The sequence below is a fragment of the Clostridium guangxiense genome, from assembly GCF_021043395.1.
Classification (GTDB): Bacteria; Bacillota; Clostridia; order Clostridiales; family Clostridiaceae; genus Clostridium_S; species Clostridium_S guangxiense.
This window is the reverse complement of record NZ_JAJNKE010000021.1, coordinates 1-57,671: the sequence shown is the minus strand read 5'-3', so window position 1 is coordinate 57,671 and position 57,671 is coordinate 1. Positions and strand designations below refer to the sequence as shown.

58 protein-coding genes (1 of these 58 running past the window's edge) are annotated in these 57,671 nt (G+C 30.1%); 56 read left to right on the top strand and 2 right to left on the bottom strand.

Features of this window, described 5'->3' with window-relative positions; all coding sequences use genetic code 11:
- The 23 genes from LQK79_RS12880 to LQK79_RS12770 form a co-directional block, all read left to right on the top strand.
- Nucleotides 1–435 carry the 3' portion of a lactate utilization protein gene (locus LQK79_RS12880; RefSeq protein WP_053241913.1) on the top strand. It extends 204 nt beyond the left edge of the window, so only the last 435 of its 639 coding nucleotides appear in the window; its start codon lies beyond the left edge, outside the window; the stop codon is at nucleotides 433–435.
- A 286-nt stretch (nucleotides 436–721) separates the two neighbouring features.
- Nucleotides 722–877: a hypothetical protein gene (locus LQK79_RS12875; RefSeq protein WP_231016794.1), complete on the top strand. Its 156-nt coding sequence runs from the start codon at nucleotides 722–724 to the stop codon at nucleotides 875–877.
- A 274-nt stretch (nucleotides 878–1,151) separates the two neighbouring features.
- Nucleotides 1,152–1,664 (top strand): DUF5697 family protein, encoded by a 513-nt coding sequence (locus LQK79_RS12870; RefSeq protein WP_053241914.1) that lies wholly within the window; start codon nucleotides 1,152–1,154, stop codon nucleotides 1,662–1,664.
- Between the two features lie 2 nt (nucleotides 1,665–1,666).
- The gene (locus LQK79_RS12865) at nucleotides 1,667–1,891 is read left to right on the top strand and encodes a hypothetical protein (protein WP_231016793.1); all 225 of its coding nucleotides are present in this window, start codon (nucleotides 1,667–1,669) and stop codon (nucleotides 1,889–1,891) included.
- A 4-nt stretch (nucleotides 1,892–1,895) separates the two neighbouring features.
- Nucleotides 1,896–3,734 (top strand): VirD4-like conjugal transfer protein, CD1115 family, encoded by a 1,839-nt coding sequence (locus tag LQK79_RS12860; RefSeq protein ID WP_231016792.1) that lies wholly within the window; start codon nucleotides 1,896–1,898, stop codon nucleotides 3,732–3,734.
- A gap of 283 nt (nucleotides 3,735–4,017) precedes the next feature.
- Entirely contained in the window at nucleotides 4,018–5,265 is a 1,248-nt protein-coding gene (locus LQK79_RS12855; protein ID WP_231016791.1) for a VanW family protein, read from the top strand.
- Nucleotides 5,266–5,574: 309 nt separating this feature from the next.
- Entirely contained in the window at nucleotides 5,575–6,372 is a 798-nt protein-coding gene (gene minD, locus LQK79_RS12850; RefSeq protein ID WP_053241917.1) for a septum site-determining protein MinD, read from the top strand.
- Between the two features lie 11 nt (nucleotides 6,373–6,383).
- On the top strand, nucleotides 6,384–6,644 hold the full coding sequence (gene minE / locus LQK79_RS12845; protein WP_053241918.1) for a cell division topological specificity factor MinE: 261 nt from the start codon (nucleotides 6,384–6,386) through the stop codon (nucleotides 6,642–6,644).
- A gap of 144 nt (nucleotides 6,645–6,788) precedes the next feature.
- Nucleotides 6,789–7,907 (top strand): rod shape-determining protein RodA, encoded by a 1,119-nt coding sequence (gene rodA / locus LQK79_RS12840; protein WP_231016790.1) that lies wholly within the window; start codon nucleotides 6,789–6,791, stop codon nucleotides 7,905–7,907.
- 75 nt (nucleotides 7,908–7,982) lie between these two features.
- Nucleotides 7,983–8,774 (top strand): M23 family metallopeptidase, encoded by a 792-nt coding sequence (locus tag LQK79_RS12835; RefSeq protein ID WP_231016789.1) that lies wholly within the window; start codon nucleotides 7,983–7,985, stop codon nucleotides 8,772–8,774.
- A gap of 42 nt (nucleotides 8,775–8,816) precedes the next feature.
- Nucleotides 8,817–9,683 carry a M50 family metallopeptidase gene (locus LQK79_RS12830; protein WP_231016788.1) on the top strand — a complete coding sequence of 289 codons (867 nt, stop codon included), beginning with the start codon at nucleotides 8,817–8,819 and terminating at the stop codon, nucleotides 9,681–9,683.
- 84 nt (nucleotides 9,684–9,767) lie between these two features.
- Complete coding sequence (locus tag LQK79_RS12825; protein ID WP_231016787.1) at nucleotides 9,768–11,636, top strand: TIGR03960 family B12-binding radical SAM protein; 1,869 nt, start codon at nucleotides 9,768–9,770, stop codon at nucleotides 11,634–11,636.
- Nucleotides 11,605–12,324 (top strand): TIGR03936 family radical SAM-associated protein, encoded by a 720-nt coding sequence (locus LQK79_RS12820; RefSeq protein ID WP_231016786.1) that lies wholly within the window; start codon nucleotides 11,605–11,607, stop codon nucleotides 12,322–12,324. Before LQK79_RS12825 ends, LQK79_RS12820 begins: the two co-directional genes overlap by 32 nt.
- Before the next feature lies 1 nt (nucleotide 12,325).
- Nucleotides 12,326–13,777, top strand: coding sequence for a ribonuclease E/G (locus LQK79_RS12815; protein ID WP_231016785.1), 1,452 nt, complete (start codon nucleotides 12,326–12,328; stop codon nucleotides 13,775–13,777).
- Between the two features lie 129 nt (nucleotides 13,778–13,906).
- Complete coding sequence (gene rplU / locus LQK79_RS12810; protein ID WP_053241922.1) at nucleotides 13,907–14,218, top strand: 50S ribosomal protein L21; 312 nt, start codon at nucleotides 13,907–13,909, stop codon at nucleotides 14,216–14,218.
- A gap of 2 nt (nucleotides 14,219–14,220) precedes the next feature.
- Nucleotides 14,221–14,595 carry a ribosomal-processing cysteine protease Prp gene (locus tag LQK79_RS12805; RefSeq protein WP_053241923.1) on the top strand — a complete coding sequence of 125 codons (375 nt, stop codon included), beginning with the start codon at nucleotides 14,221–14,223 and terminating at the stop codon, nucleotides 14,593–14,595.
- Nucleotides 14,596–14,599: 4 nt separating this feature from the next.
- Entirely contained in the window at nucleotides 14,600–14,902 is a 303-nt protein-coding gene (gene rpmA, locus LQK79_RS12800) for a 50S ribosomal protein L27 (protein WP_053241924.1), read from the top strand.
- A gap of 124 nt (nucleotides 14,903–15,026) precedes the next feature.
- Nucleotides 15,027–16,301, top strand: a complete 1,275-nt coding sequence (gene obgE / locus LQK79_RS12795) for a GTPase ObgE (protein ID WP_231016784.1) — start codon at nucleotides 15,027–15,029, stop codon at nucleotides 16,299–16,301.
- Nucleotides 16,302–16,311: 10 nt separating this feature from the next.
- Nucleotides 16,312–16,605: a ribosome assembly RNA-binding protein YhbY gene (yhbY, locus tag LQK79_RS12790; protein ID WP_053241925.1), complete on the top strand. Its 294-nt coding sequence runs from the start codon at nucleotides 16,312–16,314 to the stop codon at nucleotides 16,603–16,605.
- Between the two features lie 26 nt (nucleotides 16,606–16,631).
- A complete protein-coding gene (gene nadD / locus LQK79_RS12785) occupies nucleotides 16,632–17,234 on the top strand; it encodes a nicotinate-nucleotide adenylyltransferase (protein ID WP_053241926.1) in 603 nt (200 codons plus the stop codon).
- Nucleotides 17,235–17,244: 10 nt separating this feature from the next.
- On the top strand, nucleotides 17,245–17,814 hold the full coding sequence (yqeK, locus tag LQK79_RS12780; protein WP_053241927.1) for a bis(5'-nucleosyl)-tetraphosphatase (symmetrical) YqeK: 570 nt from the start codon (nucleotides 17,245–17,247) through the stop codon (nucleotides 17,812–17,814).
- A gap of 9 nt (nucleotides 17,815–17,823) precedes the next feature.
- Nucleotides 17,824–19,044 (top strand): LCP family protein, encoded by a 1,221-nt coding sequence (locus LQK79_RS12775; RefSeq protein WP_231016783.1) that lies wholly within the window; start codon nucleotides 17,824–17,826, stop codon nucleotides 19,042–19,044.
- A gap of 13 nt (nucleotides 19,045–19,057) precedes the next feature.
- The gene (locus LQK79_RS12770) at nucleotides 19,058–19,954 is read left to right on the top strand and encodes an RluA family pseudouridine synthase (protein ID WP_231016782.1); all 897 of its coding nucleotides are present in this window, start codon (nucleotides 19,058–19,060) and stop codon (nucleotides 19,952–19,954) included.
- Nucleotides 19,955–20,032: 78 nt separating this feature from the next.
- Here LQK79_RS12770 and LQK79_RS12765 read toward each other — a convergent pair whose 3' ends face one another.
- Complete coding sequence (locus LQK79_RS12765; RefSeq protein WP_231016781.1) at nucleotides 20,033–21,292, bottom strand: D-alanyl-D-alanine carboxypeptidase family protein; 1,260 nt, start codon at nucleotides 21,290–21,292, stop codon at nucleotides 20,033–20,035.
- A gap of 204 nt (nucleotides 21,293–21,496) precedes the next feature.
- On the opposite strand from LQK79_RS12765, the gene LQK79_RS12760 reads away from it, so the two are divergent.
- The 4 genes from LQK79_RS12760 to holA all read left to right on the top strand — a co-directional run bounded on the left by LQK79_RS12760 (nucleotide 21,497) and on the right by holA (nucleotide 27,611).
- A complete protein-coding gene (locus LQK79_RS12760; protein WP_198149998.1) occupies nucleotides 21,497–22,129 on the top strand; it encodes a ComEA family DNA-binding protein in 633 nt (210 codons plus the stop codon).
- 63 nt (nucleotides 22,130–22,192) lie between these two features.
- Nucleotides 22,193–24,748: a P-type ATPase gene (locus LQK79_RS12755; RefSeq protein WP_231016780.1), complete on the top strand. Its 2,556-nt coding sequence runs from the start codon at nucleotides 22,193–22,195 to the stop codon at nucleotides 24,746–24,748.
- An 80-nt stretch (nucleotides 24,749–24,828) separates the two neighbouring features.
- Nucleotides 24,829–26,574 (top strand): ComEC/Rec2 family competence protein, encoded by a 1,746-nt coding sequence (locus tag LQK79_RS12750; RefSeq protein ID WP_231016779.1) that lies wholly within the window; start codon nucleotides 24,829–24,831, stop codon nucleotides 26,572–26,574.
- Between the two features lie 2 nt (nucleotides 26,575–26,576).
- Nucleotides 26,577–27,611, top strand: coding sequence for a DNA polymerase III subunit delta (gene holA, locus LQK79_RS12745; RefSeq protein WP_053241935.1), 1,035 nt, complete (start codon nucleotides 26,577–26,579; stop codon nucleotides 27,609–27,611).
- A 55-nt stretch (nucleotides 27,612–27,666) separates the two neighbouring features.
- On the opposite strand, the gene rpsT is transcribed toward holA, so the two are convergent.
- Nucleotides 27,667–27,933, bottom strand: a complete 267-nt coding sequence (rpsT, locus tag LQK79_RS12740; RefSeq protein WP_053241936.1) for a 30S ribosomal protein S20 — start codon at nucleotides 27,931–27,933, stop codon at nucleotides 27,667–27,669.
- Nucleotides 27,934–28,524: 591 nt separating this feature from the next.
- Between rpsT and gpr the strand changes: the two genes are divergently transcribed.
- From gpr to LQK79_RS12595, 29 genes are all read left to right on the top strand, one after another.
- Nucleotides 28,525–29,511 (top strand): GPR endopeptidase, encoded by a 987-nt coding sequence (gene gpr / locus LQK79_RS12735; protein ID WP_053242238.1) that lies wholly within the window; start codon nucleotides 28,525–28,527, stop codon nucleotides 29,509–29,511.
- A 77-nt stretch (nucleotides 29,512–29,588) separates the two neighbouring features.
- Nucleotides 29,589–30,689: a stage II sporulation protein P gene (locus LQK79_RS12730; RefSeq protein ID WP_053242239.1), complete on the top strand. Its 1,101-nt coding sequence runs from the start codon at nucleotides 29,589–29,591 to the stop codon at nucleotides 30,687–30,689.
- A 53-nt stretch (nucleotides 30,690–30,742) separates the two neighbouring features.
- Nucleotides 30,743–31,267 (top strand): hypothetical protein, encoded by a 525-nt coding sequence (locus LQK79_RS12725; protein WP_231016778.1) that lies wholly within the window; start codon nucleotides 30,743–30,745, stop codon nucleotides 31,265–31,267.
- Nucleotides 31,268–31,420: 153 nt separating this feature from the next.
- Nucleotides 31,421–33,229, top strand: coding sequence for a translation elongation factor 4 (gene lepA, locus LQK79_RS12720; RefSeq protein WP_053242241.1), 1,809 nt, complete (start codon nucleotides 31,421–31,423; stop codon nucleotides 33,227–33,229).
- A 2-nt stretch (nucleotides 33,230–33,231) separates the two neighbouring features.
- Complete coding sequence (gene hemW / locus LQK79_RS12715; protein ID WP_231016777.1) at nucleotides 33,232–34,359, top strand: radical SAM family heme chaperone HemW; 1,128 nt, start codon at nucleotides 33,232–33,234, stop codon at nucleotides 34,357–34,359.
- Nucleotides 34,360–34,543: 184 nt separating this feature from the next.
- Nucleotides 34,544–35,581: a heat-inducible transcriptional repressor HrcA gene (hrcA, locus tag LQK79_RS12710; protein ID WP_053242242.1), complete on the top strand. Its 1,038-nt coding sequence runs from the start codon at nucleotides 34,544–34,546 to the stop codon at nucleotides 35,579–35,581.
- Between the two features lie 17 nt (nucleotides 35,582–35,598).
- Nucleotides 35,599–36,222: a nucleotide exchange factor GrpE gene (gene grpE / locus LQK79_RS12705; RefSeq protein ID WP_231016776.1), complete on the top strand. Its 624-nt coding sequence runs from the start codon at nucleotides 35,599–35,601 to the stop codon at nucleotides 36,220–36,222.
- A 21-nt stretch (nucleotides 36,223–36,243) separates the two neighbouring features.
- Nucleotides 36,244–38,115 (top strand): molecular chaperone DnaK, encoded by a 1,872-nt coding sequence (gene dnaK / locus LQK79_RS12700; protein WP_053242243.1) that lies wholly within the window; start codon nucleotides 36,244–36,246, stop codon nucleotides 38,113–38,115.
- Between the two features lie 166 nt (nucleotides 38,116–38,281).
- On the top strand, nucleotides 38,282–39,406 hold the full coding sequence (gene dnaJ / locus LQK79_RS12695) for a molecular chaperone DnaJ (RefSeq protein ID WP_053242244.1): 1,125 nt from the start codon (nucleotides 38,282–38,284) through the stop codon (nucleotides 39,404–39,406).
- Between the two features lie 87 nt (nucleotides 39,407–39,493).
- Nucleotides 39,494–39,673, top strand: coding sequence for a hypothetical protein (locus LQK79_RS12690; protein WP_053242245.1), 180 nt, complete (start codon nucleotides 39,494–39,496; stop codon nucleotides 39,671–39,673).
- Nucleotides 39,674–39,811: 138 nt separating this feature from the next.
- Nucleotides 39,812–40,747, top strand: coding sequence for a 50S ribosomal protein L11 methyltransferase (gene prmA, locus LQK79_RS12685; protein WP_231016775.1), 936 nt, complete (start codon nucleotides 39,812–39,814; stop codon nucleotides 40,745–40,747).
- 26 nt (nucleotides 40,748–40,773) lie between these two features.
- Nucleotides 40,774–41,526 (top strand): 16S rRNA (uracil(1498)-N(3))-methyltransferase, encoded by a 753-nt coding sequence (locus LQK79_RS12680; protein WP_053242246.1) that lies wholly within the window; start codon nucleotides 40,774–40,776, stop codon nucleotides 41,524–41,526.
- Nucleotides 41,526–42,830: a tRNA (N(6)-L-threonylcarbamoyladenosine(37)-C(2))-methylthiotransferase MtaB gene (gene mtaB, locus LQK79_RS12675; protein WP_053242247.1), complete on the top strand. Its 1,305-nt coding sequence runs from the start codon at nucleotides 41,526–41,528 to the stop codon at nucleotides 42,828–42,830. Before LQK79_RS12680 ends, mtaB begins: the two co-directional genes overlap by 1 nt.
- Nucleotides 42,831–42,893: 63 nt before the next feature.
- Complete coding sequence (locus LQK79_RS12670; protein WP_053242248.1) at nucleotides 42,894–43,238, top strand: histidine triad nucleotide-binding protein; 345 nt, start codon at nucleotides 42,894–42,896, stop codon at nucleotides 43,236–43,238.
- Between the two features lie 137 nt (nucleotides 43,239–43,375).
- On the top strand, nucleotides 43,376–43,552 hold the full coding sequence (rpsU, locus tag LQK79_RS12665) for a 30S ribosomal protein S21 (RefSeq protein ID WP_053242249.1): 177 nt from the start codon (nucleotides 43,376–43,378) through the stop codon (nucleotides 43,550–43,552).
- 20 nt (nucleotides 43,553–43,572) lie between these two features.
- Nucleotides 43,573–44,022 (top strand): GatB/YqeY domain-containing protein, encoded by a 450-nt coding sequence (locus tag LQK79_RS12660; protein WP_231016774.1) that lies wholly within the window; start codon nucleotides 43,573–43,575, stop codon nucleotides 44,020–44,022.
- A gap of 237 nt (nucleotides 44,023–44,259) precedes the next feature.
- Entirely contained in the window at nucleotides 44,260–44,562 is a 303-nt protein-coding gene (yqfC, locus tag LQK79_RS12655; RefSeq protein ID WP_053242251.1) for a sporulation protein YqfC, read from the top strand.
- On the top strand, nucleotides 44,552–45,685 hold the full coding sequence (yqfD, locus tag LQK79_RS12650; protein ID WP_231016773.1) for a sporulation protein YqfD: 1,134 nt from the start codon (nucleotides 44,552–44,554) through the stop codon (nucleotides 45,683–45,685). The genes yqfC and yqfD overlap by 11 nt, the downstream gene beginning before the upstream one ends.
- 118 nt (nucleotides 45,686–45,803) lie before the next feature.
- Nucleotides 45,804–47,867 (top strand): HD family phosphohydrolase, encoded by a 2,064-nt coding sequence (locus LQK79_RS12645; protein WP_231016772.1) that lies wholly within the window; start codon nucleotides 45,804–45,806, stop codon nucleotides 47,865–47,867.
- Between the two features lie 7 nt (nucleotides 47,868–47,874).
- A complete protein-coding gene (gene ybeY / locus LQK79_RS12640) occupies nucleotides 47,875–48,375 on the top strand; it encodes an rRNA maturation RNase YbeY (RefSeq protein WP_053242253.1) in 501 nt (166 codons plus the stop codon).
- 141 nt (nucleotides 48,376–48,516) lie between these two features.
- Nucleotides 48,517–49,215 carry a diacylglycerol kinase gene (locus tag LQK79_RS12635; protein WP_053242254.1) on the top strand — a complete coding sequence of 233 codons (699 nt, stop codon included), beginning with the start codon at nucleotides 48,517–48,519 and terminating at the stop codon, nucleotides 49,213–49,215.
- A gap of 159 nt (nucleotides 49,216–49,374) precedes the next feature.
- Nucleotides 49,375–49,764, top strand: a complete 390-nt coding sequence (locus LQK79_RS12630; RefSeq protein WP_053242255.1) for a cytidine deaminase — start codon at nucleotides 49,375–49,377, stop codon at nucleotides 49,762–49,764.
- A gap of 17 nt (nucleotides 49,765–49,781) precedes the next feature.
- On the top strand, nucleotides 49,782–50,663 hold the full coding sequence (era, locus tag LQK79_RS12625; protein WP_053242256.1) for a GTPase Era: 882 nt from the start codon (nucleotides 49,782–49,784) through the stop codon (nucleotides 50,661–50,663).
- A gap of 43 nt (nucleotides 50,664–50,706) precedes the next feature.
- The gene (gene recO, locus LQK79_RS12620) at nucleotides 50,707–51,450 is read left to right on the top strand and encodes a DNA repair protein RecO (protein ID WP_231016799.1); all 744 of its coding nucleotides are present in this window, start codon (nucleotides 50,707–50,709) and stop codon (nucleotides 51,448–51,450) included.
- A gap of 7 nt (nucleotides 51,451–51,457) precedes the next feature.
- Nucleotides 51,458–52,051, top strand: coding sequence for a DUF4342 domain-containing protein (locus tag LQK79_RS12615; RefSeq protein ID WP_231016771.1), 594 nt, complete (start codon nucleotides 51,458–51,460; stop codon nucleotides 52,049–52,051).
- A 544-nt stretch (nucleotides 52,052–52,595) separates the two neighbouring features.
- Nucleotides 52,596–55,226 (top strand): pyruvate, phosphate dikinase, encoded by a 2,631-nt coding sequence (gene ppdK, locus LQK79_RS12610; protein ID WP_231016770.1) that lies wholly within the window; start codon nucleotides 52,596–52,598, stop codon nucleotides 55,224–55,226.
- Between the two features lie 300 nt (nucleotides 55,227–55,526).
- A complete protein-coding gene (locus LQK79_RS12605; protein WP_053242258.1) occupies nucleotides 55,527–55,733 on the top strand; it encodes a hypothetical protein in 207 nt (68 codons plus the stop codon).
- Nucleotides 55,734–55,769: 36 nt separating this feature from the next.
- Entirely contained in the window at nucleotides 55,770–56,483 is a 714-nt protein-coding gene (locus LQK79_RS12600; protein ID WP_231016769.1) for a serine/threonine protein kinase, read from the top strand.
- A gap of 96 nt (nucleotides 56,484–56,579) precedes the next feature.
- Nucleotides 56,580–57,146, top strand: a complete 567-nt coding sequence (locus tag LQK79_RS12595; RefSeq protein WP_231016768.1) for a hypothetical protein — start codon at nucleotides 56,580–56,582, stop codon at nucleotides 57,144–57,146.
- The last annotated feature ends 525 nt before the right edge of the window (nucleotides 57,147–57,671 follow it).

The following is a 57,671-nucleotide window of genomic DNA, read 5'->3' as shown; positions in this document are numbered from 1 at the left end:
AGTGAAAAATATAAATTCTTTGATAGATTTAAACCTATGCCATATGAGGAGTTATATGAAGTATATAGACAATCATTGCTTTCAGATTATTTTGTTTCAAGCACTAATGCAATAACAAGAAATGGAGAAATTGTAAATACGGATTCATCAGGTAATAGAGTTGCATCTATGATTATTGGACCTAAAAAAGTAATTATAGTTGCAGGAGCTAATAAAATAGTAGAAAATTTAGATGAAGCTTTTAGAAGAATACAAGAAATAGCTCCAATGAATGCAACAAGAGTTCATCATAGGGCACCTTGTGTTGAAACAGGAAGATGCATGCATTGTGAGTCACAGAGTTCTGTATGCAATTATACTGGCATAATAAGGAATGGACGTAAAGAGCCAGGAAGAATAACAGTTATTATAGTTGCAGAGGAATTAGGATTTTAATAGTAAAAAGGTTGATGTTTTTATCAGCCTTTTTTATTTTGCTTTTTTAGCTAAAACATTGCTGGTGTAACTAGAACAATATTATAAAAATGACATAAAAGTGGTAAGTTTTAACCTAGCTAATACTATAAAATTGTATTAACAGTACGAGATTTAACGTAAAATTAAGGAAATAAAATATTAAGTTGGTAAATGTTTTGTTTTTAAAATTTTGATTAAAATTTTATATAGTGGGTAATATATAAGTATATAACAAAATAAATTTAATTTGAATGGAGAAGTGTATATGTCAATTAAATTTAAATATATAATTGTGATTGCAGCATTTGTAGTAATAGTTGTTTTACTAGTTACAGGAGGATGTATTAAGGCAGCAGGTAGAGCTGATGATTGGAAAGATGCAATTGAACAAAGGGTAGGTTCCAAAAAACGTAAACATTAGTAATTCGATAAAGAGAAATTCAATTTAACATATTATACTTAATGTTGTAATATATTTGTCACAATTAAAGGGTATTATGTAAATATAGAAAATGAAACCTCCCAATAAATTAATATAAAAAAGCAGCTGAATACTTCCCCCTTTTAGCTGCTTTTTATTTTGTGGAAAAACATATGATTTTTTAAGAGAAGGAATAGCGTCTATAGAGTGGTTTAAACAAAGTTTGTTTAATGCTTTAAAATGCTATTCCTTCTCTTTTTGTGGAGGTGATAATTTGTATTATGTAAATTTAAAACAGCAAAAGATACTTGATAACATTAATAAATTTGGCTGTATGACTTATGAACAAATTAAAGAACTTAGTAATTTGAAGGATTTGGATAAGGAGCTTAAAATACTTGTAAATCAGAGAAGGGTAAGGGTGCTTGAGGGAAATATATATGTATCCATAGGGCGGCGAGAGGTAAACAATAAAGTTCTTAAGGCTTTAGAGATATGCACATATTTAAATTCTATTAATAGACAGGTATCTATTCAATGGTGTAATGTTGAAGACTTTCCTTTTACCCTTGTATTTTTTAGGAATGGCAAGATTTTTGATGCAGTGGTAATAAATGAAGGAGAGGAAGTTATTTATTCAGCGGCGGTAAATAGAACTGCAGCTGAAAGAATAATTGTAATACTTGAAAGTGCAAGTCAAATAGAAAAAATAAAAATAAATAAACAAGCTAAATACTGCACTGTAGAAAATGGTGGAGTTATTTTTTTAGAATGGGGAGATGACTAAAAATGGCTTTTAAGTATAAAGACTCAGCTATAGCTAGAAGAATGCCCCAATTAGGGGATATAGTAATTAAGGATAGGGGAGAGGTTAAAGATAAATTTGTTATAGTAGAAGAACATGAATATTTTTTTCTTGGAGTGGCACAAAGATTAAAGTATAAAGAGTGCTTTACAAAAGCTAGTTTTGCGCTTAGAGAATTTAAAATACAAAAAAAGGATGGAGGAGTATAGCAATATGAATGAAGAAGAAAAAATAAATTCTTTATTGATTATATTTACAATTCCAATATATATTTTGTTTAGTATTTATGTATTAACGCCGCTGGTTTATCTAAAATATCAAATAAGCAAATACAATATGTTTAATAATAAGGGTTTTAATATAAACAAAATAAGCAATATGTATAAGCATCCAACGCAGAGCTTTAGTTTGATGAAAAATAATTCAGTCGTATTTAAAGGTTTTATTATTGCTTTTATTTTACTTACAGTCATTTTAATAGTACTATTTTTTATAGCAAAAAGCATGTTATTTGAAGAAGGTCAGATTGGTATAAATTATCTTAAAGAAAATGGGACTCAAGGAACTGCAAGCTGGATGGACATAAGTGAAGCTAAAAAAGTATTATGTATTGGAAGCGAAAAGGGCTTAGTATTTGGCACCATAAAAGATGGAATTAGAAATAAAATGGTTACACTACCGCCAGATACTTTCTTTAATAAAAACATAGCCGTATTTGGTGCTAGTGGAAGTATGAAAAGTAGAAGTTTTGTAAGACCTAATATAATGCAGATAAGCGAAATGGGGCAATCTATGATACTTACAGACCCTAAAGCAGAAATATTTGAATCTATGTCTGAGTTTTTAAGAGATAAAGGTTATACGGTTAAAGTTTTAAATTTAGTAAATATGATAAATTCAGATAGATGGAACCCAATTGATGAAATAGAAGATGATATAGCAGCTCAAAGCTTTGCAGAAACTGTTATGGCAAATACAAAAACTCCAGGGGCAAAATCAGATGAATTTTGGGATAAAACTGAAATGAATTTGTTGAAGGCGCTTGTCTTATATGTGATAAAGGAAAATTCCAAAGAAGAAAAAAATTTATCCACGGTTTATTCTATGCTTGCCTCAAGTGATGTATCAACCATAGATGCTATATTTAAAACACTTCCGTCATCTCATTCAGCGAAGCTGCCATATAATATATATTCTCAGGCAAGTGAAAAAGTAAGGACAGGTGTTGTTATAGGGTTGGGTTCAAAACTTCAGGTGTTTCAAAATAAACTTGTGCAGAATTTAACTGCTTTTAGTGATATAGATCTAACACTTCCCAAGAAAGAAAAATGTGCTTATTTTTGTATAACATCAGATATGGAATCGACTTTTGATTTTATAGCAGGGTTATTTTTTTCATTCTTATTTATAAAACTTACTAAATATGCGGATTATACGGCAAAAGAAGGACAAAAAGATGTATATTTTATCTTGGATGAATTTCCGAATATCGGTGCAATTCCTGACTTTACTAAAAAAATATCTACCATGAGATCCAGGGGGATTTCAAGTTGCGTAATATTCCAGAATATAGCTCAACTTAAGAATAGATACCCTAATGATGCATGGTCCGAAATTATAGGTAACTGCGACAGCAGACTATTCTTAGGTGCTACCGATATAATAACAGCGGAATTTGTATCAAAGCTTCTTGGAACTGCAACAGTAAAAGATGTAAGTTCAAGCAAGTCGGCAGGGTTAGAGGGAATTGTAGATTTTGGAAAGGTAACAAAGAGAGCAGTTAAAAGGAATTTGATGAATCCGGATGAAATATTGAGGCTTCCAAATAAGAATGAAATATTGATATTAAGAGGAGCAAAGCCAATTATATTAGAAAAAATGGACTACACGAGGCACAGACTTTCAAAATACATTAAACTTATTAAGATTAGTGATTATAAACCACTTTGGACAGAAAATTGTAATATAAAAAAATCTGTTAAAGTTAATGAAAATATAGAAGATAACAACGCAAATAATGTCAAAAATACTGGAAAATCTAGCTTTTGGTAAAGCAATCTCAAGGGGAGGCAAAGTGGTATTAAATCTCATAGTAATAGTGTACAATAAGTTTTATGCATATATCAAAATAAAATAGGTTGATATATGCTATTTTATTAGTATAATGATAATATGAATATTATTAAAATTAAATTATAAAATTAGTAATATCGTTTTATAATTTGCATACAAATATTCTAATGAAATAAGTAATTATCTTTAGAAATTAATTAAGGTATAGTAAGCATTACAATTAAAATTAGAGTGCAAAAGTATAATAATATGAGGTGTATTTATGAATAAAAAAAATGCAATAATTTTAGGTACTACATGTCTTTTTATTGCTGCTTTGGCAGTGGGATTATACGGTTATAAGATTTATTCAAAGGTAAAAAGTTATGATAGCTATATTTATCCTGGAGTAGTAATAGAAAACGAAGATGTATCTGGAAAGACACAGGAGGAGGTTGAAAAAATACTTAATGATAAGTACCAAGCTTCGCTTCAAAATAAAAAAGTAAGTATAAAGGTTGAAAGTAAAAATTATACAATTGCTTATTCTCAAATTGGAGCAAAATATGACATAAATAAAGCAATTAAAGAGGCTTATAACTATGGAAAAGATGGAAGCATCATGGATAGGTACAAGCTGTTAAAGAATCCAATATCAAAAAATATAAAGCTTTCATTTGCTTATAGTTCAAACACTAAACCTATAGATGATGTGATAAATAATATAAAGAATGATATTAATAAGGATCCTAAAAATGCCTCAATAACTAAAAATGGCGGCAGTTTTATTATTAATCCAGATCAGGATGGTTATAAATTAAAGGATCAAGAGCTTAAGAAGAATATTATATCAGCAATAAATGGACAAATTGGTGAAGAACCAGTTGTTCACGGAAATATAGAAACTGTAAAAGCTGGAGTGACTAAGGAGAAATTAAGTGGAATAAATACTTTTATATCTACATTTAGTACTAGTTATGGATCTATATCAAGTCCTGGAAGGATGACTAATATTCAGCTTGCTACAAAGACTATAAACGGTAAGGTGGTAATGCCAGGAGAGACTTTTAGTTTTAATGGAATTTTGGGAAGAAGAACTACTGAAAAAGGCTATCAATCGGCACCAGTTGATATAGGAAAGACTACAGGAATGGGGATTGGCGGAGGTATTTGTCAGGTTTCAACTACGCTTTATAATGCAGCGCTTCTTGCAGGAATTAAGCCAACTGTAAGAACCCATCATTCTATTCCATCAGCTTATGTTTCGCTGGGGCATGATGCAACAGTAGATTATGATGGAAAACTTGACTATCAGTTTAAAAATACTTTTAATTTTCCAATATACATTGAAGGTAGTTCAGCAAATGGTATAGAAACCTTTAACATATATTCGGATGCAAGTTTAAAGAGTAAGACTTATAAAGTTGTAGATGATGTTTTAGAAGGTGGTAAAAGAGTGAAGCTTTATCTTCAAACTTATCAAAATGGTACCATGATATCAAATGAACTTATTTCGAATGATTCTTATTAATGTATCTCTTAAAAAATGAAATTATAAAATATAGGGCTGCTGCACTAAATTTATAAATTACGATTGAATTAATTTTTGTGCAACAGCCCTAATATATACTGTGAATTAATTCAAATTATACTTTATGTGGAAAAATACTTTTGATTTAACGTTGCATATATTAAAATTTTCATTTAAATTAGAAGGATTTTTTTGTTTTTTGGAGAATTCAATATATAAGGTTAATTATTTGACAAAATTAGTGGAAGCGTTATAGCATAGTTTAGGTTAATATTTTGTAATATAAAATATTTTATGGAGGTAATATTTATGGGAGAGGCTATAGTAATAACATCTGGTAAGGGAGGAGTAGGAAAAACAACTACTACAGCTAATATAGGTACTGCATTAGCTTCTATGGGCAAAAAGGTTGTGCTTGTTGATGGAGATACTGGACTCAGAAATTTGGATGTACTTATGGGACTAGAAAATAGAATTGTTTTTACCCTTTTAGATGTAATAGAGGAAAATTGCAGATTAAAGCAAGCACTTATAAAAGATAAGAGATATGAAAATTTATTTTTACTTCCAACAGCTCAAACAAAAGATAAAAATGATGTTAAACCAGAGGAAATGCTTAATTTAATTAATGAACTTAAAGCTGATACAGATTATGTTCTCATAGATTGTCCAGCAGGAATAGAGCAAGGTTTTGAAAATGCTATAATTGGAGCTGACAGAGCATTAATTGTAGTTAATCCGGAAGTTACTTCTATAAGAGATGCTGATAGAGTAATTGGAAAATTGGATGCGAAGGGACTAGACAATCATCAAGTTATAGTAAATAGAATTGATTATGAAATGGTGAAAAAAGGGGACATGCTTGGCATAGAGGATATTATTGATAATTTAGCTATAAAACTTATAGGGGCGGTTCCAAATGATAGAGAGATAACTGTGTCTACAAATAGAGGTGAACCTATAGTTTTAAATGATAATGCTAAGGCAGGAAAAGCATTTAGGGATATAGCAAGAAGAATAACTGGAGATGAGGTTCCATTTCACACCTCTGAGAATAAAGGTGGAGGATTAATTTCAGCAATTAAAAGATTGTTTAATGTTAAATAGGAGTGAGGATTATGGATCTTTTTAGTATATTTAAATCTTCGTCTAAGGATGTTGCAAAGGAAAGATTAAAGCTTATATTGATACATGATAGAGCGGATTTATCTCCAGAACTTTTAGAGGCGATAAAAGGAGAAATACTAAATGTAATTGCAAAGTATGTGGAAATAGATAACTCAGATGTTGAGGTTAAGCTTACAAAAACAGATTTAGATGAAGGGAATTCCCCAGCATTAGTTGCAAATATACCAATTAAGAGAGCAAAAACAAAATAAGGTGATAAAAGGCTATGTATTTTTTAAATATTGTACATAGTTTTTTTATTTTTTTATGATATAATAAAATTCAAAAGGGCACTTAGCCCTATTTGTTTTGGTATAATTTCGTTGGATTATTATAATAATTTTGGAGGGGCAAATATGCTTAAAAAATTTCAAATAGATAAGAGATTATTAAAACAAATGGATTTATGGTTAATTATAATTCCAACTATTCTTGTAGCTTTTAGTTCGGTAAATATTTATAGTGCAGTACATAATAATGCAAACCTTGCAAGCAATTGGAAACTTCAAATTGCTTGGGCTATTATTGGTTTCATAATTGTTTATATTATAATTAAATTTGATTATAGAGTATTAATTAACTATGCAGAAGTTATTTATTGGGCTTCAATTGTACTACTTATAATTAACGATGTAGCTGGACATACTGTTAATGGGGCTACAGGATGGATAGCCATAGGAAAAAGGGCTATTCAGCCATCAGAATTTGCAAAAGTAGCACTTATAATTTTAGTCGCAAAAAAACTCGATGTTATGAAAGGCGATATAAACAATATAAAAAACTTTTTTACTATAATTTTTTATGCTGGCATAACTATGATACTTATAGTAATTCAACCAGATATGGGAATGACTGAGGTATGCTTTTTTATAGTTTTAGGTATGCTTTTTATTGCGGGTTTAGATCTAAGAGTTGTATTGGGTGGTATTCTCACCATAATATTAGGAATAGCTGCGGTTTGGCCTACGTCAATTATGAAGGCTTATTGGAAAGAAAGGTTTACTAGTTTTTTGAGCCCTGAAAAGTACATTAATTCGACGGGGCTGCAGCTTATACAATCGGAAATAGGTATAGGCTCAGGAGGAATATTTGGTAAAGGCTTTTTAAAGGGAACGCAAATACAAGGAGGATATATTCCAGAGACTCATACAGACTTTATATTTTCAGTAATAGGTGAAGAATGGGGACTTGTGGGTGGAGTAGCTTTGGTATTAGTATACTTATTATTGCTTTGTAAAATTGTGAATATAGGTAAAAATTCTAAGGATATATTTGGAAAGATATTTTGCATTGGAACTGCATCATCATTTTTATTTGCCATACTTCAAAATATTGGAATGACAATAGGAATTATGCCAATTTCAGGTATAGCACTTCCTTTTGTGAGTTATGGAGGAAGTTCTATGCTAACTGGTTTTATAAGCATTGGAATTGTTATTAATATAGGCATGAGAAGAAACAAAATTAATTTCTAAATCGTAAGTTTTTAGTAATAAATTTCTATTCTCATATATATAATTAGTATATATCAATTGTGTATAGGAGGAAAAGTGGGTAGTTTTAGTTCACAATATGAGGACTATTATAATAACATGCTTAAAAGAAGAAAGTATGATTCTTTTTCGTCTAATGGATATAATAGAAAGGATTTAACGAAAAAGCTTATAAATACTTTAAAGTTTCAAATTGTTGGAACTATAATTTTATTTTTAGCTGTTTTTGCAATGAGAGAGGTTTCAATGCCGGAAACAAAAAATACTTATGAATATTGTAAATATCTTTTAAATGAAAATTATGATTATGGAGCATTGATAAAACAAGTCGAAACTGTAAACTTAAATGATGTTCAAAACTATGTTAATCAAATCAATTTTGATAATATAGAAGCGAAATCCGTGGATTATATTGAAAACTTTAAATCTAAGATAACAGGAGAAGAAACTGTTGATGAGAAAATAGAAAGCAAGTATGTAGTACCAGTGAACGGAAAGATAATACGTTCTTTTGGAGGTAAAAATGATCATAAGGGTATAGACATCGCAGCCTCGGAGGGTAGTAATGTAAAGGCAGTGTATAATGGAACTGTGGAATTGGTGAGTCAAAATAGTGAAATTGGAAAATACGTTGTCATCGATAATGGAGATGGAGTCGAAAGTAAATACGGAAATTTAAATTCCATAAGTGTAAAAAAAGGGGATGGGGTGACTAAAGGAGATTATGTAGGAAAAGTTGGAAAAGAAGCAGAAAAGGAACCATCACATCTTCATTTTGAAATTATGTATATGGGAGAAAACAAAAATCCCGAAAGTTATTTTAATATAAATACGTCAGCTCAAAATTAGATTTTTGGCTTTGCGTATGAGCAATTAATGTGGGGCGTTTAATTGATTAAATTAAACAAATACTGTATTCCATATATTATAATACTATTCTTAGTTGGATTTAGAGGTCAACTTGCAACTATATTTATTTTTGTCATACTTCATGAATTTATACATTATTTAACTGCTAGGAAACTAGGATTTTCAGGTTTTCATATAGAAATACTTCCTTTTGGAGCGTCACTTAAACTTAAAGATTTAGAGGAGGCATCATGTAAGGAAGAGTTCATTATTTCTATATCAGGGCCTATGATGAATTTTGTTCTAGCGGTTATTTTTTATGCAGCTTTAAAAATGTATGATTATGATGAATTCTATAACTTTTTTATAATTAATTTGTCACTGGGAATTTTTAATCTTTTGCCAGCCTTCCCATTAGATGGAGGAAGAATACTTAGAGATATTTTGTGTAAGAAGCTTTTATATAAGAAGGCTAGCAAAATTACAGTCTATGTAAGTATGACAATCGGAATAATACTTCAAATATTATATTTAGTACCCCTCTTCTATGGGGTTAATAATCTAAATTTAATTTTAATTTCTTTCTTTATTTTATCCTGTTCTTTTAAAGAAAAGAGAAGAATAGTTTATGTAATTATGGAGGATATAATGAAAAAAAGATTAAAGTTTATGAAAAATGGAGTTATAGAAAATAGAATAATATCTGTTTTCTATAAAAAGGATTTGTTATTTGGGCTAGGTATGATTGACAAAAATAAATATACAATTCTAACTGTTCTAGACGATAATATGAGGGTTATGAAGATTATTTATGAAGAAGAAATAATAAATGCACTTAAAGAGTATGGAAATATTACATTTGAAGAACTTATTCAGATAAAAGGAAAGAATGTAGAACTTAACAGTTGAGTCATTAGCTATATATATGTTAAAATATTTAAATGTCTAAACTCAAATGATTTAACATTAGAGAAAAATTAGGAGGAAAAATTGATGAACAAATGTTCAGATGATATCTTATATAAAGTTGAGAAGCCAGCAAGATATGTTGGAAAAGAGTACAATTCAGTAATTAAGGATAAACAAAGCGTTGACATAAGATTTGCGTTTTGTTTTCCAGATGTCTATGAAGTTGGAATGTCGCATCTTGGAATTAAGATTCTTTATCATGTTTTAAATCTAAGAGAGGATACTTATTGTGAAAGAGTTTATGCTCCGTGGCCAGATATGGAGAAATTAATGAGAGAAAATAAAATTCCGCTCTATGCACTTGAAACAAAAGACCCTCTTTTTGAATTTGATTTTATAGGTTTTACACTTCAATATGAAATGAGCTATACTAATATACTCAATATGCTTGATTTATCAGGTATACCTGTGAGAGCGTCACAGAGAAAAGAAGAAGATCCAATAGTAATATGTGGAGGTCCTTGTGCGTATAATCCAGAACCTTTATATGATATAGCAGATTTGTTTTCACTTGGTGAGGGTGAAGAACATTTAAATGATGTTTTGGATTTGTACAAAAAGTGTAAAAGAGATGGAGTTTCTAAGAAAGAATTTTTAAGGATGGCATCTCACATAGAAGGAACGTATGTACCAAGTCTTTATAATGTAACATACAAAGAAGACGGTACAATTGATGAATTTAAACCTTTATATGATGATGTTCCTGCAAAAGTTAAAAAGAGAATAATTAAAAACTTTAATGATGTTGTTTATCCAGATAAAATCGTAGTTCCATATAATGAAATTGTTCATGATAGAATAATGCTTGAAACCTTTAGAGGTTGTACAAGAGGCTGTAGATTTTGCCAGGCAGGTATGATTTATAGACCTGTAAGAGAAAAGAAAACTGATAAATTAGTGGAACTTGCAGATAAGCTTATTAAAAATACAGGATATGAAGAATTATCACTTACATCCTTAAGTATATGTGACTATTCTGATATTCAAAATCTTATAAATAGGTTAGTTGAAAAATATAAAGATAGAAAAGTAAGTGTTTCTCTTCCATCACTTAGAATAGATTCTTTTTCTGTTGATTTGATTAAAGAAATTCAGAAGGTAAGAAAGTCTGGACTTACTTTTGCACCAGAGGCTGGAACTCAGAGAATGAGAGACGTAATAAATAAAGGCGTTACAGAGCAAAATCTTATGGATTCAGTGAGCAGTGCTTTTAAAAATGGATGGACTACAATAAAGCTTTATTTTATGATTGGACTTCCATATGAAACGTCAGAAGATGTAAGAGGAATTGGCGACTTAGGCAAGAAGGTAGTAGCTGAATATTATAAAGTTCCGAAGGAAGTAAGAAAGAAAGGGCTTAAGGTAACTTTAAGTACTTCAATCTTTGTGCCAAAACCATTTACTCCATTTCAATGGGCTCCAATGGATAATATAGAAAATGTAAGAGCAAAAATTGGAGAACTCAGAGCTGAACTTTCGGATGCAAGGGTTATAAATTATAATTGGCATGAAACTCCTGTAAGTTTTCTTGAATCAGTTTTTGCTAGAGGAGATAGAAGAGTTTGCGATGTGCTTATAAGAGCTTTTGAAAAAGGTGCAAAATTTGATGGCTGGTCTGAGTATTTTAATAATGATATATGGATGGAAGCATTTAAAGAATGCAGTGTAGATCCAGATTTTTATGTTTATAGAGATAGAAGCTATGATGAAATTCTTCCTTGGGACTTTATTGATGTTGGGGTGTCAAAGAAATTTTTAATGAGCGAAAACGAAAAGGCTAAGAAGGCGGTTGTAACACCAGATTGCAGGCAAGGGTGTAAAAACTGTGGGATAAACAAAAGCTTTAAAGAAGGGGAGTGTTTTGAAGGTGCGTTATTTAATAAAGTACAGTAAGGGTTACGATATAAAATTCGTTTCTCACTTAGATATAATGAGAAACATACAAAGAGCCTTTAATAGAAGCGGTCTCCCCGTGGAATACTCAAAAGGATTTAATCCACATATGACAATGTCTATAGCACAGCCATTGTCTGTTGGGGTTTATTCTGATGGAGAATATATGGATGTGGAATTTTTAGAAGAAGTAAATGAAGAACGAATAAGAAGCAAATTCAATGAGGTTGCTCCAGTAGATTTAAAAATAATTGAAGTTTTAAAAATTGAAAAGAAATATTATGATGATGGAAAAAAAGTTGAGCAGTCTATGGCAGCCGTAATTGCAGCAAGGTATTCTATAAGTATAAGATACAAAAACGCAGATAAGTTAGCAGAAGAAATGAAAAATCTTTTACATGGAAAAGAATGGATTACTCTTAAGAAGAGTAAGAAAACTGAAAAAATGGTTAATATAAGAACTATGATAAGAAAATTAAATTATAGAGTTGATGGTAGCACTTTACGAATAGATACTTTATTATCATGTGGTAGTAGAGAAAATCTTTCACCAGAACTTTTGTGCAACTATATAAAAGACAACACAAGTTATGCAGATCTTAATTTATTTTGTGAAGTTAAAAGGGAAGAAATGTATGGGCTTAAAGAAAATAATTTAGTTTCTCTTTTTAAATTTTTCAAAATATGAGGTGTTTTTATTGAAACAGATATATGTGGAACGATGCAGTAAAATTTTACGAATAGCTATAAAGAAGGATGGTGTATTAGAGCAGTGTTTTGTTGAAGAGGATAACGATATATGTTCAGGTCAGATATACAAGGGCATTGTAAAAAACATAGTTCCTGCTATAAAATGTGCTTTTGTAGATATAGGAGAGTCTAAAAGTGCGTATCTTTATATGGATAGTAAGCTTAATAATTTAAATTTAAAAAAGGGAGAAGAACTTTTAGTTGAGGTGATTAAAGAAGCAGCAGGAAGCAAGGGACCCAAAGTTAGCAATGCTATAACTGTGCCAGGAAGATATGCGGTAATTATAACCTCACACAATGAAATAGAAATTTCAAAAAAGATAACTGGTGAGGAATATATAAATAAGCTTAAACATTCTGTACTAAAACCAGAAGATGTGGGAGTTATGATTAGGACCAATGCACTTAAAGTTGATTTTGAAACTATAAATATTGAAATAAAAAAGCTATATGAAATATATAAAAATGTGATTGCTAAAAGTGAAAATTCAAATCATAAGGGCTTAATGTATAATGCAGGTGGTGCAATAGCGAAGGTTTTAAGGGATAGAGTTGATGAAGACACAGTTGAAATAGTAGTTAGCAACAAAGATGACTTTGATTATATAAAGGAATATGTCGATAGTAAAAAAGACATAAATTGTAAGGTAACCCTGCATGATAATATTATAAATTTAATGGATTATTATGGCATAGAAAAGGAAATTCTGGAATTGACCAATGAAGAAGTAAAACTTGAATGCGGTGGGTTTATAGTAATAGATAAAACTGAGGCTATGTATGCTATTGATGTAAACTCAGGAAAAAATGTAAAGAGTAGGGACATAATGCGTACAGCTATTGTAACTAATTTAGAAGCTGCAAAGGAGATAGTTCGTCAAATAAAGCTGAGGAATTTAAGTGGCATAATAGTCGTAGATTTTATTGATATTAATGACAATAGTGTTAAAAGAAAAATCTTAAATGTACTTGAAGAAGGTTTCAAAAATGACAAAAGTAAAACAGTGATTTATCCATTTACGGAATTAAATCTTGTTCAAATTGCGAGGAGTAGAAAAGGAAAATCCATATGCGAATACATAGAAGAAAAATGTGAATTATGCAATGGAAATGGAAAACAACTTAGTTTGATTTATATGAAAAATCTGATAGCAAATAAAATTGCAAGATGTTTAAATGAGCATAGTGGTGAAAAAAACATTTATATAGAAATGGATAAAAGATACAGAGAAAAAATACTGTGCGATGCAAAAGCTTTTGCAACTGATGTTGGATTAGAAGATGGAAACATATACGTAAATTTTAAGGATAATATGAGACTTTTCAAAATTGAGCTTGTTGTTTTTAAAGATAAAATTAAAGAAATTAGTCAGTTTAAGATTTATGGATAAAATTACTTTACAAAGGATATTGTATGTGTTACAATGGCATTTGTAAGACCGCACAAAAAGGGTTTTTTATTAAACACATAAAATGTGTACCCTCACTGGCGAGACCGTATATGAGGAGGTGTTTTATTAATGCATGCAGTAGTTGTTACAGGAGGAAAGCAATACAGAGTTCAAGAAGGAGACGTAATTTACGTTGAAAAACTTGAAGCTGAAGTTGATTCGAGTGTAGAATTAGGAAATGTTCTTTTAGTTGAAAAAGAAGATGGAATAGTAGTTGGAAAACCTGTAGTTGAAGGAGCTAAAGTTGTTGCTAAAGTTGCAGCACAAGGAAAAGCTAAAAAAGTTATTGTATTTAAATACAAGAGAAAGAAAGACTACAGAAGAAAACATGGTCACAGACAGGCTTATACTAAACTTGTAGTAGAAAAGATTGAAGCATAGTTATGATTGATATAGCTTTTAAAAAAAAGGATGGTATGCTTGTTTCTTATGTTATAAGAGGTCATGCAGACCGCACAGCAAAAAGCTTTGAAAAAAGTAATGACAATTATGATCCTGAAACTAACATGCTATATGATGATATAGCTTGTAGTGGAGTATCACTTTTAGGTCAGATATGCATACTTGGCATTGAAGAGGTATTAAAATTAAAAGTTGAATGCACTGTAGAAGAAGGATACATAGCTTTGAATCTGGAAAATCTAACCTTGAGAGAAATTGAAAAAACTCAGGTTTTGATGGAGACTACGCTTATAGGTCTTAAAAATTTAGAATTAACTTATAGAGAATATATGAATATAATCTTGGAGGAGGTGTAGTTATATGAGAATAATAAACCTTCAGTTGTGTGCGCACAAAAAAGGAGTAGGTAGTTCAAAGAACGGAAGAGACAGTGAGTCTAAGAGACTTGGAACTAAATCAGCAGATGGACAGTTTGTTTTGGCTGGCAACATACTTGTTAGACAAAGAGGAACTAAAATTCATCCTGGTGCAAACGTAGGTAGAGGTGGAGATGATACTCTCTTTGCTAAAGTTGATGGTATAGTTAAATTTGAAAGAGTAGGCAGAACTAAAAAAGTAGCAAGTGTTTATCCAGTTGCCACTGAAGAAAGTGCAGCAGAATAGTAAGAGCACCCTTTAAATTAGGGTGCTTTTTTAAAACTCTTAAAATTTTGCTGATAAAAATCTTCAAAATGAAGATAATAACTTATAACAATTATACAAATTTTAAGGTAAAAGGTGAGAAAAAATGTTTATAGATACAGCAAAAATATTGGTTAAATCAGGCAAAGGTGGAGATGGCGCTATTTCTTTTAGAAGAGAAAAATACATTCCACTTGGAGGACCAGATGGCGGAGACGGTGGAGAAGGTGGGAGTGTAATAATAACAGTTGATCCTAATATGACTACTCTTCTTGACTTTAAATACAGGAGAAAGTATGCAGCTAATGATGGAGAAAATGGCGCAGGATCAAAATGCTATGGAAAAGATGGAAATGACTTATATATAAAAGTTCCTATGGGGACAGTTATAAGAGACTTTGAAAGCAATAAAATCATGGCGGATCTTGCTCACACGGGAGATAAGTTTGTAGTTGCTAAAGGTGGAAAAGGTGGAAAAGGAAATGTAAAGTTTTGTACACCTACAAGGCAGGCACCTAATTTTGCGGAGCCTGGAATGCCGGGAGAGGATAGATGGATAAAGCTTGAATTGAAGCTTCTTGCAGATGTAGGGCTTATTGGATTTCCGAATGTAGGAAAATCTACACTTCTTTCAGTAGTATCAAAGGCTAGGCCTAAAATTGCTAACTATCATTTTACTACTATTACACCAAATCTTGGAGTGGTAAGTTTACCTGGTATAAATAGTTTTGTAATGGCAGATATACCTGGAATTATAGAAGGTGCAGCTGAAGGAGTTGGACTTGGTTTTGAATTTTTAAGACATATTGAAAGAACAAGGCTTCTAATTCATGTAGTTGATATTTCAGGTTCTGAAGGAAGAGATCCGTTTGAGGATTTTCTTAAGATAAATGAAGAGCTTAAAAAATACAATATTAAGCTTTGGGATAGACCTCAAATAGTTGCAGCTAATAAAAGTGATATGATTTATGATGATAAACAATTTGAAGAGTTTAAAGATAAACTTTTAAAATTAGGCTATAAAAATGTGTTTAAAATTTCAGCTGCTACTAAGCTTGGTGTAGATGAGCTTATAAAGGAAAGTGCCAGAATTTTAAGTACGATACCTGTAACGGATATTGAAATAGAGGAAGAAGACAAGTTTGTACCAGAGGATAAAAAGTTTACTTACACAATTAGGAAAGAAGCTAACTGCTATATTATTGAAGGAAGTTTTGTGGATAGACTTTTAAATAGTGTAAATGTAAATGAACCGGATTCACTTAGGTACTTTCATAAGGTATTAAAAAATAAGGGTATTATGGATGAACTTATGGAGCTTGGAATAAAAGATGGCGATTTAGTTAGATTAAATGATTTTGAATTTGAGTTTTTACTTTAGGAGGATTTTTATGTTAACTGGTAAGCAAAGAGCATTTTTAAGAAGTATGGCAAATACAATAAATCCGATTTTTCAGTTAGGAAAAAATGGAATAGACGAGACTTTTTTGAAACAAATAGACGATGCATTGGAAGCAAGAGAACTAATTAAAATAAATATTCTTGAAAACAGTGAGTTTACTCCTAGGGAAGCAAGCGATGTGATATGTAGCAAATTAAATAGTGAGGGAATACAGGCTATAGGAAGAAAATTAGTTTTATATAGGAAATCTAAGAAAAAACCCAAAATAGAAATTCCAAAATAAATCTAAATTTGATGAAGAGGGATATAATGGAGAAAAAGGCGATTTTGGGAGGTACTTTTGATCCTTTTCATAATGGACATATGAATATAGCTTATGAAAGCTTGTATAGACTTGGACTTGATGAAATTATATTTATGCCAGCAGGAAGTCCGCCTCATAAAAATGATAAAATAATAACTTCACCTGAGATTAGATATGATATGATAAAGAAGTCTATAACAGGTGAAGAAAAATTCAAAGTTAGTCGATATGAAATAGATAAAAAAGGATATAGTTATACTTATAAAACACTTGAATATATAAATTCAATTGAAAAGAATACAGAGTTATATTTTATAACTGGAGTAGATTGTTTAATGTATGTTGATGAATGGAAATGTCCGGAACAAATCTTTAAATGCAGTAAATTTGTTGTTTTTAATAGACCTGGATATGAAAGGAAGGATATTTTAAGGAAAAAAAGTGAAATTGAGAATAAGTATGAGCATGAAGTAATATTTATGGACATACCGCTTCTAGATATATCTTCTACACAAATAAGGAAAAAAGTAAAAAAATGCGAAGAAATAAAATATTTAGTACCCAGGGAAGTTTATGATATAATAAAGAATAATAAACTTTATATTTGAGGTGTTAATTATGTGGACAGAAAACGAAATTATAGAGTATTTAAAAAAAAATCTTAAGGAAAGTAGATTTAAACACAGTTTAAGCGTTAGAGATACAGCAGTTAAACTTGCAGAAAAATATAATTGCGATGTTAAAAAAGCCAGTATTGCTGGACTTGCTCATGACTGTGCTAAGAATATTGAGGATAAAGAAATAATAAATATATGTTCTGAAGCAGGATATATTTTAAATGAAGTTGAGCTTAAAAATCCAAGTATTGCTCATGGACTTGCTGGCAGTATAATAGCTAAAGATAAAATGGGAATAAACGATGAAGAAATATTAAATTCCATTAGGTTTCACACTACTGGTAAGAAAAATATGACGCTTCTTGAAAAAATTATCTATATAGCTGATTATGTTGAACCTTTAAGGGATTTCCCTGGTGTAGATGAACTCAGAAAAGCAGTAAATGATAATCTAGATGAAGCAATGCTTCTTTCTTTTGACCAAACAATAAAATACGTCATAAAAAGAGAAATGCTAATTCATTTGGATACTGTAGAGGCTAGAAATTATATGATTTATAATAAAGAGTAGGTGTAGTTAGTGAGAAATTCAAATGCAATAAAAAAAATACTTATTACTATCTCTATTATACTAGTATGTTTGCTTGTAGGTACTATTGGATTTTCATATATATATTTATCGTCTATGAAAACCAATTCTAAGGACATAAATTTAGAAGCTTCACCAGCAAAGGGGAATGAAGTTGTGAATTTTTTAGTTACTGGTGTTGATATAGGAAGTTCTGAAGCTGGAATTGATAATGCAGCACAAAGAACAGATACTATTATGGTGATTAGCTATGACCCAAGTCTAAAGACTATTAAGGTTATTTCTATACCAAGAGATACTAAAATAAAAATCAATGGAAAAAATGCGAAAATTAATTCTTCTGTACCAATAGGTGGAGCTAAATACCTTGCAGATTCCATTGAAAATATGATGGGGATAAATATAAATTATTATATGCAAGTTGATTATACTGCATTTAGAAATATAATAGATGCTATTGGGGGTATAGATGTAAATATTGAAAATGAAATGAATTATGATGACCCAGCTCAAAATCTTCATATTCATTTTACGAAAGGAAGTCAGCATTTAGATGGACAAAAGGCTGAAGAGTTTTTTAGATGGAGAAAAAATAATGATGGAACAGGATTTGCTGAAGGTGATATTGGAAGAATAAAATCACAACATAACTTTATTGAGGCAGTGGTTCAAAAATTAAAGACTAAAAGAGCAATATTTAAATTACCAGCAATACTTAAGGCAATTGCTAAAAATACAAAGACTAATATGTCGGCTTCAGAAATAGTAAAGTATGGATCAGCAGCATTAAAAGTAAATAAAAACAATATTACTATGAGCACAATAAAAGGAACATCTATGTATATAAATGGAGTTTCTTACTTTGTATATAATTCTAAAAGTAATAATCAAACAGTTGATGATAAAAGATCACCTGAAACTAGTAATGCAGATATTAAAAATTTGAAGGTGGAAATCTTAAATGGTACAGAAATAAATGGACTTGCAAAAAAGTATAGGGATAAGCTTATAAAAAAAGGATTTTCTGATATTACTACAGGAAATGCATCTAAAAAGCCAGTAAAGGAAACTAGAGCCACATTATATGGTATTGATGAAGGAAGCGCTTCGGAAGTTAAAAGTAAGCTTGGAATTGAAAATGCAGAACTCGTTAATAATAAGGCTCAGAAGTATGATATTATTATAATTATTGGTGAAGACTTTAAAGAATAGGAAGGCTTTTTAAATGGATAGTAAACTTAGTTTTTTTATAGAGAAGCAATATGAAGGTCGTAAAATAAAGGACTATTTAAAAGGAGTTCAAGGATTTTCAACTAGATTTGTAAGAGGTGCAGCATTTGACAATAGACTTTTTGTAAATGGAAAAACTGCAAGGCTTTCATATAAATTGAAATATGAAGATAAGATTGAAATAGAAGTTACAAAAAGCGAAAGCCAAAATGTAGAACCAGAAAAGATGGATATAGATGTAGCTTATGAAGATATGGACGTTATTGTTGTGAATAAATTACCAGGAATGGTAGTGCATCCTACAAAAAGCTATCAAAGTGGAACTTTATCAAACGGGCTTATATATTACTTTAGAGAAAAGGGAGAAAATTGCATAGTAAGGCTTGTAAATAGGCTGGATATGGATACTTCAGGGCTTGTTTTAATAGCTAAAAATCAATTTTCTCATATGGCGCTTGCTAGGGATATGAATAAGGAAAGTTTTAAAAAAGAGTATATAGCTGTAATTCATGGACACCTAAAACTTGAAAGTGGAACTATAGATAAGCCTATTTATAGAGACGAAGGAGGCTCCCTAAAGAGAATTATAGATGATAGAGGACAAAAGAGCATAACTCATTATGAAGTTATTGAAAAATATGAAGATAGCGAAATGGTAAGGTTAGTTCTTGAAACTGGCAGAACGCATCAAATACGGGTGCATTTAAGCAGTATGGGCAATCCTATATTTGGTGATTCTCTGTATGGTGTTGAAGAAAAGGAATATATAAATAGACAGGCGCTTCATGCGTATAAGCTTCAGTTTCCTCATCCAAGAAGTGGGAAGGTAGTAAGTATTGAAACTGAATTGCCTGATGACATGAAGGAACTTGTAAGCAAACTAAAAAAATAGTATTAAGGAGGAAGAGATGTATTCTTTTTTCTCCTTAATACTATTTTTTTAATAATGGCCTTGTTTTAAAATGTAACCTTAATAATATATATTTTTATTAGATTTTTTCGATTTAGCTTTGAAAAATATAAATAAACATCCAAGCAGTAATATAAAACAGAAAATTACTAATATAATGTATTGAGAGGTATTTGATATTTTATATGTTCCAATAGTTCTTAGTTTATAATTCGTACCACTTATGAGCTTTAAGTCAGATAAATCTTTATTATCAAGCTTAAGTTTCAAGGTTAACAACATATCTCCCTTATTGAAACTTGTTTTTTTAATTGATCCTTTTTTAATAGAATATTCAGGTTTAGATTTAGAGCCTTTTTGAGCCACATAATAGTAATCACTACTTGCAATAAGAGGGATTTTTGTTCCATTTAGATTATAATAGGTAACGATATCTCCTTTTGAAAACAACTTTTTCTCTTCAAAATTATTAAACGCATAATCCAGCAAAATTTTAGTATCTTCATAAAAAGTTTTTGTTTTACCATGAAAGGCAACTATAAAAGTTGAATTATTTCTAGTTGCTGCTGCTGAAAAAGAATGAAAAGATTGAATGGTATATCCAGATTTAGATCCTAAGATACCCTCATAATAGCAACTTGATTGCTTATATAATAGTTTATCCTCATTCCAAAATCTTCTCGTTTTTTTTGTATTATCAGCGTTAAATTTATTTGTAGGTGACATTTCATATACTAAAGTAGTAGATACTTTTGTAAATTCAGGATGCTTGAGTAATTCTTGCATTATTAAAGCAAGATCTTTGACTGAAGATTTATGCTTATCATCATATAAACCATTTGGATTTTCAAAATTTGTGCTAGTGCATCCTAATTCTTTAGCTTTTTTATTCATAAGTTTAGTAAACTCTGGTACAGAACCGCTTATATGATCTGCAAGAGCGACAGCAGAATCATTTGCAGACATTAATAATAGTGAATATAACAAGTCTTTAATTTTAAGTTGTTCACCATTTTCTATGTATATTCTATTTCCATCTATATATTTTGAATTTTTAGTGAGGAAATCATTGCTTACAGTGATTGTGTCTTCAAGATTACAATTTTCAATTGTTAAAAGGGCTGTCATAAGCTTTGTTGTGGAAGCCGGTGGAAAAATCGCATTCATATTCTTATAATATAAAACTTCACCTGTTTTTGCATCTATTAAAACTGCATTATCAGAGCTGATTGCTGGTGCTGATGGTGCAGCATAAGTTTCAAAACCTAAGTTGAAAATAAGTGTTGCTAAAACTAATATAGCGCATGCTATTTTTTTCATAATAACCTCCTTAAAATAATCATGCTAATAGTATATCAAAAAAATGTGATTATAGCAAAAAAAGTGCTTAAATTTCGCTGCATTTGGCGATAATTATAATGAAATTTAATATTTATAGGGTTCTTCTAATCACAAGCTACATAAATATTATAAAAAATAGCATTATGGTTAATATTATTAAAATTTATAGGGATGATAGTCATTATGATAAAAAATAGAAAGAAACTGATAGGCTCTATTATAATTTTGATTATTTTTGTAGGTTTATTATTAATAGGATACATATCTTATAAAAATAGAACTGCAAATGACTTTAAAATTGAGGATTCTTTTGTTAAAAAAGATAGTAAACAAGAATCTTCTAAGCAGGAAGCTTCCAAGAAAGAAATTAAGGCTCAAATTTATGGTGAAGTAAATAAACCAGGAGTGTATTCTCTTGATTCTGATGATAGGATTGAAGAACTTGTGAAGTTCGCTGGTGGATTTACTGATAAGGCCGATAAGTACAGTGTAAATGGAGCAGCAAAAGTAAGTGATGGTGCTAATATATATGTGAAGGCTAAGGGTGAAAGCATCAACACAAGTATAACAAATAGCAGCGAGGGAAATAGTAAAGCAGCGATGAATCAAGAAGAAGGAGAGAAACTTGATATTAACTCTGCAACGGAGGAGGATATTGTAAATAAAAAGATAAAGGGGATAGGAGATGGACTGGCTAAAAAAATAATTGAGTATAGAGAAAAAAATGGTGGTAGAATAAATTCTGTTGAGGATCTAAAGAAAGCCATAGGACCTAAAAGAGGTGAAAACCTAAGCCAATATGTTGAAATAAATTAAAAAATAAAGATATTGCCAATAAATACGATATTATTTATGTATATTTTACTGGGGGTTGATTGAATGATTGCTGATTGGTATGGTTTAGCTGCAGTTGATGTGGTCAAGCTATTCAGAAGTAACAGCATAAGAGGGCTTAACTCTGATGAAGTTGCTTTTAATAGAGAAAGATACGGAAGTAATGGATTAATTGAAATAAGTAAGAAAAAATTTATTTTTAGCGCACTTAGGGAAATGATTAAACCGTGGATTATGCTGCTTATCATAGCTTCCGCAATGTTTGCTTATTTAAGGAAATATGATATTTTTTTGCTTACAATTGTTTTTATGTTTTTAGATTTGGCTATTGTGATAAATACTTATTACAAAAAATACAGAGAAATCAAAAATATTGAAAGACTTAATTATAATTTTTGTAGTGTGCTAAGAGGTGGAAAGCTCATAAAAATTCCTGCTATGGAACTTGTAGTTGGTGATATTATTATTTTTTCTAAGGGAGATATAATTCCAGGAGAAGTCAGAATAATTGATTGTGATAAACTTAAAATCAATGAAGTCAACATAACTGGTGACGAAAGTATTGTGGAGAAATTTTCAGCCAAAATAGGAGGAGATGATATACCTATATCTGAAATGAAAAATATGCTTTTTAAATCTTCAGTAGTTGTTTCAGGAGAAGGGGAAGGCATAGTTGTTTCAGTAGGTATGAATACTGAATTTGGAAGAATAATGGATTCATTTTTCAATGGAAATAATAACAGAAATTTTATAACGGATAGAGTTAAAGAAACTGTTAATGCTTTTACTGTAATTGCTTTTTTTATAGCTATATTTGTTATTATATACAAGAAGGCCTCCTATGAAGGTATGTATGAGAGTGCACTCATATGTATATCTGGAATGCCAATGGAAATTACCTTCATCTTATTTGAAATATTTCATATATCTAAACAATACTTAAAGCAAGATAAAATTGTTTTAAAAAACTTGTCGATAATAGAAGAATTGTCACAAATAAATGCAATATGCATAGAAAAAGAGGATGCACTTACTAAGAATCAAATGTTTATTAAAAGCATATATGATAATACAGATTTAAAAACGGCAGATAAAGATTTAATATGGACAGATAACATAGAAAGAATAATGAACATAGGTATTTTATGTAACGATTATAATCAAAATGATTATTCTCATACTACATTAAATATTGTGGAAAGATCAATTATAGATTATGTAGAAAGAAAAGGAATTGATATTTTTGAAGTTAAAGGAATTAAGAGAATTTTTGAAATACCATATGATGCTGAAAAACGAATAAAAACTACAGTTAATAAAATAGATAGAAAATATAGAGCAAATGTAAAAGGTGCTTTAGATGTTATTTTGGAAAAGTGTACTCATGTTATGATTAATGGTACGGAGAGAGAAATTACAGATGATATTATAAACAAGATAAAATTAGCAGATATACAAATGAGTAGTGATTCACTGCATGTGGTGGCTTTTGCATATAGGAATTTTAACTATAGACCTAGTGAGGATGAAAATATAGAGAGTAATCTCGTTTTTGCAGGTTTGGTAGGGTTTGAGAACCCAATAAAAGATGATTTTAAATATACCCTTGAAAGATGTAGAAATGATGGAATTAAACCTATTATATTTACTGAAGATAGTAAACTTACAGCATTGTCTATAGGAAATAAAACACGTATTTTAAGTGAGGGAAATTCTGTAATATCTGGAATTGAACTTGAAAATATACTAAATGATGAATTTGAAAGACATGTAGAAAAAATAGGGATGTATTCTAGAGTTTCAAATAAAAATAAAGAAAACATTGTAAAAACACTGAAGAAATTTGGATATAATATTATCATAAGCGGATCTAAGCTTACAGAACTTCCAACATTAAAAGAGGCAAATTTATTTATATCTTCAGGAAGGACATGTAATAAAATAGTAAAAAAACTCAGTGATATATTTTTTGAAGAAAATGATTTTGGAAAGATATTGAAGATAATAGAAAATAGCAAACGATTAATAATATCAATAAGGGATATGATTAAAAATATAATATTGGGTGATATTTGTATTACGCTTATGCTGCTGATATTTTCTATGCAGAACAAAAACATGCCTTTTGATATATATGCAATTATATGGATGATATTTATTTGTTTTAATTTAAACGGAATAGCTATATTAACAAATTATACTAATGTTTCTGTTGAATATGATTATGAAGTTGAAAAAGAAAGATTATGGAATATAAATATATTCTCAGTTTTATTAAGCAGCATCTTTATATTAATGATTAGTTTTTCGGGGTATTATTTTCTTTCAGATTATAAGCATATAACAAATGCAGATAATTTTATTTTATATAGTATTATTTATGCAAGTATCATATATGTTCTTATAAATAACTTCAAAAATAATCTGCATTTTTATATTGTTATAATTGCCAATATTGCTATTCAAAGCTTAATCTTATTTACTGGTGCAGGTAAAGCTATTTTCAGCATTGATATTCTTAGTTTATATGAACTAGAAGTGCTTGGGGTAGTTCTTTTAGCTGAAGCAATTTTGCTAGGAATTAAAAGAACATTTTCATAGATGTTAGGCTTGTTTCAAATAAGTGTTGATTAAACTTTATAGTGATGGTTACAATTTAAAAAGTGGAGGTGTATTTTTGTATGAGTAATCCACTGGTATTTTATTGTATCAGCACTATAATAGGAATCTTATCATATATTATTTTAAATTATAGTATTGTTTTAGGTGCAGTAATAGCTGCATCTTTTTTTGGAATATTGTATTTTAATATAGACAAAAAATTTTGTGCACTGTGTATTTTATTTGTATGTCTTGGTTTTGTAAGTTCAAATTTATATTTTAATGTTAAAATTCCCAAACAGGCTGCTTTAGAAATTAGAATAAACAGCAAAAATAATTATTATGCTGAAGGAAGTTGCTTAGGAAGAAATTTTAATTTGAAGGGGAACTTAAACAAAGTAAGTGTTGGAGATTTGGTAAAAATATACGGTGAGTTTAGCAAAGATATAGATTATGATAATGGAATAATAGGTGATTTAAATGTCAAGGAAGTTAAATATGTAAAGAAAGATTTTATTTCTCAAATATATGATTTTAGAAGAAAGATATTTGAAAAGTATAAAGGAGAAATGGGAAAAGATGATGCAGGAATTGTAATGTCTCTTTGCTTTGGAGATACTTCAAATTTAAGCAGTGAATATAAAAACAATTTAAAGACACTTGGTATAATACATGCCATAAGTGTATCTGGAATGCACATAGGAGTTATATATATTGTCATGGAGAAATTGCTAGGCACATTTGGTGCACTTATAGTTTCTCTAATATATGTTATATTTACGGGTAATCTGCCTGCTACTGTTAGATCATTTATAATGATAGCTATTTTAAAATTATCTTATAGAATACATAAAAACTATAATGCTCTGGTTTCTTTAGCATTTTCGGCCCTTGTTATGCTTGTATTAAAACCATATTACTTATTAAATATAGGTTTTGATCTTTCTTATCTTGCTACTTTAGGTATAATAATTTTTTATAAAAAAATAAGAAGAATGATGTATAAGCTTCCACAAAAATTAAATGATGCTTTAAGCGTTACACTAAGTGCACAAATTTTTTCTGTTCCATATTGCCTTTTAGTGTTAAACAGCTTTAGTGGAGGATTTATACTTGGAAATCTTATAGTTGTACCAGTATACTCTTTAATAGTGCTGCTTGGGAATGCAGGAATATTTTTATTCCAATTTGACTATCTATTTTCGTTATTATGCAAGGGTATTGATATTATTTTAAAATCTTTAGATGGAGTTATAGATGATTTACTATTTATTACTCCACATATAACCTATGCAACAAGTTTTATAGGGGTTGCACTTATTTTTATACTTGTAAGTTTTGCTATGTATTTAAAGGGAAATAAAAAGCTTAAGTACTTTCCTGTAATTATATTCATAGCTGTTACTTTTCAAAGCTATTGCGTTTTCCCTAAAATAAGCTATGTTACGCTTAAAAATAGCAGTGCTTTAATAGTAAATTATAAAAATAGATCTGTTGCAGTTATGAATGGTTATACTAAAAACGAAAAGGATAAAAAGGAAATTGCTAATAGATTTAGCGTAAATGGCTTCGTATATAACTATAAAACATTTATTATAAATAAGGTTTATAGAATATCTGTGGATAGTTTAAAAAATAACGTTGAAATTTATTGCAATGGTAAAAAAATGCTTCAAAGTGATAGTAATAATATAGTTTATAAAAGAAGTTATTTAAATGGATATGATATAATTAAAATGGATAAAACCCAAAAATACGATTCGTATAAGATAAAAGCTTCTGCTTTAATTATTTTTGGCAAGATATTAGTTTTAAGGGGTGAATAAGGTTGATAAATTACCTGGAGCTTGATGATGATATAAAAAAGGGAAATTTAAAAAATTCATATATAATATTTGGATTTAATGAACAGCTTATTAAAGATTATATTAAAAAGATTATAGGCAAGCTTGTAAATAAAGATTTTATAAGCTTAAATTATGATGTTTTTGACGGCAGCACTGTAGATTTTAATTCAATATATAATGCTTTAGAAACAGTTCCTTTTATGAGCGAAAAAAGGGTTGTTGTTGTTTATAGAGCAAATTTTTTAGGCGATAATTCTAAAAACTTCAATAAAAATGGTGATGATATAGTTAAAAGCCTTGAAAATTATATAACTAAAATTCCAAAGCAAAGTGTTTTTATAATGTATTATGTATTTGACAATCCTAGGGAAAGAATTTCAAAAAAAATAAGGAGCTTTGAAAAAAAGACTTGTGTAGTTGAATTTTCAAAGCTTAAAGGATTGGGACTTCAAAAAAAGGTAAAAGAGATTTTTGAAAGCAAAGGTAAAAATATTGGCAAGGCTGAATTAAGCTTTTTTTGCAGTAAGGTAGACGATAATGTTGATGTTATAATCAATGAAGCCGAAAAACTGTGCTGTTATGCTATAGATAGGGATATAACTCATGATGATATAGAATTAATATGCCATCCTAAGGAAAGCAACGATATATTTAATTTGGTAGATTTTATATCTCAATCAAAGCCGGAAAAGGCAATTGAGATATTAAATGAAATTATGTTTAAAGGTGAAAAAGCCAGCGTTATATTGTACATGATAGAAAGACAATTTAGGATAATGCTTAATTTAAGAATAGGTATGGAAAGCGGAAAAAGTAAAGAAACTCTCTCTAAGGAATTGAGGTTAAACATATATATATGCGATAAAATGATGCATCAATGTAAGAGCTTTAGTGTAAACAAGATTGTAGGGGCAATTGATTTGTGTTTAAGTACAGAGAAGGAGCTTAAAAGCTTATCTGGAGAAGCAAAGTTTAAAATGGAGTTATTGATAATTAATATAGCAATTCTAAGATAAAACTTTGTTTTAAATACGTATAAAAAATAAAAAACCGGATAAACCGGTTTTTTTTCTATGCGTTTAATGCATTTAATTTAAAAGCTAATCTTGATTTTTTTCTTGCAGCTTTATTTTTATGGATTATACCTTTAGAAGCAGCCATATCTAAAGATACAGAAACTGTTTTATATGCTTTTCTTGCTTCTTCAACATTTTTAGCATCAACAGCACTTTCGAATTTTTTTATGTAAGTCTTTAAAGCTGACTTAACCATTTTATTTCTAAGAGTTTTTGTTTCTATTACTTTTATTCTTTTTTTTGCTGATTTTATGTTTGCCATTTTTTCACCACCTCAAATTTTATATAACCACACAGCTTTGGGGAAATCTGCGTATAAGTAACATTCACATTCAACATTTAACAAATGCCATTATAACATTAATCAAGATATTTATCAAGTGAAACTTATACAATTTAAGAATAGTATGTGTAAAATAAGAGAAAATAAAGATAAATTAACTCAATTTAAGTTATCTCAATATAAAAATATTGTGAACTAATTCGAGTTAAGGGTTTTAACTTGCCTTGCTCGTTAAAAGACTAACTTTTTCACTTATGTGAAAAGTGAAGGGTTTGACGATGCTTTGCACGTCAAAGGTGAACTTTTCGTCTAAAGCCAAAAGTTAAGGTGATTTTTCCTTCTCTTCGCTACGGAAAAATAAATAAATTAAAGATTTTCTGTAGTAAAACGGAAGAAAATCATCATTAACTTTTTACTGAAGGTAAAAAAGTTCACCTTTTAGCGAGCAGAGCAAGTTAAAACCCTTCACCCTTAGCTTTTTCGCCTTCTTTTTGGGCGAAAAAAATTAGTTATTACTTCGCAATATTTATAAATTGTGAAAGTTAATCAAATTAAGGAGGATTTAATTAAATGTTTAATATTAGAACCGATCTTGCTATTGAAGCTACAGAAATATATTCTAAAGAAGCCAAAAAAAATGCTATAGATGGAGTTATAGTGCAAAATAGTACAGAAGATGATGTGAAGGTTACAAGGGTTGAAATAAAAAATGATGAAGGTGAGAGAACTTTAAATAAACCTAAAGGTACATATATTACCTTGGATATACCTAAGCTCTCAAATTATGAACAGGAAGATATCGATAGGGTTGGAAAGATATTAGGAAAAGAAATATTAGAAATAATAAAAGATACAAATTTTCGTGATGATATGACAGCTTTAGTTGTAGGACTTGGAAATTGGAATATTACGCCTGATGCGCTTGGACCTAAGGTTATTTCTAAAATTATGATTACAAGACACCTAAAGGAGTATATACCTGACAGCATAGATGAAGGTATAAGACCAGTGTGTGGTATTGCACCAGGAGTTTTAGGTATAACTGGTATGGAAACGGGTGAGATAATAAGAGGTATAGTTGATAGGATAAAACCAAACCTCGTAATATGCATAGATTCTTTAGCATCAAGAAAGATGGAAAGAGTAAATTCAACAATTCAAATAGGAAATACTGGAATTTCACCTGGCTCTGGGATAGGAAACAAAAGAATGGAAATAAGTAAAAAAACTCTAGGAATACCAGTTTTGGCTATAGGAGTTCCTACGGTGGTAGATGCTGCTACTATGGCTAATGATACCATAGATCTTGTTATAGAAGAAATGACGGGTGCTGCTACAAAAGGCAGTGGATTTTATAATATGCTAAAGGAAATTGACAAGGCAGAAAAAGAAAAGATGATACATGAAATACTTGATCCATATATAGGTAATTTAATGGTTACTCCCAAAGAAGTGGATATGGTAGTGGATGTTTTGTCTAAAGTAATATCTACAGGAATAAATATTGCACTTCAGCCAGCACTAGAGCTTAAGGAGATAAATAGGTACATAAGCTGAAGATTTATATACAGTGAAATTTTTATTGTAATAAAATCACATTTCGAAAGTATATTTTATATAGGAGGGATGTGATCATGTATTATAATAAATTGATTAACGAAGATAAAGATAAGCTTATAATAAAAATAAGTATATTTACGCTGCTGATAAATTTGCTGATTTTTATGTGTATTTTCAACAAAGTTAAGGCGGGCTCCGATAAAAAATATTCTAGAAATAATTTGTCCTATGTTCAAATAATTAATTATACACTTCCATCGGTTAAGGTTTTAAATTTTGATGAAGAGGATATGGTTGAAAACAGTTATTCTATAAAAAATTTGGCACTATCAGTTATTGGAATAGATATATACAATCCAGAAAAAATATTAAGTAAGGAAATATCTTGTTTTGATAGTGACGATATGTCCGATAGTAAAATGGCATTTAACAATAATCAAAATAGTAGCAATGTGGGTGATTTTAATTTAAACAGCAGTGATATATCTAAAGTATCATCTGAAAATAACAACTCAAGTAACTCAAAAAATACAGTTTCTCCAGTGTATGATCCTAAATTAAAGAAACCATTAGATGAATCTAAGCCAGAGGTTTTAATATATCACAGTCACACTACAGAAAGCTATAAGCCATACAATCAAGATGATTTTGATGATGATCACAATGTATGTGCTGTTGGAGATGAACTTGTAAAGGAGCTTGAGCAAAATTATGGCATATCTGCAATAAATGATAAAACACTTCATAATGCAGTATATACTAAAAGCTATACTCGTTCAGGAGAAACTGTAGATAAGTATATGAAAAAATATGGTGATTTTAAGATGATAATTGATATGCATAGGGACTCAAGCCCAGATAAAACCTCTGTAACTACCAAAATAAATGGAGAAAATGTTGCAAAATTTATGTTTGTAATGGCTAGAAAAAATCCTCATTATGCTAAAAATATAGCTATGGTAAATAGTTTAGTTTCACTTACAAATAAATATTTTCCTCAGATGTTTAATGGAATTTATTATTATGATTACGGTACAAATTACTTTAATCAAGCAAAAAGCAATAATGCATTTTTAATAGAAATAGGTTCTCAGGTAAATACCTTGGATGAAGCAAAGGCTACACAAAAATATATTGCTAGAGTTATTGCAGAGTATTTAAATGGTAAAAAATGAATAATAAATTAAAAAAAGTGCATCCTTATAATTAGGAGGTGCTTTTTTTATTTATGGCAAAAAAGTTAAAAATAATTTTTATAAGTTTAATATTAATGATAACATTAATTTCTATTTGCATTAACAATATACAGCTAAACAGAAATATATATTGCAATGATTTACATATAAAAAAAAGTAAGCAGGATATGATAAATAAAATTAATGACTACAATTTAGATGATATGGAAAAACATCTTGATAATTTGGAAAGTAAGGACCAAAATAGTAAAGAAAAAAACAGCATTTCTGATGTGATTGAAAAAGTATATGTTCCTAAATTCAGAATACTTTTTAGGACTAATCCTTTAGATATAAGATTAGAAACTGAAAATTATAAATTTTATATTAACAATGAAATTGTAGTTGCCTTTGGAAATAGGTTTGCAAATATAAACAATACATGCTCAAGATATATAGATGGTATTAACTCGAGATTTAATGAAATTGAAAAGGAAGTATATGCATTTGGAATAAATTTTAATGAAAATGTACAAAATGGCTTGGAAAATTTAAAAAGTGAGATGAACAAACTGTAAAAATTTCTTTGGTTGACAAAAAACCTTCTATGTATGCTATAATTTATTTTGATTTGTACACGATTAAAAATGATATTTATTAGATTACTTGAAATCTTTTTTAAGCTTTGTAGTAATTTCAATAATACATAATATTAAAGGGGGATTTGCAGCATGCCTAGTAATAGACAAAAACACATAAGGAATTTTTGTATAGTTGCACATATAGATCATGGGAAATCAACACTTGCAGACAGGCTTTTAGAGATAACAGGAACTCTTACTGAGAGAGAAATGGAACAGCAGGTTCTTGATAATATGGATATAGAAAGAGAAAGAGGTATTACTATAAAGTCACAGGCTGCAAGACTTATATATAAAAGACCTTCTGATGGTGAAGAATATGCTCTTAATTTAATAGATACTCCAGGTCATGTAGATTTTAACTATGAAGTATCTAGAAGTTTAGCTGCATGTGAAGGAGCAGTACTTGTTGTGGATGCTACTCAAGGAATACAAGCTCAAACTTTAGCAAACTGCTATATGGCTATAGATCATAATTTAGAGGTCGTGCCTGTTATAAATAAAATAGATCTACCAAGTGCAAGACCAGATGAAGTAAAAAATGAAATTGAAGATGTTATAGGAATAGAGGCTCAAGATGCCCCACTTATTTCAGCAAAAACAGGACTTAATATTGAAGATGTGCTTGAGGCTGTGGTAGAAAAAATACCTTGTCCTAGTGGTGACGAAAATAAACCTTTAAAAGCACTTATATTTGATTCGTATTATGACAGTTATAGGGGCGTAGTATGCCATATTAGAGTAATTGATGGTGCCATAAAAGCTGGAACTAGGGCTAAACTTATGGCAGCCAACAAGGAATATGAAATTACAGAAGTTGGTGTGTTTATTCCAGATTATCTTAAGGTTGATGAATTAAAAGCTGGAGATGTTGGATATGTTACAGCATCTATAAAGAATGTAAGAGACGCGAGAGTTGGAGATACAATGACAGATGCAGATAATCCAGCAAGCGAAAGGCTTGAGGGTTATAGACCAGCTATACCTATGGTGTACAGTGGAATATACCCTGTAGATGGCGCTAAGTATCCTGAATTGAAGGATGCACTTGAAAAGCTTCAGGTAAATGATGCAGCCTTAAATTTTGAACCTGAAACTTCTGTAGCACTTGGATTTGGATTTAGATGCGGTTTTCTTGGACTTTTGCATATGGAAATAATACAGGAGAGAATAGAAAGAGAATTTAATCTTGATATTATAATTACAGCACCATCAGTTGTTTATAAGATAAAGAAGACCGATGGAGAGGCTATAGATATTACTAACCCAGCTAATCTTCCAGAAACTACAGAAATAGATTACATGGAGGAACCAATTGTGAAGGCTCAAATAATTACTCCTGCGGACTATGTTGGAGCGGTTATGGAGCTTTGCCAAAACAAAAGAGGTATTTTCATTGATATGCAGTATATAGAAACTACAAGAGTTATGTTAAATTATGTAATTCCTCTAAATGAAATAATATATGATTTCTTTGATGCATTAAAGTCAAGAACAAAAGGATATGCTTCTTTTGATTATGAGCTTAATGGATATGAAAAAACAGAACTAGTTAAATTGGATATACTGCTTAACGGAGAAGTAGTAGATGCGCTTTCAATGATTGTTCCTAAAGAAAGAGCTTACGGAAAAGGAAGAGCTATAGCTGAGAAATTAAAAGAAATTATACCAAGACAGTTATTTGAAATACCTATTCAAGCAGCAGTTGGAGGAAAAATTATAGCAAGAGAAACTGTAAAGGCTATGAGAAAAGATGTTCTTGCAAAGTGCTATGGTGGAGATATTTCAAGAAAGAGAAAACTTCTTGAAAAACAAAAAGAAGGAAAAAAGAGAATGAGACAGGTTGGAAGTGTTCAAATTCCACAGGAAGCATTCATGTCTATATTGAAGGTGGATTGATTATGGGAAAATTGGGTTTGTATATACACATTCCTTTTTGTAAAAAGAAATGTCTGTATTGTGATTTCCCATCCTATAGCTGCATGGAAAAATATATGCTTGACTATGTAAAGGCATTGTGCCTTGAAATAGAAAATAAGTGTAAGGGTAAAAGATTTAATACTATATTTATTGGAGGAGGAACTCCAAGTTATTTATCTATGGAAGCATGGGAGATTTTAAAAGAAACTTTGCATAAAGTTAATAAACATGAAGATTGTGAATTTACGGTTGAGTGCAACCCAGGTTCTTTTGATAAGGATAAGCTTGAAGTTATAAAGACAGCTGGTGCAAATAGGATAAGTATAGGACTTCAAGCATGTCAAAATGAACTTTTAGCGAGCCTTGGAAGAATTCACAATTTTAGCGAATTTTTAAAAGGCTTTGAAATGGCAAGAAATATCGGATTTAAAAATATAAATGTAGATTTGATGTTTGCCATTCCAGGACAAAGTTTTGAGCAGTGGAAAGAAACTTTAGAAAAGGTAAGTAACTTGAATCCAGAGCATATCTCATGCTACAGCCTTATTGTTGAAGAAGGAACACCATTTTATAAAATGAAAGAAGAAGGAAAGTTAGCACTTCCAGAAGAAGATGTTGAAGTTAAAATGTACAACTTTACTGTAGAGTTTTTAAGAGACAATGGATACAAGCAGTATGAAATATCAAATTTCTCTAAGGAACATAAAGAGTGCAAGCATAATTTAATATATTGGAGTATGGATGAGTATATAGGCTGTGGTGCCTCTGCTCATTCTTATTTTAATAATATAAGGAATAAAAATGAGAGCAATGTAAAAAGATATATTGAGAAAATTTTAAGTTATGAGGATACATCAGTTGAAAAACATGAAAATTCTACGAAAGATAATATGGAAGAATTTATGTTTTTAGGACTTAGAAAGACCAATGGAATAAGAATCAGTGATTTTAAAAGTAAATTTAATGTTAATATTTATGACATATATGGGGCCGTAGTTAATAAATATGAAAAGCTAGGACTTATTAAGATTGAGAGTGATAAAGTTTTTTTGACAGAAAAGGCAGTTCATATTTCTAATACTATAATGTCTGATTTTATATTGGAGTGATATTTTAAGCAAAGTAGAGAAAATTAGGCAAATAATAAAAATAATTTTATTATTTAACTTATAAGCTTAAAAATGAGATTTTTCCATAAAGTAAAACATATTGACAAATACAAAACAAGGTGTTATTTTATAAACATAGTCATTAGCACTCAAACAAGGTGAGTGCTAATAAAGAGGTGAGAATATGGATATGGAGGAAAGAAAACTTAAAATCCTTCAAGCAATAATAAATGACTATATAAGCACTGGTGAGCCTGTAGGGTCAAGAACTATAGCCAAAAAATATGATTTAGGTATAAGTTCGGCCACTATAAGAAATGAAATGGCTGATCTTGAGGAAATGGGATATATAGAACAACTTCACACTTCTTCAGGAAGAAAACCTTCTGATAAGGGATATAGACTTTATGTAGATAAGCTTATGAAAGTGCCTAGAATATCACCTGAAGAAGAGATGATAATAAAAGCTAAGATAATTGATGAAGCTCTTTTTGAAGTCGATAAAATTATTAAGCAGGCTATGTCATTAATTTCTGATATGACTAAGCTTACATGTATAGTTAAAGCTTCATCAGCTGATAAAAGTTATATAAAATCCATACAGCTTATTAATGTTTCTTCAAGTAGTATACTTTGTGTAATAATAACTGATAATGGATTTATTAAAGATAGCATTATAAGAGTATCAAAAAGTGTTATTGATGAAAACTTAATGAAAATGACTGCTTTAATCAATGAAAGAATAAAAGGTCTTACTATAGAGCAGATAAACCTAGAAGTAATAAATAACCTTAAAAATGATTTGAGAGGATATGAAGATATATTCTCATCCATTATTACTAATATATACACTATATTAAAGCAGTCGGATTCATCTAAGGTTTATATGGAAGGAACAACAAACATATTTAATTATCCAGAGTTTAGAGATATTGAAAAGGTTAGGGATTTCCTTTCACTTGTAGGTAATAATGAAATTATGAAAAGTCTTATTAATGTTTCAGATGGATTTACTATAAGTATAGGAAATGAAAATAATATTTCTGAAGCTAAAGAATGTAGCATAATTTCATCAGTGTATGGCGTAAATGGGAGACCGTTTGGTACAATTGGAGTTATAGGGCCTACAAGAATACCTTATTCTAATGTTATAAGGGTCATAAAGGAAGTTGTTGATCAAATTAATGATAATCTAAAAAGGTTGTATGACAATGATGAATAAAGTAAGAGGTGAAGTTGATGAAAAAAAATAAAAAAGATGCTGAAAAAGCTATTGAAAATGAAAATAAAGATGAAGCAGTAGTAGAAGATAAAGTTCAAAATGAAGAAGAAGTTGAAGTTCAAGATAAAAAAATAGAAGGAGAAAAAGAAGAATCTCCAGAAAAGAAAGAGTTAGAAGATATGAAATTATTCAATTCCAAGTTGAAAGATGACAATGAAAAATTATCAAATGAACTTGAAACTATGAAGGATAGAATTTTAAGACTAACTGCAGAATATGACAACTATAGAAAGAGAACTGCTAAGGAAAAAGAGGGCATATACACTGATGCATGCAGTGATGTTATAAATGAAATGCTTCCATCTTTAGACAACTTAGAAAGAGCAGCTACATCAAGTGGAAGTGCTGAAGATATAAAAAAGGGCATTGATATGACTATAAGACAATTTAAAGAGGCTCTTACAAAACTCGGTGTTGAGGAAATACCAGGTGAAGGTGCATTTGATCCTAATTTCCACAATGCTGTTATGCATATTGAAGATGAAAACTATGGAGAAAGCGAAATAGTTGAAGTTCTTCAAAAGGGATATAAAAGAGGAGATAAGGTATTAAGACATAGTATGGTAAAAGTAGCAAACTAAAATATATAGGAGGTTTTTATTATGTCAAAAGTTATAGGTATTGATTTAGGAACAACAAATTCATGTGTGGCTGTTATGGAAGGTGGAGAACCTGTTGTTATAGCTAATGCTGAGGGTGCAAGAACTACTCCTTCAGTAGTATCATTTCAGAAAAATGGAGAAAGACTTGTAGGTCAGGTTGCAAAAAGACAGGCAATAACAAACCCTGATAAGACAATTATATCTATAAAGAGAGAAATGGGAACATCACATAAAGTATCAATAGATGGTAAAGATTATACACCACAAGAAATTTCAGCAATGATACTTCAAAAATTAAAAGCTGATGCAGAAGCTTATTTAGGAGAAACAGTTACTCAAGCAGTTATAACTGTTCCAGCATATTTTAATGACAGCCAAAGACAAGCAACAAAGGATGCAGGAAAAATAGCTGGTCTTGAAGTTTTAAGAATAATAAATGAACCAACAGCAGCATCACTTGCATATGGTCTTGACAAAATGGATACAAATCAAAAGATATTTGTTTATGACCTTGGTGGTGGTACATTTGATGTATCCATACTTGAACTTGGAGATGGAGTATTTGAAGTTAAATCAACAAATGGTAACACTCGTTTAGGTGGAGATGACTTTGACAATAAAATAATGGATTACATTGCAGAAGAATTTAAGAAAGACAATGGAATAGATTTAAGAAATGATAAAATGGCACTTCAAAGATTAAAAGAAGCTGCTGAAAAAGCAAAAATAGAATTATCATCTTCAATGCAGACTAACATAAATCTTCCATTTATAACTGCAGATGCAACAGGTCCAAAGCATATAGATATGAATTTAACTAGAGCTAAATTTAATGAATTAACTCATGATTTAGTTCAAGCAACAATAGAGCCAATGAAGAAAGCACTTAATGATGCAGGACTTTCAATAAATGAAGTAGACAAAGTAGTACTTGTCGGTGGTTCAACAAGAATTCCAGCTGTTCAAGAGGCAGTTAAACAGTTTACAGGAAAAGAACCTTCAAAGGGAGTTAATCCTGATGAATGTGTTGCAGTTGGAGCTTCAATACAGGCAGGAGTTTTAACAGGGGATGTTAAAGATGTACTTCTTCTTGATGTTACACCTCTTACTCTTGGAATAGAAACTTTAGGAGGAGTTGCAACTCCATTAATAACAAGAAATACTACAATACCTACAAGAAAGAGCCAGGTATTCTCAACAGCAGCAGACAATCAGCCATCAGTTGAAATCAATATAGTACAGGGTGAAAGAAAAATGGCTGCTGACAATAAGAGCCTTGGAAGATTTACTCTTGATGGAATAGCACCAGCTCCAAGAGGAATACCTCAAATAGAAGTAACATTTGATATAGATGCAAATGGTATAGTAAATGTTTCTGCTAAAGATAAGGGAACAGGAAAAGAATCTCATATAACAATTACAGCTTCAACAAACTTAACAGATGAAGAAATAGATAAAGCTGTAAAGGATGCAGAAAAATTTGCAGAAGAAGATAAGAAAAAACAAGAAAAAATAGAAGTTAAAAATAATGCAGATCAAATGATCTTCCAGACTGAAAAGACATTAAAAGATCTTGGAGATAAAGTACCTGCTGAAGATAAAACTAACATTGATGCAAAATTAGAAGATCTTAAGAAAATTAAAGATAGCGATGATACAGAAGCTATAAAGAAAGCATCAGAAGATTTAACTCAAGCTTTATATGCAGTAACAACTAAAATCTATCAGCAAAACCCAGGAGCAGCACAGGGAGACCCTAATGCAGCAGGTGCTGGAAGCCAAGGCGCAAATTCTGGCAATGCTGGAGATGGAAAAGGCAATGGCGACGATAATGTAGTTGATGCAGATTTTAAAGTTGATAATGACAAATAAAAAATGTTTGAAAAAAATTAATTTATAAGTATAATAAAAGGGAAACTGATATTAAAAATAATAGAAGTTGTTTCCTGAATATAAGGGAATGGGTTTTTACCCTTCCCTTAATTTTAAGTTAGTAGAAATTCAGCAATATAATTGTAGATTTTGGGTGGTGAAAGGGATGGCAAAAAAAGACTACTATGAGGTACTTGGACTTCAAAAAGAAGCCTCAGAAGATGAAATAAAAAAAGCATTTAGAAAACTTGCAATAAAGTATCATCCTGATAAAAATAGAGGTAATAAAGAGGCTGAGGAAAAATTCAAAGAGATAAATGAAGCCTATCAGGTTTTATCAGATCCTGAGAAGAAAGCTAATTATGATAGATTTGGAACAGCTGATTTTAATGGCGCAGGCGGAGGCTTTGGTGACTTTTCAGGCGGTGGTTTTGGCGATTTTTCAGACTTAGGAGATATATTTAGTTCATTCTTCGGTGGTGGTTTTGGAGGCGGAGGATCTAGAAGAAATCCAAATGCTCCAGAAAGAGGAAATGACCTTGAATATACCGTGACTTTAACTTTTGAAGAAGCAGTTTTTGGAGTTAAAAAAGAAATTAATTTAACTAGAAGTGAATCTTGTGAAACATGTCATGGAACAGGAGCAAAGCCTGGAACATCGGCTAAAAAATGTGATAAGTGCGGAGGTTCGGGTAGAATAAGAGTTCAGAGAAACACTGCACTTGGAAGTTTTGTAACTGAAACCTCCTGTGATAAATGTGGTGGTAAAGGAACAATAATTACTGAACCATGTCCGGATTGTCATGGCTCAGGTAATGTAAGAAAGAGAAGAAAAATATCTGTAAATATACCAGCTGGTGTTGATACTGGCAATGTAATACCTCTTAGAGGGCAAGGAGAGCATGGCAAAAATGGAGGACCAGCAGGAGATTTATATATAAATATAAAAGTTATTCCTAGTAAACAGTTTAAGAGACAAGGTTTTGATGTGTATATGGATACTCATATAAGTTTCCCTAAAGCATCATTAGGAACAGAAATAACAGTTCCTACTATTGATGGTGATGTGAAATATACAATTCCAGCAGGAACTCAATCAGCAACTGTATTTAGATTAAAGGGAAAAGGAATTTCTAGAGTCAATAGTTCAGGTAGAGGAGATCAGTACGTAAAAGTTATAGTTGATGTTCCTAAGACTTTAAATGAAAAACAAAAGGAAGCTTTAAAATTATTTATGGAAGCTAGCGGAGAGTCTTCTAATGAGAAAAAGGGGAAATTTAAGTTTTTCTAAACTGTTTTAAAGAAGGATTTTAGAGCATAATATAGAATAGTTAAGTATGATAGTAATCTGACTATAACTTGGAAGGAATGATGCTCTATGATGCTTGATCTTGATGCAAGTGAGGTAAAGAAAATAAAAAATTTAATAAACACTAGAATTCAAGAATTGCGTTACGATATGGATGAAGAATATGAAGATAGTGAAGAAGAACTTAGAAATGTCATAAGAGGTTATAAAAAACTCCTTGGTAAAATAGAAAGCCAAGTAAAAGAGTGATATAATGTTAAATACAAGTAAGAATTAAGACTTCTTACTTGTATTTTTAAGGTGATTTTGATAGAAATGCATCCAAGTTTAGGAGGGCTCTATGCCCTCCTAAATCCTATCATAAATAATATATTTGGAGGAATAAAGTTGGATAAAGATTGGATAGAAGTTAGTATTGTAACAAGCAGTGAGGCTGTTGAGGCAGTTACAGGAATACTTTACAATACACCTGTTAAGGGAGTTTCAATTGAGGATTCAAATGATATCGAATTTAAGAAGAAGCATCATGGTGATTGGGATTATTTTGATGAAAAACTTCTCAATATAAAAGAAGGTGCGGTAATAAAGGGATATTACAAAGAAGACAAGGAATTTGAAAATAATTTTGAATACATAAAAAAAAGTGTTGATAATTTAGGCGAATTTGGAATAGATAAAGGTAAAGGTCTTGTAGTTTCTAATAAAGTTAATGAACAAGATTGGGAAAATAACTGGAAAAAGTATTATAAGCCTACTAAAGTTGGTGCTAGAATTGTAGTAAAGCCTATATGGGAAAAGTATGAACCAAAAGATTACGAATTAGTTGTAGAACTTGATCCTGGTATGGCATTTGGAACGGGAACACATGAGACTACAAGGATGTGTATACAGGCACTTGAAAGATATGTGGATGATAATTCAACGGTTTTTGATATAGGAACAGGATCTGGTATACTTGCTATTTCAGCAGCTAAATTGAATGCAAGTAAAGTTTTAGGAGTTGATCTTGATCCTGTTGCGGTAGATTCTGCAAAACAAAACTTGAAGTATAATAATTTAGACAACATTGAAATCAAACACGGAGATTTAATGGAAGTTGTTGAAGGAAAAGCAGATGTAATTGTAGCAAATATTATTGCAGAAGTTATAAAGATTTTAATACCTGATGTAAATAAATTTATTACAAAGGGAGGATATTTTGTATCATCTGGTATAATAAAAGATAGAGCTAAGGATGTAATTGAAGAATTAAGAAAAAATAAATTTGAGATAGTAGAAGTTAATAACCAAGGAGAATGGGTCTGTATTGTTGCAAAAGCATAAAATATTTAAGGAGAGTGTTCTAAAATATGCACAAATTTTTTGTCGCCAAAGAAAATATAGTTAATAATATTGTAAGTATATACGGCGATGATGTGAAACATATATATAAGGTGTTAAGGCTTAAAGAAGGGGAAAAAATAAGCATAAACAACTGCAATGGAGAGGAATTTGTAGCAGAAATAACTCATATAGATAAAAGCATTGTAGAAGCTAAAATAATAGAAAAATTAGATGTGAACAATGAAAGTCCACTTGATGTATATTTATTTCAAGGAGTCCCTAAAGCAGCAAAAATGGATATTATAGTTCAAAAAGGTTGCGAACTTGGACTAAAGGAAATAAATCCTGTTATAATGAAAAGAGTAGTTGTAAAAAACGAAATGAAGGAATTCAAGAAACTGGATAGATGGAATAGGATTGCATTTGAAGCATGTAAGCAAAGTAAAAGAAGTTTAATAACTAAAGTAAATGATGTAATTGAGTTTAATGATATGCTTGAAAAGCTAGAAGACATTGATCTAGTGATAGTTCCTTATGAAAACGAAGAAGGTACTGGACTAAAAAAAGTAGTGAAAGAAATAGATGGTAAGAACATTAAAAATGTAGCAATTGTAATAGGACCTGAAGGTGGTTTTGATGAACAAGAAATAGAAGAACTAAAGCAAATTGGAGCACATATAATTACACTAGGACCTAGAATACTTAGAACTGAAACAGCAGGTTTTGTATGTACTTCACTTGTTATGTATGAACTATCCGATATTGGAGGAAATTTATAATGAAAGTTGCTTTTATCACACTTGGATGCAGAGTAAATTCATATGAAAGTGAAGCTATGGCCGAAAAGTTTATTAAAGAAGGATATGAACTTGTAGAGCCAGGAGACAAGGCTGATGTTTATGTTATAAATACATGTACGGTTACAAATATGGGTGACAGAAAATCAAGGCAGATGATAAGTAAGGCAAAAAAATTAAATAAGGATGCTCTTATAGCAGTTGTAGGATGTTACTCTCAGGTTGAGCCTGAGAAGGTATCTAAAATAGATGGTGTTGATATAATACTTGGAACTAAAAATAAGGGAGATATAATAAAATATTTAAATGAATTTATTGAAAAAAGAAAGCAAATAGTAAACGTCAAAGATGTTTTTAGAGATAAAAAATTTGAAGATCTTAAAATAGAAGAATATCATGATAAGACAAGGGCGTTTTTAAAAATACAGGATGGCTGTAATAGATTTTGTTCATACTGTCTTATACCTTATGCAAGGGGTGGAATATGCAGTAAAGATCCTGATGAGGTAATAAATGAAATCAAGGAACTTGCTAAGCACGGATTTAAGGAAATTATATTATCAGGAATACATATAGCATCTTATGGTCTTGATCTTAAAAATGGTTGGGATTTAATTAGGATTATTGAAGAAGCCGAAAAAATTGAAGGTATAGATAGAATAAGAATAGGATCAATTGAACCGACATTTTTTACAGATCAAGTAATTGAAAAGATAAGATCTATGAAAAAGATGTGTTCTCATTTTCACTTGTCACTTCAAAGTGGGTGTACAGATACACTAAAGAGAATGAATAGACATTATACAGCAGAGGAATACAAGAATATTGTAGAAAAGATTAGAAAGAATATAAAGGATGTGTCAATAACAACTGATGTTATTGTGGGTTTCCCAGGTGAAACTGAAAGTGAATTTAATGAAACTTATAATTTCCTTAAGGATATAAAGCTTACTAAAACTCATATATTTAAATATTCTAAGAGAGAAGGCACAAAGGCAGCTGATATGAGCAAGCAGGTTGATGGTAATGTAAAAGAAGCTAGAAGTGCTAAGCTTATTGAACTTAACAATAAAAATGAGAGTGAATTTATAAAGAAATTTATTGGAAGAAGTATGAAGGTGCTTTTTGAAAGTAATTTTGAAAATAATAGTAAATTGTACGAAGGATATACTACTAATTATATAAAAGTTGTAGTAGAAAGCCATAAGAATATATCTTCATCTATATTAGATGTAAATATTATTTCTGATAAGAATGAGTATTTAATTGGCGAAATTATACAGTGAATGCATTGCATAGAGGAAAAAATTTGATTTATATTGAATATATTATCAGAAGGGGGTGATTACATGGATGATTGTGTTTTTTGTAAAATAGTAAAGGGAGAAATACCAAGTAATAAAGTATATGAAGATGATAAAATAATAAGCTTTAAGGACCTAAATCCTGAAGCTCCAGTGCATGTGCTTATTATTCCTAAAAAACATATTTCAAGTCTTAATGATGTTAATGATGAAGACGCTGAAATAATAGCACATATATTTAAAACTGTTCCTAAGCTAGTAAAAGAGCTTGGAATTGATGAAGCTGGGTATAGAATAGTTTCAAATTGCGGAGAAAATGGTGGGCAGAGTGTTCCACACGTTCATTTCCACTTACTTGGAGGTAGAAGTCTTAACTGGCCTCCAGGCTAAAAACATGCATATAAATTGTTCTATGAACGCATGAAATTGTTGACATTAAAGCTTTATGTGTTGTATAATTGTTTTGTGTTATTTTGCCCAATAGCTGCATTTGAATTATAGTTAAGCTAGCGGAGGGAGGGATATAGATGTCAGAAATTAAAGTTGGCGAAAATGAATCTTTAGAGAATGCGTTAAGAAGATTTAAGAGAAAATGTGCTAGAGCGGGGGTTCTTTCAGAAGTAAGAAAGAGAGAACATTATGAAAAGCCTAGTGTAAAAAGAAAGAAAAAATCTGAAGCTGCTAGAAAAAGAAAGTTTAAATAGGTTTGAAAGAAGGTACGTGAATGTCCCTTAAGGAAAAACTACAGCAAGATTGGAAAGAAGCCTTGAAAAGTGGAGGTAAATTTAAGGCTAACATAATCAGTATGGCTAGAGCTGCTGTTTTACAGGTTGAAAAAACCGATGGCGAAAAGTTAGATGACTCAAATGTCATTGAGGTTTTATCAAGAGAAGTTAAACAGAGGCGAGAGGCTTTAGTTGAGTTTGAAAAAGGTAATAGGCAAGATTTAGTTGATAAAGCTAATAATGAGATAAAAATCCTTATGAATTACCTTCCTCAGCAATTGACTGAAGATGAGATTAAAAGTATTATTAACGATGTAGCTAAAGAAGTTGGAGCAAATGGCATGAAAGACATGGGAAAAGTAATGAAATCTGTAACTCCTAAAACAAAGGGACGTGCAGATGGTTCATTAGTTAGTAAACTCGTGAAAGAGTTTTTAAATAGTAAATAAAATGGAATTGTATAAGATCCGGATTTGCCGGATCTTTTATTAATGTGATTTCGTAAGAAATGTATTCAAATTGGAGATGGCTTAATGACATCTCCAATTTTATTTATGTGAAATTGGTGCTAGTGGAAATAAGATGGAAGGAGTTTAATATTCCTTCCATTTTTATTTTGTAGTAATTTATTGTAGCTTAAAGTCATAAATTAATATGGAAGTGTTGTAACGTTTGAGGGTGGAAGGGTGAAGAAATTTAGATTAAGTAACATAAAAAGAAGTATAGCAAATAAACTTGATTTTCCAACAGATATAGTTTTAGACATACCAAAGATAGATATCTCAATATTAGGAAATGAAGAAATATCCATAGAAAATCATAAGGAAATTCTTACCTTTAATGAAAATCTAATTAAAGTAAGTACTACATCAGGAATTATAAGGATAAAAGGAAGCAATCTTGAAATTCTTTTTATAGGGAAAAGCACAATAATAATTGGCGGGAAATTCAAAGCTATTGCGTATGGAGATGATAGTGATGAAAGTTAAATTTGATAAAACAAAACATGCTTATATAACCATTGAAATTAGAACTAAAAAAATTGAGGAGTTTTTAAATTTACTTTGGAGAAATAAAATAAAATTAATTGAAATACATAGGATGGATATGAACTTAATTCGTATAGAAACAGAACTTAAAGATTACAAAAAAATAAAGGATTTAGCAGCTAAAACAAAATCAAGAGTAAAAATAATAAGAACAAGAGGGTTTGGGTTCGTTTTACTTAAGTTAAAAAATAGATTTTCTCTAGTGATAGGAGCTGTCATGTTTTTAGTTGTTATACATTATTTAGCTGGTTTTATATGGGGAATAGATATAAATACAGAAAAAAATATACCACCGTATAATATAAGGCTCCAGCTATATAATTTAGGTATAAGACCTGGAATAAATAAAAGAAACTTAAATGTTTATGATATTGAAAAAAAGCTTGCTCTTAGAAATAATGATATAATGTGGGCCAGAGTTAGGATATATGGCTCTCATCTCAAAGTTAATATTGCAGAAAGGCAAGAACCACCTCAAATAATAAATGACACTAATCTGTGTAATATTGCAGCGAATAAAGACGGGTATATACTTAGAATTTATACAAAGTCTGGTACTGCCGTTGTTAAGCCTGGAGATGTCGTTAAAAAAGGACAAGTACTTATAAAAGGAGAGCAAGGAAAGGAAGGAAGTACTTATAATGTTCACGCAGAAGGAAATGTTATTGCACAAGTTTCTTATGAAAAATCAGTGGACGTTAGCTTATCTAAGCATGTTAGAGTGAGAACGGGAAAAAATTTGGAAAATTATTATATAAAAATTGGAGATAAAAAATTTTATTTGAAAAAAAATGCAAACAAGTTTAAGAAATATGATAAAATAATAGATAGCAATTTATTTTTTAATAAAGAAACATATTATGAAGTTGAAGATAAATTAGAAAAGCAAAATAAGGAAAAGCTTATTAAAAATGAAGCCGATGAAATGTATAAAAAAATTTCTTCTAAGTTTGATAAAAATATAAAAGTAATTAATAAAAGCGTTGATACAACAACAAGTGGAGATTTGTGTACAATTAGAATTTTAGTAATAACAGAAGAAGATATAGGAATGATACAGTAAATAGGGTTACTGATTCAACTATTAATTTATATATGTCTCATGTGCCTTGAACATGCATAGATTAAGTTTTGGTACGGTAACCCTTTATAAGCAGTGTTAAACAAAAGGGTGAATTAATATGAAAATATTTATGCTTATGAAAAAAAATGAAGTTAAAAAGGTGTTAATTTTATTAGTTTCCTTTTTTATTATCTATGGAATAATTTTAACATCTTTGATTACTAAAAAATACAATTTAAAAGAAGGAGATATTGCTAAGATAGATATTAAAGCGCCTAGAGATGTAAAAGATAGAAATGCAACTAATGACAGAATAAACCAGGCGGTAAACTCTGTAGGGCTTCAATACAATAAAAATTCTCAAGTTTTAGACGAAAGTTTATCCGATCTAAATGAAAATTTTGCAACTATAAATTCTGTTAAAGATACAACTTTTGATAATTCTAAAAAATTGGATGAACTAAAAAGCTCTATTACAGCAAATATTAGCGATGCTGACTTAAGTGCAATATTATCTTTAAGTAAAGATGAAACAAAAAATTTGCAGCAGGTTGTAATTAAAGCAATCAAAGAAATATATAATGGTGAAATTCGTGAAGAAAATCCAGAAGATATTAAAAAAGCCAAAGAAACTGCTGATGCACAGTTTAAAAGTGCAAAACTAAATAAAAGTGAATATAATTTAGCAAAAGACATAGTATATTCTTATATAAAGCCTAATATGACCTATGATTCCGACAAAACTAAAGAAATCAAAGAGGAAATTGCCAAAAAGGTTTCCCCTGTAATAGTAAAAAAGGAGCAAGTAATTGTTAAAGAAGGCGAACCTGTAACTGCAAATGAAATTGCAATACTTGAGGATCTTGGGCTTTTAAATAGTAAAAACAATTATAATTGGTATATATACATCAGTTTAGCTATGCTTGTTTCTATAGTACTATTTCTTGAAGTATACTATATTTTTAAATATTATAAACAAGTTTACGATGACAGTGGAAAACTTATAATGGTGTTTATTTTAAATATAATATCTATTATATTAGCTAGAACTATAAGCATTATTTCACCATTTTTAATACCACTTGCATGTGTACCTATGCTTTTAACATTGCTTTTAGATTATAAGATAGCATTAATAGAGAGTATATTAAACAGTATTTTAATTTCTGCGGTTTGTGAATTTAATACGGAAATAATTTTACTTACAATATTAAGCTGTATTTTAGTATCAATAGTATTTAGAAAAATGCAGCAGAGAAGTGATACAATTTATGCTGCTATGTTTATAGCCTTTATAAGTGCAATTGTAGCATTTTCTGTTGGATTTTTACTCAGCAATAATGTTGTTGATAATGTTAAAAAAGCAGCATTTACTTTTATTGGAGGGATTTTATCAGCAGTTCTCACAATAGGTTTTTTGCCTATTTTCGAAAATGTTTTTGGAATAGTTACTTCGGTAAAGCTTCTTGAATTATCAGATCCAAATCATCCTCTTATGAAAAAGCTTTTAATGGAAGCACCAGGAACATATCATCATAGTATAATGGTAGCTAATCTTGCAGAGGTTGCTGTTGAAAAAGTTGGAGGAAATCCACTTTTAGCAAGAGTATCTGCGTATTACCATGATATAGGAAAAATAAAGAGGCCATACTTTTTTAAGGAAAATCAAATTGGAGTTGATAATCCACATTCAAAGATAAATCCTAATTTAAGTGCTCTTGTTATAATCTCTCATGTAAAAGATGGCATAGAGCTTGCAAAAGAGTACAATATACCAAAGATAATACAAAATGCCATTGAGCAGCATCATGGTAACACTTTGGTTAAATATTTTTATATAACGCTAAAAAATTCAAGTGAAAATCCAGATGAAGTAAAGGAAGAAAACTTTAGATATCCAGGTCCTGTTCCAGAAAGTAAGGAAATAGCTATTATAATGCTTGCAGACAGTATAGAGGCGGCTGTAAGATCAATACATGAACCCACTAAATGCAAAGTAGAAGAGATGATAAATAATATAATAAATGAAAGGTTAAGTGATGGACAACTAAGCAATTGTGATCTCACTCTAAAGGATATTGGAGAGATACGAAAAGCATTTTTAAAAGCACTGCTTGGAATATATCATCAAAGGATAGAGTATCCTGTTGATAAAAGTGAATTGAAAAAACAAAAGGAGTAAGAACTTTATGATATTTATAGATAATAGACAAGAAATTATTAATGTAGAAGATAAGCTTTTAGATAAGATAAAAGAAATAATTGATTACGGACTTAAAGAAGAAGGAGTTAAAGTAGATTATGAAGTTTCTGTAATACTAATCGATAATAAAGAAATAAGGAATATAAATAGAGAAAATAGAAATGTAGATAGTGTTACAGATGTGCTCTCATTTCCTATGCTTGAATATCCAGAGGGAAAGGTTTTTAAAGATGTATATTCTGATTATGAATTTGATGATACATATTTGGATGATGAAAAACTTGTCATAGGGGATATAGCAATTTCTCTTGAAAGAGCCAAGGAGCAGAGTATAGAATATGGTCATTCTTTTTTAAGAGAAGTTTTATATCTTACAGTGCATTCAGTACTTCATCTAATGGGGTATGATCATATGGAAGAAATAGATAAGGAAAAAATGAGGGCAAGAGAAGAAGAAATATTAAATAGGTTTGGTATTAGTAGATAATTATGGCATGCACAAAATTGTGTGCATGCCATAGTTATCATTAAAATAAAAGCATTTTTGTAACAATTATAAAATTAATTTGATATAATTTATTATATATATAATTTACTAAGTGAATTCTTAAGGTATGGGATGATATTTATGAAGATGAAAAAGCTTGTGGATAGTTTTAACTATGCAATTGAGGGTATAATATATGCTATAAGAACACAACTTAATATTAGAATAGATTTTATATTTACACTTTTGATACTTACTGTTTGTTTTTTTACAGATTTGTCTAAGGTTGAACTTCTTGTAATAACCATAACTATAACAATGGTAATAGCAGCAGAACTCATTAATACAGCTATAGAAAGTGTTGTTGATTTGTATGTCAATTACTATCATCCACTCGCTAAAATAGCAAAGAATGTAGCAGCTGGAGCAGTTCTTGTAACGGCCATAAATGCTGTCATAGTAGGATTTGTTATATTTTGGAATAAACTTAAACCGGCTACTAATCACCTCATAAATAGAGTTAAAAATTCTAATCCATATATGCTGTTTATGATATTGATTATTGTTTGTATTGTTACGCTTATAGTCAAGGCAAAATTTGGCGAAGGAACTCCTTTAAGAGGAGGAATGCCAAGTGGTCACAGTGTAATAGCATTTTCATTAGCAACAATGATAACACTTATATCACCAGAAATTGAGGTTATAGTTCTTAGCTATCTCTTAGCAGTAATAGTTGCTCAAAGTAGGGTCGATTCAGAAATTCATTCTGTGTTTGAAGTAGTAGTAGGAGCAATTTTTGGAATTTTAATTACTATAATTTTATTTAAGATATTTCGTTAAAAATTGTGTATTATGAATTATGTTTAAGTAAAGATAAACCACCCTGAAACTTCAAATTTATTTGTACCAAAATGCTGTCTTCTGGGGATTTTGGTACAAATGAATTTCAATAATTGAAACAGTTAGTTTATCTATAGATCTATAGAAGGAGAAACTATTATGGATTACAAGTTTTTAATAAAAAAAGCATTAGAGTATAAAGAAAAGGCATATGTTCCATATTCACATTTTAGAGTTGGAGCAGCAGTTTTTACTGAAAACAATAATATTTTTGGTGGATGCAATATAGAGAATGTGTCTTTTGGAGCTACTAATTGTGCTGAAAGAACAGCTATATTTAAGGCTGTAAGTGAAGAAGGAAAAACATCCATAAAAGCAATTGCGATAGTATCTGATGATGACGGATATACTTATCCTTGTGGTATTTGTAGACAGGTAATAAATGAATTTGCAGCTGAAGATATTAAAATAATATTAGCTAAAGATAAGGAAAATTATATAATAAAGGAAATGAAAGATATATTTCCTGAACCATTTGATAAATTTTAATTAAATAAGGAGGATTTATGTTTAAATCTGGATTTGTAACAATTATAGGAAGACCAAATGTAGGAAAATCTACATTGCTTAATTACATAATGGGTGAAAAATTATCTATTGTATCTAGTAAGCCTCAGACAACAAGGAATAACATTCAAACTATACTTACAGGAGAGGATTATCAGCTTATTTTTGTGGATACTCCTGGAATTCATAAGCCAAGGCATAAACTTGGAGAATATATGGTGAAGGTAGCCAATGATACCGTAAAAGACGTTGATTTGATTGTGTTCGTAACTACTCCTGATGTTGAAGTAGGAAAGGGAGATATTCATATATTGGAACAGCTTAAAGATGTCAATGTTCCAATATTCTTGGTAGTAAATAAAATGGATGAGACTACTGATGAAAGATTAGCTAAAACTCTTAAAAATTATTCTGATTTTTTTGAGTTTAAAGAAATAATACCTATAGCAGCTATCAAGGGAAAAAATGTAGATACTCTGATAGAGCTTATGGTAAAGTACATGAAAGAGGGACCTAAGTATTATCCAGATGAAATGATAATAGATAAACAGGAAAGGTTCATTGTTTCAGAGATTATAAGAGAAAAAGCCTTAAGACTTTTATCTGATGAAGTTCCACATGGAATTGCCATAGAAGTTATTAAAATGAAAGAAAATGAAAATGGTAAATATAATATTGAAGCTAATTTACTTTGTGAGAAAGAATCACATAAAGGGATAATAATAGGGAAGAATGGAAAAATGCTAAAAAAAATATCAACATATGCTAGAGAAAGCATTGAGGAGTTTCTTGGGAAAAAGGTAAATCTAAGGCTGTGGGTTAAGGTTAAAAAAGATTGGAGAGATAGTCCTTTTGTTCTTAAAGAGTTAGGATACAAATAATTTTTTAAAAAAAGGTTAAAATATCAAGGGAGGAGATGAGAATCTGGCTGTATTTAAAAGCAGAGGTGTAGTAATAAAAAGTCAAAATCTAAATGAAAATGACAAATTGATTTGGATTTTTACTGAGAAGTTAGGCAAAATATCTGCAATTGCTAGAGGAGCTCAAAAAAATAGAAGTAAATATTTACCTATAACCATAAATTTTTGTTTTGGAAATTATGTTCTTTTTAAAGGGAAAAGCATGTTTATATTAAATGAGGGCGAAATAATTGACTCTTTTCAGGAATTTTTAAATGATCTAGATGTTCTTACTTATGCTTCATATCTTTGTGAATTAATAGATATTTCTATGGTTGAAGGTGAAAGCTCAAGAGATTTATTTAGAGAATTCGTAAGTACATTTTATTTAATAAAGAATAGGGTAGGCGATCTAGAAACTCTTGCCAGAGCGTTTGAACTAAAGCTTATGAAATATACTGGTTATAGCCTTAATTTTGGTCATTGTGCCAAATGCAAAAAAAAAATATCATCTTCCAATTATATAAGTTATAAATACTATGGTTTTTTATGTGATGATTGCACTAAGGAAGGAGGAAGAAGCATTACACCGGCCTCCTACAATGCTCTTAATTATTTAAATAGGACTCCCATAGGGAATATTTATAGAGTTAATTTAAATGAAAAAATAAAAAAAGAGGTATATGGAATATTAGGTGAATTTATATCTCAAGATTATGCTAAAAAACCTAAAAGCTTGGAAATATTAAGTTTAATGAATAAGGAGTGAATTATAAATGGAAGAAATAACTTTGGAGAAAATTGATATCATTAAAGAAAGAACCGGAGTTACATATACAGAGGCAAAAGAAGCACTTGAGGCTTCAAATGGAAATGTAATTGATGCTCTTGTATATGTAGAAAAAAATTCTAAAAAAAATGGAGGAGCAAAAGAACAGTTTGATACCACTAAAGATGAATTTGTTGCATGGATTAAGGACATTATTAGCAAAGGTAATGTATCAAGGATAAGAGTTAAAAAAGACGATAAGATCATACTTGATATACCTGTTAGCGCTGGTATAGTAGGTGGTGTTGCAGCAGGAGTTGTATGGGCACCATCTATAGCACTTATGTTTTTGACTGCTGTAGTTACTAGAGTTACAGTGGAAATAACAAAGGAAGATGGCTCTGTTGAAGTTGTAAATAAAGTAGTTAAAGATACAGTTACAAATGTTAAGGAAAAAATGAATGATGCCGCATCAGAATTTAAAGAAAAATTTAAGGGCAGTAACAATAATAGAGATGATAGTGAAAATTCTTATCAATACACTGTAAGATTTGACGATATAGATGATGATAAAAAAAGTGACGATAATGAAACAAAATAGTTTATAAATAGAATACATTTAAAAATAAAAAGGGCTTGATGCCTTTTTTATTTATTTCGAGATTAAACTAAGAACTTATAAAAAATTAAGGAAATTAAAGAATTTTCAAAATAATTAGCCATATTATGCTTAAATCAAACCAAAAACTGGAGAAATAGGTGTAATAATTATTTTTGGAAAATGCTATAATTAATATGTAATTTTGATAGGTTTATATTTTTATTAGAAACATATGCAATATTATTTTTAGAGTTTATGAGTTTCTATAATGCAATAATTTATATCATTAATAGGGTGATTTTTGTAGTTAACTTGTTGTTATGTCGAAAGTAAACGATTTAAGTTGAACTAATCGAGATAAAATTCTCGTTAGTAAGGGTTATTGTATCGAGACTCAATTTATATATGTTTTAAAATGCTATGTTCAAGGTATTATGAGGCATGTATAAATTAAAAGTTGAGTTAATAATCCTATATAAAGAAAAAGATATGCCATTTAAGTTGGTATAACTGTAACAACAAAACGATTAAAGGGGATGTTACTATGGAAAGAAAAAAGTATGTATACCTTTTTGATGAAGGAAACGCAGGTATGAGAAATTTATTGGGAGGTAAAGGAGCAAATTTAGCAGAAATGACCAACCTTGGTATACCTGTTCCACAAGGCTTTACGGTTACTACAGAAGCGTGCATAAAATACTATGAAGATGGCGAAAAAATATCTGATGATGTACATGAACAAATTGATGAACATATGAGAAAACTTGAGGAAATCACAGGAAAGAAATTTGGTAGCGATACAAACCCACTTCTTGTTTCTGTAAGGTCAGGAGCAAGAGTATCAATGCCTGGAATGATGGATACGATACTTAATCTTGGATTAAATGATAAAACTGTAGAAGCAGTTAAGAAACTTACGAATAATGAAAGATTTGCATATGATTCTTATAGAAGATTTGTTCAAATGTTTTCAAATGTTGCAATGGGAATAGATGGTAGAAAGTTTGAAGATATTATAGATAAAGTTAAAGAAGAAAAAGATGTTAAATACGACACTGAATTAGATGCAGATGACTTGAAAAATATACTTTCACAATTTAAAGAATTATATAAAAAGGAATTAGGAAAGGATTTTCCAAGTGATCCAAAAGAGCAACTTATAGAAGCAGTTACCGCTGTATTTAGATCTTGGAATAATCCTAGAGCAATAGTTTATAGAAGAATAAATGATATACCAGGTGATTGGGGAACAGCTGTAAATGTTCAATCAATGGTATTTGGAAATATGGGAAACACTTCAGGAACAGGAGTTGCATTTACAAGGGACCCTGCACTTGGAGATAAGAGAATATTTGGAGAATATCTCATAAATGCACAAGGTGAAGATGTAGTTGCAGGGATTAGAACACCTCAGCCAATAACAAAACTTCAGGATGATTTGCCAGAATGTTATAAACAATTTATGGAGATAGCTCAGAAACTTGAAAATCACTATAGAGATATGCAGGATATGGAATTTACTATAGAACAAGGTAAACTTTATTTCTTGCAGACTAGAAATGGAAAAAGAACTGCACAGGCAGCATTAAAAATTGCAGTTAATTTGGTTCATGAAGGATTATTGACTAAAGAAGAGGCACTTCTTAAAGTTGAACCAAAGCAGCTTGATTCACTTTTGCATCCAGCTTTTGATAAAAAGGAACTTGAAAAATCTGAACCAATAGCAAAAGGGCTTCCAGCATCACCTGGAGCGGCTTCAGGAAAAATTTATTTTACAGCAGAGGATGCTAAAGCACATCATGAAAATGGCGAAAAGGTTATACTTGTAAGACTTGAGACATCACCAGAAGACATAGAAGGAATGGTAGCCTCAGAAGGAATACTCACAGTAAGGGGAGGTATGACTTCACATGCAGCAGTTGTTGCTAGAGGAATGGGAACATGCTGTGTTGCAGGCTGCGGAGACATAGTTGTCAAAGAAGCAGATAAGAAATTTGAAGTAGGTGGAAAAGTATATAATGAAGGTGATTTCATTTCATTAGATGGAAGTACTGGAAGTGTTTATGGATCTTCTATAAAGACAACTGCACCTGAAATAAGTGGTTACTTTGGAACATTTATGGGATGGGCAGATGAAGTAAGAAAACTTAAAGTTAAAACTAATGCTGATACACCAAGAGATGCAGCTCAGGCAGTAAAATTTGGAGCTGAAGGTGTAGGTCTTTGTAGAACTGAGCATATGTTCTTTAATGAAGATAGAATACCAGCAGTTAGAGAAATGATAGTTGCTAAAACTGTAGAACAAAGAAAAAAGGCACTTGCTAAACTTTTGCCAATGCAAAAAGAGGATTTTATAGGAATATATGAGGCAATGGAAGGAAGACCAGTTACAATAAGGTTCTTGGATCCACCTTTGCATGAATTCTTACCTACTAACGATGAAGATATAAAAGATTTAGCAAAAGAAATGGGAATTACCTTTGATGAACTTAAAAATACGGTTTTATCCTTACACGAATTTAATCCTATGATGGGTCATAGAGGCTGCAGACTGTGTGTATCATATCCTGAAATAGCTGAAATGCAAACCACAGCTGTAATAGAAGCAGCTATAGATGTAAATAAGAGAAAGAGCCTTAATATTGAGCCTCAAATTATGATACCTCTCGCAGGTGAAACAAAAGAATTAAAATATGTTAAGGACATAGTAGTTGAAACAGCAGATAGAATTATAAAAGAAAAAGGCGCTAACTTAAAATATAAAGTTGGAACTATGATAGAAATACCAAGGGCTGCACTTACAGCAGATGAAATAGCAAAAGAAGCTGACTTCTTCTCGTTTGGAACTAATGATTTAACTCAAATGACCTTTGGATTCTCTAGAGATGATGCGGGAAAATTCTTAAAGGATTATTATGAAAAGAAAATATATGAATTTGATCCTTTTGCAAAATTAGATCAGGTAGGTGTTGGAAAACTTATAAAAATGTCTGCTGAATTGGGAAGAAAAACAAATCCTAATTTAGAACTTGGAATTTGTGGTGAACATGGAGGAGACCCTTCTTCTGTAGAGTTTTGTCATGATGTTGGACTTGATTATGTTTCTTGCTCACCATTTAGAGTCCCTCTTGCAAGACTTGCAGCTGCACAGGCACAGGTTAAAAATCCAAGATAAATCTAAATGGTAAAATTAATAGCATAATTTTAGTTAAAAAGCTTGGTATAACAAACTTTTGAAAAAAATTATATTATAAAAGTATAGGGTATTGCAACTTAATTTCATTGTTGATTTTAAGTTATAATGCCCTATATTTTTTATTATAAGTTATTTTTACTTTTAAGATAATATAAATATTTAATTTATTTCTAAATAGGTAACATAATGTTTAGATAACTCATATTATATAACTGTAAAAATAAATCATATTGATTTAAAAAAGTACAGAAGAGGTGTTATGTATGGATTCTTTTATTAATGAATCATATAATGGCCATAGCTATTATAAACTCAGCAGTTCATCAAGAAGTAGATCAAGTTGCAGATCAAGAAGGAGATCAAGTTGCAGATCAAGAAGCAGGTCAAGAAGTTGGTCAAGTTGCAGATCAAGAAGTAGGTCTAGAAGTAGATCAAGAAGTAGGTCTAGAAGTAGATCAAGAAGTTGGTAGGTCATATAGTCGATAACGTTATTTGAAATAAAATAGTTATAGGATTATTGATATGGATAGATATTATAAAACTGGAGAAAAGATAAATGGATATTCAATTCTAAAAGTAATAGGTGAAGGTAGATATGGAATTGTATATTTGGCAGCTAATGACAAACGTGAAAAGCGTGTAATAAAACAATTAAAAAAAAATATGCTTAAGGATACTAGAAAAAAATTATTTTATGAAGAGAAGATATTAAAAGCTTTAGATAATCCCAAATTTCCTAAATTTATATCAAAATTTAATGACCAAGATAGAGAAGGCTATATATTAGAATATATTGAGGGAAAAGTATTTGAAGATTTATTAGCCATAGATGAATATGAGTTTAATAAAGACGAGATTTACAAAATTGGGTGGCAGCTTTTAGAATTAGTTGAAATATTGCATAATAATGGTATAGTACACCGTGATATTAGACTTCCTAATGTAATATTGAAAAAAAACAAAGATATAGCTTTGATTGATTTTGGATTAGCAAGAATTATTGATAATAAAAGATATGTAAAAGATGTAGATTATTGGTTTATAGGTGATTTTTTAATTCATCTATATTATTCATCATATAAAGTAACCGATTCAGAAGATAAACCTTGGTATGAAGAACTTCATTTAAATCCAGAAGAAGAAATTTTTTTAAAAAAGTTAATGAATATCCAAGGAAATTATAAAAATATTGAAGAAATAAAAAAACAACTTGAAAAAATCAAAAATATAAATTGATATTGAAGATGGGCCATATGATTAGGAATTTTAATTCTAATATCATATGGCTTTATTTCATAATAAGCATAGGATTAAATTGAGGAGGTATTTATTATGCCAAATTTAATAGAGATACTAAAAATGTACCCGGAAAGCTTCAGAGCTAATTTATACTCTGTAAAACATTTTAGAATGATTGGATTGATAGATGTAAATATTAAATATATTTATGGAATGGAAAGGGTGACTTTAGCATATTTTAGATCATCAGGAACTAATAGTGGTAAAATAAGAGGATTATGGTATCCTATTGTTGGAATAAAAACCTATACAGGAATATTTACGGAATTTACAGAGTATTTAAATTTTGTGCTGACAAGTACTACGAAAAAGGGAATTGCAGATGAGGGATGGTTGGCTAAATCCTTATTTTTTTCAAAGAAACCTGCTAATAGTTCCATGATTAGAGGATTTTCTAATGGAATGCATTATAAAAGTCTTTTGAGAATAGGTGAAACCTTAAGAAATTTGTATGAAAATAATCAATTTGAAGAAATGAAGTCATTAGATGGATATAAATTAAATAGTATATTGACTTCAAAAGAAATATATGTAGATAATAATCATACCCAAAGAGAAAACTTTGAGAAATTTGTAGAAGATATATTTAATGAAATGTAGTAATATATAAGAGGCTTATAATTAGCAGGTACAGGAATATATGTTAGAGGTAGTCAAGACTCAGATTAAATAAACAAGATAGCTAGGGGCTGTCGCACTAAAAAAATTGCGAAGCAATCATAATAATGAAGGGTTTTAACTGGCCCTGCGCGTTAAAAGACTAACTTTTTCACTTATGTGAAAAGTGAAGGGTTTTACGATGCTTCGCACGTAAAAGGTGAACTTTTTTACGTACAGTAAAAAGTTAATGTTGATTTTTCTCCGTTTTACTACGGAAAATCTTTAATTTAAGTTAATAATTTTTCTGTAGCAAAGCGAAAGAAAAATATCCTTAACCTTTTGCCGTGGCAAAACCATTCACCTTTGACAAGCAAAGCTATGTCAAACCCTTCACTTTTCATTTATATGAAAAAGTTAGTCTTTTAACGAGCAAAGTGAAGTTAAAACCCTTCACTCGTATAATATAGTTGTACCCACCAATAAAGATTAGACCAAATCTACTAACGGATGTTTATAATAATATTT

Coding starts and splice junctions, on each gene's coding strand:
- LQK79_RS12875 (WP_231016794.1), top strand. CDS start 722: ATGTCAATTAAATTTAAATATATAATTGTGATTGCAGCATTTGTAGTA.
- LQK79_RS12865 (WP_231016793.1), top strand. CDS start 1,667: ATGGCTTTTAAGTATAAAGACTCAGCTATAGCTAGAAGAATGCCCCAA.
- LQK79_RS12860 (WP_231016792.1), top strand. CDS start 1,896: ATGAATGAAGAAGAAAAAATAAATTCTTTATTGATTATATTTACAATT.
- LQK79_RS12855 (WP_231016791.1), top strand. CDS start 4,018: ATGAATAAAAAAAATGCAATAATTTTAGGTACTACATGTCTTTTTATT.
- minD (WP_053241917.1), top strand. CDS start 5,575: ATGGGAGAGGCTATAGTAATAACATCTGGTAAGGGAGGAGTAGGAAAA.
- minE (WP_053241918.1), top strand. CDS start 6,384: ATGGATCTTTTTAGTATATTTAAATCTTCGTCTAAGGATGTTGCAAAG.
- rodA (WP_231016790.1), top strand. CDS start 6,789: ATGCTTAAAAAATTTCAAATAGATAAGAGATTATTAAAACAAATGGAT.
- LQK79_RS12825 (WP_231016787.1), top strand. CDS start 9,768: ATGAACAAATGTTCAGATGATATCTTATATAAAGTTGAGAAGCCAGCA.
- rplU (WP_053241922.1), top strand. CDS start 13,907: ATGCATGCAGTAGTTGTTACAGGAGGAAAGCAATACAGAGTTCAAGAA.
- LQK79_RS12805 (WP_053241923.1), top strand. CDS start 14,221: ATGATTGATATAGCTTTTAAAAAAAAGGATGGTATGCTTGTTTCTTAT.
- rpmA (WP_053241924.1), top strand. CDS start 14,600: ATGAGAATAATAAACCTTCAGTTGTGTGCGCACAAAAAAGGAGTAGGT.
- obgE (WP_231016784.1), top strand. CDS start 15,027: ATGTTTATAGATACAGCAAAAATATTGGTTAAATCAGGCAAAGGTGGA.
- yhbY (WP_053241925.1), top strand. CDS start 16,312: ATGTTAACTGGTAAGCAAAGAGCATTTTTAAGAAGTATGGCAAATACA.
- nadD (WP_053241926.1), top strand. CDS start 16,632: ATGGAGAAAAAGGCGATTTTGGGAGGTACTTTTGATCCTTTTCATAAT.
- yqeK (WP_053241927.1), top strand. CDS start 17,245: ATGTGGACAGAAAACGAAATTATAGAGTATTTAAAAAAAAATCTTAAG.
- LQK79_RS12770 (WP_231016782.1), top strand. CDS start 19,058: ATGGATAGTAAACTTAGTTTTTTTATAGAGAAGCAATATGAAGGTCGT.
- LQK79_RS12765 (WP_231016781.1), bottom strand. CDS start 21,292: ATGAAAAAAATAGCATGCGCTATATTAGTTTTAGCAACACTTATTTTC.
- LQK79_RS12760 (WP_198149998.1), top strand. CDS start 21,497: ATGATAAAAAATAGAAAGAAACTGATAGGCTCTATTATAATTTTGATT.
- LQK79_RS12755 (WP_231016780.1), top strand. CDS start 22,193: ATGATTGCTGATTGGTATGGTTTAGCTGCAGTTGATGTGGTCAAGCTA.
- LQK79_RS12750 (WP_231016779.1), top strand. CDS start 24,829: ATGAGTAATCCACTGGTATTTTATTGTATCAGCACTATAATAGGAATC.
- rpsT (WP_053241936.1), bottom strand. CDS start 27,933: ATGGCAAACATAAAATCAGCAAAAAAAAGAATAAAAGTAATAGAAACA.
- gpr (WP_053242238.1), top strand. CDS start 28,525: ATGTTTAATATTAGAACCGATCTTGCTATTGAAGCTACAGAAATATAT.
- LQK79_RS12730 (WP_053242239.1), top strand. CDS start 29,589: ATGTATTATAATAAATTGATTAACGAAGATAAAGATAAGCTTATAATA.
- LQK79_RS12725 (WP_231016778.1), top strand. CDS start 30,743: ATGGCAAAAAAGTTAAAAATAATTTTTATAAGTTTAATATTAATGATA.
- lepA (WP_053242241.1), top strand. CDS start 31,421: ATGCCTAGTAATAGACAAAAACACATAAGGAATTTTTGTATAGTTGCA.
- hemW (WP_231016777.1), top strand. CDS start 33,232: ATGGGAAAATTGGGTTTGTATATACACATTCCTTTTTGTAAAAAGAAA.
- hrcA (WP_053242242.1), top strand. CDS start 34,544: ATGGATATGGAGGAAAGAAAACTTAAAATCCTTCAAGCAATAATAAAT.
- grpE (WP_231016776.1), top strand. CDS start 35,599: ATGAAAAAAAATAAAAAAGATGCTGAAAAAGCTATTGAAAATGAAAAT.
- dnaK (WP_053242243.1), top strand. CDS start 36,244: ATGTCAAAAGTTATAGGTATTGATTTAGGAACAACAAATTCATGTGTG.
- dnaJ (WP_053242244.1), top strand. CDS start 38,282: ATGGCAAAAAAAGACTACTATGAGGTACTTGGACTTCAAAAAGAAGCC.
- LQK79_RS12690 (WP_053242245.1), top strand. CDS start 39,494: ATGATGCTTGATCTTGATGCAAGTGAGGTAAAGAAAATAAAAAATTTA.
- LQK79_RS12680 (WP_053242246.1), top strand. CDS start 40,774: ATGCACAAATTTTTTGTCGCCAAAGAAAATATAGTTAATAATATTGTA.
- mtaB (WP_053242247.1), top strand. CDS start 41,526: ATGAAAGTTGCTTTTATCACACTTGGATGCAGAGTAAATTCATATGAA.
- LQK79_RS12670 (WP_053242248.1), top strand. CDS start 42,894: ATGGATGATTGTGTTTTTTGTAAAATAGTAAAGGGAGAAATACCAAGT.
- rpsU (WP_053242249.1), top strand. CDS start 43,376: ATGTCAGAAATTAAAGTTGGCGAAAATGAATCTTTAGAGAATGCGTTA.
- LQK79_RS12660 (WP_231016774.1), top strand. CDS start 43,573: ATGTCCCTTAAGGAAAAACTACAGCAAGATTGGAAAGAAGCCTTGAAA.
- yqfD (WP_231016773.1), top strand. CDS start 44,552: ATGAAAGTTAAATTTGATAAAACAAAACATGCTTATATAACCATTGAA.
- LQK79_RS12645 (WP_231016772.1), top strand. CDS start 45,804: ATGAAAATATTTATGCTTATGAAAAAAAATGAAGTTAAAAAGGTGTTA.
- ybeY (WP_053242253.1), top strand. CDS start 47,875: ATGATATTTATAGATAATAGACAAGAAATTATTAATGTAGAAGATAAG.
- LQK79_RS12635 (WP_053242254.1), top strand. CDS start 48,517: ATGAAGATGAAAAAGCTTGTGGATAGTTTTAACTATGCAATTGAGGGT.
- LQK79_RS12630 (WP_053242255.1), top strand. CDS start 49,375: ATGGATTACAAGTTTTTAATAAAAAAAGCATTAGAGTATAAAGAAAAG.
- era (WP_053242256.1), top strand. CDS start 49,782: ATGTTTAAATCTGGATTTGTAACAATTATAGGAAGACCAAATGTAGGA.
- LQK79_RS12615 (WP_231016771.1), top strand. CDS start 51,458: ATGGAAGAAATAACTTTGGAGAAAATTGATATCATTAAAGAAAGAACC.
- ppdK (WP_231016770.1), top strand. CDS start 52,596: ATGGAAAGAAAAAAGTATGTATACCTTTTTGATGAAGGAAACGCAGGT.
- LQK79_RS12605 (WP_053242258.1), top strand. CDS start 55,527: ATGAATCATATAATGGCCATAGCTATTATAAACTCAGCAGTTCATCAA.
- LQK79_RS12600 (WP_231016769.1), top strand. CDS start 55,770: ATGGATAGATATTATAAAACTGGAGAAAAGATAAATGGATATTCAATT.
- LQK79_RS12595 (WP_231016768.1), top strand. CDS start 56,580: ATGCCAAATTTAATAGAGATACTAAAAATGTACCCGGAAAGCTTCAGA.